The organism is Murinocardiopsis flavida, from assembly GCF_003014485.1.
Classification (GTDB): Bacteria; Actinomycetota; Actinomycetes; order Streptosporangiales; family Streptosporangiaceae; genus Murinocardiopsis; species Murinocardiopsis flavida.
This window is the reverse complement of sequence record NZ_PYGA01000011.1, coordinates 57,672-113,847: the sequence shown is the minus strand read 5'-3', so window position 1 is coordinate 113,847 and position 56,176 is coordinate 57,672. Positions and strand designations below refer to the sequence as shown.

Here is a 56,176-nt window from a genome sequence, read left to right as displayed (position 1 = left end):
GTGGCGACGGCTTTGAGGCCGGCGGCCCGGGCCTCCAGTTCGCGCTGGTCGTGCTCGTTCAGGCCGTCGGGGAGCGCGGCGCCGTCGTGCAGGGCGGAGACGAGCTCCTCTTGGGCGAAGTGGAGCGCGTAGCTGCGGGCGAGGGCCGGGATCAGGCGGCGCTGGTGGGCGAGGTAGTCGAGCAGGGTGACCTCGTGGCCGGTGCCGGGCCGGTCGAACTGGGTGCGGGCCTCGGCGTAGCGCACGGCGATGGCGAGCGCGGCCTTGGTGGCGCTGCCCGCGCCGCCGCCGACGCTGATGCGGCCGCGTACGAGGGTGCCGAGCATGGTGAAGAAGCGCCGGTTGGGGTTGGCGATGGGGCTGGAGTAGGTGCCGTCGGGTGCGACGGCGCCGTAGCGGTCGAGGAGCGCGGTGCGGGGCACCCGGACGGAGTCGAACCACAGGCGCCCGTTGTCGACACCGTTGAGACCGGCCTTGGGGCCGCAGTCCTCGATGCGCACGCCGGGCAGGGGGGTGCCGTCGGCGTCGCGGATGGGGACCAGGAGGCAGTGCACGCCGTGGTTCTCGCCGCCGCTGACGAGCTGGGCGAACACGGCGGCGACGCGGCCGTCGCGGGCGGCGTTGCCGATGTAGTCCTTGCGTGCCGCGTCGTCGGGGGTGTGCACCACGAACTCTTCGGTGGCCGGGTCGTAGCCGGCGGTGGTGCGCAGCGCCTGGACGTCGGAGCCGTGCCCGGTCTCGGTCATCGCGAAGCAGCCGGGCAGTTCCAGCGAGATGATGCGGGGCAGGTACTCGGCGTGGTGGGCCTCGGTGCCGAGCGCCTGGACGGCGCCGCCGAAGAGGCCCCATTGCACGCCCATCTTGACCATGAGGGACAGGTCGCAGACGAGCATCTCGAAGGCGACGGCCGAGGCGCCGACGTCCCCGGCGCCGCCGTGCGCGGTGGAGAACCCGTAGCCGGGGATCCCGGTCTTGGCGAGGGCCTTGACCTGCTCCAGCACGCGCGCCCGGTGCTCCGCCATGCCGAGCCCGTGGACGGGGGCGAAGAGGTCGCCGGTGAGGACCTCTCTGGCCTGTTCGCGGACGTGCGCCCAGCGGCCGTCGAGGAGTGTCCGCATCGCGTCGACATCGAACTTCTCCGGTGTGCCGGTGCTGCCCATCGTGTCCCCCGAACGCTCGTCGTGCCTCTGCCCCCTCATGTTACTAGTCGGTAGCTTGCGTGGTGCGCAGGGGCGGTGTCCAGGGGTGGCGCGTGCCGTGTAAGCGGTCGCCGGGATCGCGTGCGCAGGGGTGGCGCGCGCCGTGTAAGCGGTCGCCGGGATCGCGTGCGCAGGGGCGGTGTGCGCCGTGGCCGCGGTCGCCGGGGACGCGCTCCCCGCGTTCACCGCGTTCACCGCGGCGCGCCGTCCCCAACGGGACGCATGGGACATTTCGCGGTGGCGGACGGCTATGCGAAGCCGACGAAAAGGGAAGGTTCCAGTCATCGCGGCACAATGGCGGTAGACCGAGAGAAGGCAGGCGGAAATGACCGTGGACACCCGACTCGACGTCCGCGACGCACTCGCATTCGACATCGACGCGATCTCCGAACTCGCCTACCGCCACCGCATGGCCAACCGCGACCCCCACTCGGCCCCGATCACAGCCGACGACCTGCACCGGCAGCGCATCCACCTCCAGCAGTCCATCGGCGAGCCCCGCGTGCTGTCACTGGTGGGTACCCGGGCCGGGTACCTGAGCGGGTACCTGTTCGCCTCCCTCGTCGAGTCGCGGCAGAGCGAGGCCGCAGGCACCCTCTTCAGCTACATCGAGGACTTCGCGGTCTCCGACCCCGGCGACTGGTGGGACTGCGGGGCCTCGCTGCTGGAGTCGGCCCGCGTCCGCCTGCGGGCGCTCGGCGTGCGCCGCCTCGTGGTGATCAACGACGGCCCCGACGCCCGGATGCGGGCGTTCCTGTGGCGCTCGGGGCTCACCCAGGCGTCCGAGTGGTACGGCACCGACCGCGTGTGAGGGGGTAGGGGTACGAGGGCCGGGCCGGCGGGGGCGGCCCGGATCCGCGTGTCGGGCCCGGATCCGGATGCGCTCGAATCCGGATGCGCCCGGGCCCGCGTGCGGCGCCGGAACCGGCGGATCGCCCGCCCCGCCCACCGCGCCGGGCGCACCGCCGGAGGGTCTGTCACGGACCGCATCCGGCCGTTATCCCCCGGAACCCGGCCGATCGCGGTAGCGTCCGACCCCAAAGCGTCCTGTTCCGCTTAAGGGCGGCTTTTCCGGCGCAGCACGGGCGATTGCGAGGACGGCAGTGGATTTGGTGCTCATCGGTGCGGGCGCGTTGGCGGTGTTCGTCCTCTTCGTCTTCGGGTTCTCGCTCGCCGGAAACCGCAAGGGCGACCAGGAGGCCCCGCCCGCGGACGGCCGTCCGCTGTTCCCCGTCGCCTCGGCCGAAGAGCAGCTCGCCGCCATCCGGCCGGGCGGCACGATCGACTTCGGGTTCGAGCGGGCCACCGTCACGGGGACCCTGCACATGTACGTCGCCGACCGGCACTGGGTGCAGCACGCCCTGTACACCCCCGAAGGCCACCGGTGGCTGTCCGTGGAGGGCGGCGCCACCGGGCAGACCCGCACGGTGCTGTGGTCGCCCGCGCCCAGCATCGACCTCAGCACGGGCGACGCCATCCCGGCGCACGACCCCGAGACCGAGGCCATGGACGCCTACGGCGGCCGCTACGAGCGCGCCGGCCGCGGCGGGTTCTCCTACGAGAGCACCGGCGACACCGGCCTGCCCGCCAACGGCGTCATGGACTACGCCGACTTCCGCAGCGCCGAGGGCGGCCTGCTGTCGTTCGAGCGCTTCGACGGCGGGCCGTGGCGGGCCCGCGTCGGCTACCCCGTCCCGGTCGGCGCCATCGCGGTGGCCAGGGCCGGGGCCGAGGGCGGCTGAGCGCCCCCGCGCCGGCCGGGGCCGGGCGCGCCCGGGTGTCCCCGCGTCGGTCGGGGCCGGTCGCGGACCCCTGTGCGATGCGACAACGCGGCCCGACAGCGGCACAATGCATCGGGGATTGCACAACCGGGGCCGCACGGTCCCGGACCTCGTGATCAGGAGACGGATCAGCATCGTGACGACCTCGATTCACCAGCGGATCGCCGAAGAGCTCGGAGTTGCCGGACGGCAGGTCGACGCCGCCGTGGGGCTGCTCGACGACGGCGCGACCGTGCCGTTCATCGCGCGCTACCGCAAGGAGGTCACCGGAACCCTCGATGACACCCAGCTGCGCACCCTCGAAGAGCGCCTCCGCTACCTGCGTGAGCTGGAAGAGCGCCGGTCCGCCGTCCTGGAGTCGGTCCGCGAGCAGGGCAAGCTCGACGACGCGCTCGAAGCCCGCATCATGGCGGCCGACACCAAGGCCCGCCTGGAGGACGTCTACCTCCCGTACAAGCCCAAGCGCCGCACCAAGGCCCAGATCGCCCGCGAAGCCGGCCTCGAACCGCTCGCCGACCTGCTGCTCACCGAGCCCGGCACCGTCCCGGAGACCGCCGCGGCCGGCTACGTCGACGCGGAGAAGGGCGTCGCCGACACCAAGGCGGCCCTCGACGGCGCCCGCGCCGTCCTGGTCGAGCGGTTCACCGAGGACCCGGACCTCATCGGGGAGCTGCGCGAGCGCATGTGGGCGCGCGGCCGCGTCGTCTCCGCGGTCCGCGACGGCAAGGAGCAGGAGGGCGCGAAGTTCGCCGACTACTTCGACTTCGCCGAACCGTTCGCCAAGCTCCCCTCGCACCGCCTGCTCGCGCTGTTCCGGGGGGAGAAGGAGGAGGTCCTCTCCCTCACCCTGGAGCCGGAGGAGCTGCCGGAGAACGCGCCCGTCGGCCCCAGCGGCTTCGAGGAGCGCATCGCCGAGCACTTCGGGATCGCCGACCAGGGCAGGCCCGCCGACCGGTGGCTGGCCGAGACCGTCCGCTGGGCGTGGCGCACCCGCGTCCTGGTGCGTCTCGACATCGACCTCCGCATGCGGCTGTGGCAGGCCGCCGAGGAGGAGGCGGTGAACGTGTTCGCGGCGAACCTGCGCGACCTGCTGCTCGCCGCGCCGGCCGGGACCCGCGCCACCATGGGCCTCGACCCCGGGTTCCGCACCGGGGTGAAGGTCGCCGTGGTCGACACCACCGGCAAGGTCCTCGGCACCGAGACGGTCTACCCGCACCAGCCGCAGAACCGCTGGGACCAGGCCGTCGAGACCCTCGCGAAGACCGCCCGCGCGCACGGCGTGGAGCTCATCGCCATCGGCAACGGCACGGCGTCGCGCGAGACCGACAAGCTCGCGGCCGACCTCATCGCCAGGCACCCCGACCTGAACCTCACCAAGGCCATGGTGTCGGAGGCCGGCGCGTCGGTGTACTCCGCGTCGGCGTTCGCCTCCCAGGAGCTCCCCGGCATGGACGTGTCCCTGCGCGGGGCGGTGTCCATCGCGCGGCGCTTGCAGGACCCGCTGGCGGAACTGGTCAAGATCGACCCCAAGTCCATCGGGGTCGGCCAGTACCAGCACGACCTGTCGGAGGTGAAGCTGTCGCGCTCGCTCGACGCCGTGGTGGAGGACTGCGTGAACGGGGTCGGGGTCGACGTCAACACGGCGTCCGCTCCGCTGCTCACCCGCGTCTCGGGAATCAGCGCGACCCTCGCCGAGAACATCGTGGCGCACCGCGACGCCCACGGGTCGTTCCGCACCCGCACCGGGCTCGGCGACGTCGCGCGCCTCGGCCCGAAGGCGTTCGAGCAGTGCGCCGGGTTCCTGCGGATCCGCGGCGGCGACGACCCGCTCGACGCGTCCAGCGTGCACCCCGAGGCGTACCCCGTCGTGCGGCGCATCCTCGGCACCACGGGCGGCGACGTCGCCGGGCTCATCGGCAACGGGGCGTCGCTGCGAGGGCTCAAGGCGAAGGAGTTCGTCGACGAGAAGTTCGGCCTGCCGACCGTCACCGACATCCTCAAGGAGCTGGAGAAGCCGGGCCGCGACCCCCGGCCGGCGTTCACCACGGCCGTGTTCAAGGAGGGCGTCGACAAGCTCGGCGACCTCGAACGCGGCATGGTGCTGGAGGGCGTGGTCACCAACGTGGCGGCGTTCGGCGCCTTTGTCGACGTCGGTGTCCACCAGGACGGCCTGGTGCACATCTCCGCGATGTCGAAGAACTTCGTCAGCGACCCCCGCGAGATCGTCAAGCCCGGCGACGTGGTGCGCGTCAAGGTGCTGGAGGTCGACATCCGGCGCAAGCGCATCTCCCTGACCCTGCGGTTGGACGACGAGGCCGGTGAGAAGGGCTCCGAGAAGGGCTCTGAGGGGGGCACTCAGAGGGGTTCTGAGCGGGACGCCGACGGCGGCGGGCGGCAGGGCCGGCCCAAGGGCGGGCGGCGCGGCGGCGAGGGCTCGGGCGGCGACCGCAAGGGCGGCGGCCGCGAGCGCAAGGACGGTCGGCGCGGCGGCGGGCAGCAGGCCGACTCCGGGGGCGGCGCCCTCGCCGACGCCCTGCGCCGGGCCGGGCTGGGATAGCACCCGGGCCCGCGCCCCGGCACCGGGGCGCGGGCCCGTTTCACGCTTCGGGTGCTGTGCGCCGGATCGGCCCTTCCACCAGTTCGTAGACCGCCCCGTCGGGCGCGCGGAAGTGCACCCACGCCGATTGCGCGCTGTGGCGGGTCGGGCCGTGCACGATCTCGCAGCCGCCCGCGCGGAGTTCGGCGGCCGCCGCGTCGACGTCGTCGACGTGGAACCCGGCGACGGGCCCGGTGGCGAAGTGCTCCTTGCCGGGGTGCTCCGGCCCGAAGACCTCGACGTTCGCGCCGTTGGGCAGGGTGAACACCCAGAACCCGGCGGCCTCCTGCCGCCCCTCCAGGCCGAGGGTGTGTTCGAGGAAGTCGGCCATCGCCGCCGCGTTGGGCGTGCGGGTGCCGAGCCAGCCGAGTTGGTGCACCTTCATGGTCCCCGGGCCTCCACGTGATCGCACGGCGCTCGTGTAGCGCCCGTGTGGCGCTCGCGTGCTGCGGGCGCCGACCGCGCCAGGCTAGGAGCTCGACTTAGGTCGAGGTCAATGGGTGGTGCGGTCGGGCCCGGGGGCTGGTGCGGTGATGCGGTCGACGACGTCGCGCAGCCCGGCGCGGATGCGTTCGGGGTCCATGGCCCTGTCCCTGCGCTGGTGCAGGTAGAGGGCCGCCTCCAGGGGGCTCAGCAGGGCGTCGGCGAGGTACCCGGCGTCGGCGCCGGGGCGGGCCGCGGCGATCAGGGCCGACAGGTGGGCGTGGTGCGCGCCGTAGGCCCCGCTGCGGTAGCGGGCCTCGACGGTGTCGGTCTCGGCGACGGCGAGCAGCTCGGCCTGCGCTTCGAGCCGGTCGACGAACGCCGCGGCGAACGCGTGGATGCGCTCGACCGGTGGCGCGCCGGGGCCGAGCGGCGGCGGACCCGACAGGAACCCGGCCTGGAGCGCGCGCTCCTGGGCGTCGAGCATGGCGTGCGCGAGCCCGCCGAGGTCGCCGAAGCGCCGGTAGACGGTGCCGATGCCCACGCCGGCGCGCGCGCCCACCGCCTCCATGGTCAGGCCCTCGGTGCCGTGCTCGGCGAGGATCGCGTCGGCCGCGGCGAGGAGCGCGCGGCGGTTGCGTGCGGCGTCGGCGCGTTCGGGGCGGGTGTCGTCCGCCATGGGCAGCGGCCGCCGCGGCGGGCCGGATTCGTGGTTGCTCACCTGTGTGCCGGCGGGCCTTCCCCGGTCGTCGTGTGGTCGGTGCGTCGGTGCGTCGGTGCGTCGGTGCGGTTGGCGGTGCGTGCCCCGCCGGTCGGGAAGCGACCGGCACGCACGCACTGGCGTGAGTTTAGCGGAGGCCCCACCATCCTCCATTGAAAACGGAGGATTCTCCGTTTATGCTCTGTGGTGTTCGGGCCGGACACCGCTGCACCGCGGGCCGCGCCGCCATTCGCCGACGTACAGGAGAAAACCCATGCCCAACTCCGCAGTACCGCGCCCCCTCGCCGGTCGGGCCGCACTGGTGACCGGGGGCAGCCGCGGCATCGGCGCCGCCGTCGCCCTGCGCCTCGCGGCCGACGGGGCGGATGTCGCGCTCACCTACCTGAGCGCGGCCGACCGCGCCGCCGAGGTGGTGCGCGGCGCCGAGGCCGCCGGCGTCCGGGGGCTCGCCATCGCCGCCGACGCGGGCGACCCCGCCGCGGTCCGCGCGGCCGTCGAGCGCGCCGCCGAGCACTTCGGGCGGCTCGACATCCTGGTCAACAACGCCGGGGTAGCACCGTTCGGCCCGATGGACGAGGTCACGGTCGAGGAGTACGACCGGGTGACGGCCGTCCACGGGCGCGCGGCGTTCCTCGCCGCGCAGGCGGCGGCGCCGCACATGGGCGCCGGCGGCCGGATCATCACCATCGGCAGCAACCTCGGCGAGCGCGTGCCCGCCGCCGGGATGACGCTCTACGCCATGAGCAAGGCGTCGCTGCTGGGGCTCACCCGCGGGCTCGCACGCGACCTCGGTCCGCGCGGGATCACCGCCAACCTGGTGCAGCCGGGCTCCACCGACACGGAGATGAACCCGGCGGTGTCCGCCGAGGCCGATGCGGAGCGGGCCCTCACCGCCCTCGGCCGCTACTGCGACCCCGAGGACATCGCGGCGTCGGTGGCGCACCTGGCCGGTCCCGGCGGGCGCAGCATCACCGGGGCCTCCCTCCTGGTCGACGCCGGGGCGAACGCGTGAACCCGGCCGGAACGCGGAGGCGGTGACCGTGGCCTGGCTGGCGCTCGTCGCCGCGGCCCTGCTGGAGATCGTCTGGGCGCTCGCGCTCAAGCAGTCGGAGGGGTTCACCCGCCTCTGGCCGAGCGTCATCGGCGTGGTGTTCGCCGCGACCAGCTTCGTCATGCTCACGCTGGCACTGCGCCACCTGCCGGTGGGCACGGCCTATGCGGTGTGGGTGGGGCTGGGGGCGTTCGGCGTGGCGGTCGCCGGGGTGCTGCTCCTCGGCGAGGACGCCGACCCCCTCAGGATCGTGTTCCTCGCGCTGATCCTCATCGGGGTGGCGGGCCTCCGCTACCTGGAGGCGTGATCACCGGCGCCGCTCACTCGCGGGGCGCGCCGAGGTGATGGTGGATGATGAGGTCGACGTAGACGTCGCCGAGTTCCGACAGCGACAGCCCGCCGCTGGGCTCGTACCAGTTCAGGATGCCGTCGAGCGTGGCGATGAGGTTGGCGGCGGCGCCGGCGGCGTCGTTCGCCGTGACCGCCCCGGTCGACTGGGCGGCTTCGATGAGGCGCCGCACATGGTCGCGGTAGTCGCGCATGAGGCCCGACAGCTCCCGGTACCGGGCCGAGCTGATCGATCTCAGTGCGGGGGCTGCGGCACGCCGCAGCTCCTCTTCGACGCGGTGCTCCCAGCGGAATTCGATATGTGCGCGAATGAGCCGCGAAATGCGGTCGATGGGCGGCGAATCGGCATCGAAGCCGTCGATCTGGCGTAGGACGAAGCGGCGCGTGGTGCGCAATGTGATGGCGTATACAAGATCCAATCGTGTGGGATAGGCGCGCCGGAAATCCACCGGGCGCGCGCCGGTGCCCCGCTCGACGGCCGCGGCGACACGCGCCATGTCGGTGCTGTTCGGCCCGTGGTCGGCGAACTGCTGCACGGCGATGTCGAGCGCGCGCTCGGTGAGGTCGGAGTCGAAAGGGAAGTCGAGCGGTGAGAGGTCTGCCGTCATGATCATCTCTAGCCTGTGCCAAGTAATGAGGGGAAGGCACGATTGAGGGGTGGCTGTTGGAGGATCCCGTTACGAATCTTTTTCGAGGATAGCGTCGCGCATCCCCGGATTCGCGGAGAACGTTCAGGTCCGCGGCTGAAATCCGGAGAATCCGGGGGAGGCGCCGAACGGCGGCGCCGTGATAGCCGTGTTACGGGCGAACGCGAATGGTCCCGCCGGGACCGGTACGCAGCGAAAGGATAATCACCGAATCGACTGACCGTAGGGCTCCTGCCGGCCCCTGGCCGGATCCTTGACGAGTTTCACCAGGTCAGCAGGGTAATCGGTGCTAATGGCGTCGACACCCGTCCCGGCGAGTCGCACCATTTCCGGAAGGTCGTTCACACCCCGGGCGCAGACGCCGAAACCGTGCCGGTGGACCTCGGCCACCAGTTCCCTGGTGAGGAGGTCCCAGCGTGTGGTGTAGAAGCGGGGCCGCAGCTCCTGCCACAGCTCCGCCGGCGGGTACCCCGGCTGGTCCCATTCGAGGCAGAGCGGGGCGTCGGGGCGCCGCGCGCGCAGGGCGCGCATCGCGTCGATCGAACCGGTGTACAGGACGTGGTCGGCGGTCTTGTGCTCGGCGACGAGCTCGTCGGCTGCCAGCGCCGCGGGCGCCGAGCAGACGTCGATCAGCAGCCCCGCGGTGCCGGTGCGGCCGAACTCGGCGAGCGCCTCCATGAGCGTGGGCGCCCGCAGGTCGGCCCCGCCGCCCCGCGCGGCGAGCTCGGCCAGGGTGGTGCCCGACAGCGGCCGGGTGAGGTTCCAGTGCCGCTCGAAGGCGTCGGTGTGCAGCAGGACCACGTGGCCGTCGGAGGTCAGGTTCGCGTTGACCTGGATGAGGTCGGCGCCCGCCGCTGCCGCGGAGCGGAGGGCGGGCAGGGTGTTCTCCCGGAACTGGACGGGGTCTCCGCGGTGCGCGATCGCCAGTGTCATCGAGGGCTCCGTTACACCTGGGTCGTCATGTCTCCGGTTGGTGTGGACTCCGAGGTCAAGGTCGACCCCGCAGCGCGGGGGAGTTGGCACAAGAGTGCCAAACACCTCGCACCGGCGTATGCCGGACCGGGAAAATCGCGCAATGATACCGCGTGTCGACGCTGTGTATCGCCGCCCTTGGGTGCGGGGGCGGCCCGTGCGAGGGGTGTCACAGCAGGGCCCGAACGCGGTGCGCGCCGCGAACTGGGAAACTGGAGGGGGGCGTCCTGCTCCCGGTACCGCGGCGCCGCCGCACCACCGCCGGCATCACCGCCGCGCACCGCCACCGAGCAGACGACCACGAAGGCCAAGAGATGATCCCGGACCAGCGTCGCGAACACATCCTCAAGCTGCTTCAGGAGCGCCACGTCCTCAGCATCAACGAACTGACGTCGATGCTGTCCGTGTCGCACATGACGGTGCGGCGCGACATCCAGGCGCTGGAGAACGAGGGCAAGGTCCTGAGCGTGACGGGCGGGGTGCGGCTCGCCGCCCGCCTCAAGAGCGAACCGTCCTACCTCGCCAAGGCGCAACTCGAAGTACCGGCGAAGCGCGCCATCGCCAAGGCGGCGGCCCGGCTGGTGCGGGAGAACTTCACGATCTTCCTCGACGCCGGGACGTCCACCCTCCAGATGGTGCCGCTGCTCACCGACAAGGTGGGGCTCACCGTGGTGACCAACGACTTCAACGTCGTGGGGCACCTCATGGAGTACCCCAACATCGAGCTCATCCACACCGGCGGGGTCATCTCGCACGCCGACCACTCCTCCGTCGGCCAGTTCACCGCGGACTTCCTCAGCAAGGTGAACGTCGACATCGCGTTCATGGCGGGCAGCTCCTGGGACATCAACCGCGGCGCAACCACGCCGTCGGAGCCGAAGGTGGTCGCGAAGCAGCAGCTCATGCGCATCGCGTCGAAGACGGTCCTCACGGTCGACAGCACCAAGTACGGCAAGTTCGGCACGTTCCGGGTGGCGCGCTTGCAGCAGTTCGACCTCATCATCAGCGACGACCGGCTGAACAAGGCCGCGGTCGAGGAGATCCGCGAACAGGACGTCCGGCTGGAACTGGTCGCCACCGAACGCTGACCGCCGCGCGGTGCCCCGCGGTCGGCGGCCGGTCCCGCGACCGGTTCCGGGCTCGGTTCCGGGGGCAGTCCCGCGGTCGGCCCGCGGTCGGCCCGCGGTCGGCTCCAGTCAGTCCTCGCCGGTGTCGGGCTCCGGGGCGCTGAACAGCTCGAGCTGGAAGCCGTCGGGGTCGAAGAAGCTGAGCACCGACCCGCTGTCGGCGTGCACGATGGGCGAGTGGTCGATGTCGAGGTCGGTGAGGCGCTCCTCCCACGTCTCCAACTCGCCCAGGCCGCCCACCTCGAAGGCCACATGGTCGACACCGGCGTGGCGGTGGTCGAACAGCGCGTTGAAGTGGTCGGTGTGCTGGGTGAAGCACAGGACGACACCGCAGGGGTGGACGCAGGTGGTGCGCCGCCACCGGGAGTCGTCGCGATGGGAGACCTCGCGGAAGCCGAGTACCGTGCGGTAGAAGTCGACACTGGTGTCGCGGTCGCGCACCGAAAGGGTGATGTGCGCGAGGCCGGTCAATCCGGGCACGGCTGCCTCTCTCCGGTGGTGCGTGGACCGACGGCGTCGGGTCGGGAAGAGCGTGAGCACGATGGCACAGCTTACGCGCGGCCCGGAGCGGCGCAAGCCCCTGTGAAGAATTGGTGCCGACGCCGCGGGGGCACCATCCTCGAACGTGCGCAATCCACCGTGTGAGCAGGGGATTCACCGCTCGGCACGCCGGATTCGGCCGCCGGATCCGACCGGATCCGACCGCTGGGATCCACCGCCGGATCGGGTCGCCGGGTCCGGCCGCCGGAGGCCGCGTGCGGAGGTTCTGCGCGGTGATCCGTCCCAGCCCCCGCACCCTGCCCGCCGACGGCCCCTCGCCGCACGCGAGGGGCCGCCGGGACGGTCAGGCGCGCGGGTTCCAGGTGCCGAGCGCAACGTCGGGGACGAACGCGTCGAGCGCCGAGGTGTCGCTCAGGTCGACCCTGCGGCCCTCCTGGGCGGACAGGTAGGCGGCCATCAGCAGCCGGGTCACCGCCAGCCCGTCGTGCAGGCTCTCGGCGGGGGCCGTGCCGTCGAGGAACCGCTGGACCATGTGCCGGTTCTCCTCGGTGTAGCCGTAGGCGCCCGCCTCGTCGGGCAGCACCGGCATGAGCCCGCCCTCGGCGTTCTGCTTCTCCACCAGGTCCTCGCCGGGCTTGCCGGCGATCTCCCTGCTGAGGAACACCTTCGCCTCGGTGTCCAGGCTGTTGACCGACATGGCGTACTCCGGGCCGAGCAGCTCGAAGCTGAGCCGCAGGCCCGCGCCGACGTAGCTCCACGACGTGGTGCCCTCGGCGACCACCTCGTCGCCGTCGCCGTTGCGGAAGATCATCGTCGCGCGCGCGTAGTCCTCCGACGGCGCGCGCCGGTAGTCCACCTCGGCGCCGTAGCGGCGCACGAGTTCGTCGGCGTAGGAGGGCCGCGACCATTTCAGCGACGCGATCGTGGCGTCGACGCTCACGGGGGTCAGCCACTCCGACGCCGGTGTGCCGGGCGGGGTGAGCAGGAACCGGGCCGCCTCGACGCTGTGGCACATCATGTCGTTGAGGACGCCGCCGCCCTGCTTGACGCCCTGCCAGAACCAGGCGCTGTGCGGGCCGCTGTGCTCCTCGGCGCAGCGCGCCAGGTAGGGCGTCCCCGACGCCGCCGCGCCGCGGCTCCACACCAGCTCGTGCGCCCGGGTCACCCCCGGCGCGAACACCTGGTTCTCCAGGTAGCCGTGCAGCAGCCCGGCGCCCTCCACGAGCTTCAGCACCTCCTGGGCCTCGGCAGCGGTGCGCCCCAGCGGCTTCTCGATGGCGATGCCGCGCAGCGTGGCGTTGCCGGAGCGCACCTCCTCGACGATGGCGCGCACGGTCTCGACCCGGACGTGGTTGGGCGTGGTGATCCACACGGCGTCCACGGCGGGGTCCCGGACGAGGTCGCGGACGTCGGAGTAGCCGGTGGGATCGCCGACCCGGAGATCCCTGGCGAGGTCGCAGACGCGCTGGACCGAGGAGGGGGTGCGCCCGCTGACGGCGACGATGTCGGCGTCGCGCACACCGCGGAAGGAGCGGGTGTGGAAGTCGGCGATGAAGCCGCTGCCGACGATGCCGACACCGAGCCCGCCGCTCACCTGTGCTGTCACGTCTGAGTCTCCAATATCTTCGGGGGAGCCGGTGGGGACCGGCCTCGATCGCGGGTGCGCGCTGCGGTCGGTCACTGCCGCAGCCGTTTCTGCCTTCCGTACGCGGACAGCACGACCACCAGGACCGCGCCGTAGATGATCTGGCGGGGGGCGTCGCCCCATTCGCCCCCGCCGATCTGCACGATCCGCAGGAACGAGTCGAGGACGGTGAGCAGGATCGCGCCGATGATCGTGCCGAGGTACCCGCCGACCCCGCCGATGAGCGCGGTGCCGCCGATGACGGTGGCGGCCACGCTGGGCAGCATGTAGGGGTCGGCGAGCCGCAGGAAGACGTTCTCGCTGTAGCCGAGCAGCAGCAGCCCGCCGATCCCGGCGAACAGCGACGACAGGACGTACGCGCTGAACTTCACCGCCACGGGGTTCACACCGGACAGGTAGGCGGTGGTGGCGTTGCCGCCGACGGCGTACAGCCGCCAGCCGAAGGAGGTCCGCCGCAGGATCCAGATGACGAGGACCGAGAGCGCCAGCCAGAGCCAGAGCACGCCGGGGATGCCGAACACGGTGTCGCCGTTGATGAGCGTGCGCAGCAGCGGCGCCGCGGACCCGGCCGGCTGCCCGCCGGTGTAGAGCCGGATGAAGCCGTAGACCACTGCGATCATGCCGAGGGTCATGACCAGGGGCGGCACCCGGAAGAACAGGACGCCGCACGCGTTGATCACGCCGACCACCGCCGCGGCGGCCAGCGCCAGCAGGACGGACAGCGGCAGGTTGTCGTTGGCGCCGTCCATGTACCGGGACGCGACGATCGCGGCCAGCGTCGCCGTCGCCCCCACGGACAGGTCGATGCCCTCGCCGCCCGCGATGATCACCAGCGTCTGGCCGATGGCGATCACACCGAGGAACGACGCGAGCGTCAGCAGCGTGACGACCTGGCCCCACGAGGCGAACGACGGCGAGATCAGCGCCGCCGTCGCCCACAGCAGGACCGCCAGCGCGCCGGACACGAGGACGGGGTCGCGCAGCAGGGCGCGCGCCCGGGTACCGCGGTCGGGCCGCTCGGCGACCGGAGTGGGTCCGCCGGTGACAGGTGCGCTCATGCCGTCCTCCCTGGTTGCCGCGGGCCGCCCGCCGTGAGCAGGCCCGCCAGCGCGATGGCGGCGATCATGATGCCGCCGTACACCAGCTCCCTGGCGTCCGTCGGAATCCCGGCGAAGAACACCAGGCCCTGGATGAGGGAGAGCACGATGGCGCCGAGGATCGCCCCGCCGGCGCCGCCGGCCCCGCCCCGCAGCCGGGTGCCGCCGATGACCAGTGCCGCGATCGAGCCGAGTGTCAGCTCGTTGCCGATGAACGGGTCGCCCGACCCGGAGTCGGCGAGCAGCGCCACCCCGGCCAGGGCCGCGACCGTCCCGCCGAGGGTGTAGGCGAGGACCCGCACCCGGGTCACCGGGACCGCCGATGTGTAGGACGCCGCTGCGCTGCCGCCGACCGCGTACAGGTACTGGCCCACCCGGTGCGCGCGCAGGATCCGCCACACCAGCCACAGGATCAGCAGCAGCAGCGCCGGTACGGGGATGATCAGGGCGAGCACCATCCGGTAGGTCTCGGTGAGGACCGGTGAGGCGCTGCCGCCGGGCGAGGGCAGCACGAGCAGCGCCGCGCCGCCGAACATGAAGCTGGTCGCGAAGGTCGCCACGATCGGCTGCAAGCGCAGCACGGCCACGATGAGGCCGTTGACGAGCCCGCACGCCGCGCCCGCTGCGACCCCGGCGGCGATGGCGAGCGGGAGCCGCGCGTTGTCGCCCTCCATGAGGACCACGGTCACCGCGGAGGAGAGGGTGACGATCGTGCCGATGGACAGGTCGATGCCGCCGCTGAGCACGATGATGGTCTGCGCCACCGCGATGGTGGCGAGGGGCAGGATCGTCGCGAACGTGGAGCTGAGGCCGTAGGCGGTGAAGAAGCCCGACTGGAGCATGGCGGTCGCCGCGACCGTGACCACGAGGAGCCCGGTGATGGCGTAGGTCGGCATGCGGGCACTCGCAACTCTGCTCCCCGCCCGCGCGAGCGGGGACGGGGTGTCCGGCTGCGGCGCGGGTGGCGCCGCGGTGGGTGGGCTCATCGTGTACCTACTCGGTGGTCGTAGTAGGGGCGGCGGTGGGAGTACGGGCGGCCGCGGGGGAGCGCGGGCGTGCGGGCGGCCAGGGGGATCGGGGCCGCGATCACGTGCCCTGCTCCTGCTCGGCCGCGACGGGGTCGTGGTCGATGTCGGGCAGGTGCGACGCCGCGTCGTCGGTCCGCGCGGCGGCGACGTCGGCCTGGGTGATATGCATGGCGCTCGCGATGAGGGTGTCCTCGGTCAGCCGGTCGCCCTGCACCTCGTCCACGACGCGGCCCTCGAACAGCACCAGCACCCTGTCGCACACCTCCACGAGCTCCCGGTCGTCGCTGGAGCCGACGATGACCGCCGCCCCGGACTCCGCCAGTTCGCGGACCACCGCGAACATCTCCGCCTTCGCGCCGACGTCGATGCCCTTGGCGGGGTCGTCCATGAGCACCACGACGGGTTCGGTGGGGAACCACTTGCCCACCACGACCTTCTGCTGGTTGCCGCCGGACAGGGTCGACACCGGGTCGTCCAGCGAGCCGTAGGTCGTGCCGATGCGGGCGGCGACGCCGCGGGCCGCCGCCTGCTCGGTCGCGCGCGACAGCCCGACACCGAGCAGGGCGCGTCGCCCCAGGGACGGCAGCGCGAGGTTCTCCAGGATGGGGCGGCCCAGCGCCAGCCCCTGCCCGCCGCGGTTGCCGGGCACGTAGGCGAGCCCGGCGCGCACCGCCTGCTTGGGGGAGCGGGGGTGTACCGGTGCGCCGTCGAGCAGCACCCGGCCGCCGGTGCGCCGCGCTGCGCCGAACAGGCTCGCGAGCAGCTCCGACTGGCCCTGGCCCTGCAAGCCGCCCAGCCCCAGCACCTCGCCCGCGCGGATCGTGAAGGACACCCCGTTCAGGCCGGGGCCGGCCAGGTCGGTGACCGCCAGCAGGACGGCGGGTGCCGCCGCCCCTTCCTCGGGGGCGGCGCGTTCCGCTGCGGGGGCCGCGCCGGGGGCGCCCGCGGGGGTTCCCGACATCAGTTCGACGAGCTCGCGCTCCGGGACCTCGCCCACGGTGACCGTCGCGACGTCGGTCCCGCCGCGCATGATGGTGGCGCGGTCGCACAGCGCGGTGATCTCGGCGAGCCGGTGCGTGATGAACAGAACGAGGACGCCCTGGTCGCGGAGCTCGCCGACGACGTCGAAGAGCACCTCCACCTGGCGGCGGCGCAGCGACGCGGTGGCCTCGTCCAGCACGAGCACCCGCGGGTCGCGCACCAGCGCCTTGCAGATCTCGACCACCTGGCGTTCCCCTGGGTCGAGGTCGGCGACCCGCTCGTCAACGGGGACCCGGCCGCCGAACGCCGGCGCGAACCGCTCCAGCCACGGCAGCGCGCGGGCGCGGGCCGCCCGCGCGTCGCGCAGCCCGAACCGGCCGGGTTCGACGCCGAGGACCAGGTTGTCCACGACGGTGAAGTCCTCGATGAGCGACAGCTCCTGGTAGACGGCGCTCACACCGGCGGCGAGCGTGTCGCGCGGGCTCTTGGGGCGCAGCGGCCGCCCGTCGAGCAGCACGTCGCCGGCGTCCGGCGCGACCACGCCGGTGAGCACCTTCAGCAGGGTGCTCTTCCCGGAGCCGTTGGGGCCGAGGACGGCGTGGACGGTCCCGGCATTGGCGGCGAAATCGGCTCCGGCGAGCGCGGTGACGCCGCCGTAGCGCTTGTGTACACCGCTCATGCGCAGGAAGGGTGGTGCGTCCACGGCTTCTCCTCGGTCCCAACGGGCTCTTCTCGGCATCGGCTCCGGCTACTGGAAGTAGTCGTCGGCCTCTTTCGCGGTCACGCTGTGGTCGACCGCGTAGGTGTCGGGCTCGTCCTTGACGGCGTCGAACTGCTCGTCGAAGTTCTCGTCGGTGACCGTCTCGGGGATCGGCAGGTACACCGAGTTGCCTTCGAGGGAGTCGCCGAACTTCTTGCCCTCGAGCATCCGCACGACCACGTGCAGCGCCGAGACGGAGACGGAGGGCGGGTTGGGCACGCCGATGCTGGTGAAGTCGCCGTCGCCCTCGCGCTGCTCCTGCCAGCGCTTCATGAAGCCCACGCGGGCCTCACCGGTGATGGCGATGTCGCCGACCTTCTTCTCCGACTCCAGCGCCTGGAACGCGCCCAGCGCCATGCCGTCCTGCACGAAGATGCCGTCGACGTCGGGGTGGCTGGCGAGCAGGTCCTTGGTGACCTGCTGGCCGGTGGCCTGGTCCCAGTTGCCGTAGTCGTTGGCGGCGACCTTCACGCCGGCGTCGTCGAAGACCTTCTTGGCGCCCTCCCAGCGGGCCTCGTTGGCGGGGTGGCCGTCGATGCCGTTGACGGCGATGATCTCGCCGCCGTCGCCGACCTCCTCCGCCAGCCACTCCGCGGAGATGCTCGCCCACTCGCCCTGGTCGATGACGACGTTGGTGACGTCCTTCGACTCCACGGCCTGGTCGATGGCGACGATCTTGATGCCCTGGTCGGCGGCCTCGCCGAACACCTTGTCGAGCGCGGTGGGGGAGTTGGGGTTGACGATGATCGCGTCCACATCGGACTTGATCAGGTTGCGGATCTGCTTGATCTGGCCGTTGACGTCGACATCGGCGCTCTCGACGACGAGTTCGTCGACGACGCCGTCGGACTTGTACTCGTCGAAGTCCTTCTGGAGGGTGGCGAGCATCTGCTCGCGCCACTCGCTGCCGATGAACCCGTTGCTCACGCCGATGGTGAACGGGCCCTCCTTGCCGCCGTCCTCGCCGCCGCCGCCGGCTTCGGGTGTGCTGCACGCGGTCGCGGTGATGAGCACACCGCCCGCGGCGAGTGCGGCGAGCGAGCGCCAGTTGCGGGAACGCCGTTGCGGAATCGAACCCATTGTGGGCCTCCAAGGGGTGGGTCAAGGGGAGTGCGGAGAGAGCGGGGGTGCGGGTCGACAGGGGGGAGCGGTAGTGGCGAGGGGATGTCGGCGGGAGGGGTGGTGTCGGCGGGAGGGTGCGGTATCGGCGGGGGGAGCAGGGTCGGCGGGGAGCGTGTCGCTACCGGGTCGCCGCGGGTGGTTTGGCCGACGAGGGAACGCCCGGGCCCTTGGCGAGGGCGCGGTTGATCTGGTCGGGGGCGAGGATGTGGTCGATGGCGAGCCGGCCGGCGCCCAGCGCGCCGCCCTCCTCGCCGGCACCGCTGGGAACGACGGTGAGGAGGTGGGTCGCCAGCGGCAGCGACCGCTGGTAGATGACCTCCCGCACGCCTGCCAGCAGCGGTTCGTGGACTTGGGCCATGACACCGCCGACGACGATGGCCCCGGGGTTGTAGAAGTTGACGATCCCGGCGAGGACGTCGCCGATGATGCGCCCGACGTCGCGGACCATCCGGCCGGCCTCGGCGTTCCCGCTGTTCACAAGCTCGACCACGGCGCGCCCGTCGGCGGCGGGGATGCCGGCGGCGGTGAGGCGGGCGGCGAGCGCGGCGCCGCCGGCGACCGCTTCGAGGCAGCCGGTGTTGCCGCAGCGGCACAGCACGTCGCCGGAGCCGGGCACCCGGATGTGCCCGATGTCGCCGGCGCTGCCCTGCGCGCCCCGGTGCAGCCGCCCGTCGGCGATGATCCCGCAGCCGATGCCGGTGCCGACCTTGACGAACAGCAGGTGGTCGGCGTCGGTGTGCGCGAACCGGTGCTCGCCGAGCGCGAGCACGTTGACGTCGTTGTCGACGAGGACCTCGACGTCGTAGCGGTCGCGGAAGTACTCGGGGATGGGGTACTCGTGCCAGCCGGGCATGATCGGCGGGTTGACCGGCCGGCCCGTCGCGAACTCGACGGGCCCGGGGACCCCGATGCCGATGGCCTTGACCGCCTCGATCGGGCGGCCGGTCTCGGCGAGGAGTTCGTGCATCCGGGCGTCGATGTGCTCCATGACCGGGAGCGGGCCTTCGGTGATGAGCAGGGGGTCCTCCCTGCTCGCCAGCAGCGTCCCGCCGATGTCGAGGAGGGCGACGCGGCAGTGGGTGGCGCCGAGGTCGGCGCCGATGACGCAGTTGCGCTCGGTGTTGAGCCGCAGGACGCGGGGCGGGCGGCCGCCGGTGGACTCGCCGGATTCGCTCTCCTCCACGAGGCCGTACTCGATGAGCGCGTCGACCCGCTGGGCGATGGTCGATCGCGCCATGCCGGTGCGCCGGGCCAGTTCGGCCCGTGTGCCGGCGTCGCCCCGGTTGATGAGGTCGAGCACGTCTCCCGGTGAGTTCACCACGGTCTCCGGAGTCTCCAGTTCTGCGTCCGGTCGTCCTGCGTCCTTGCTGCCAGTGACCTGGGACACAAAGCTAACGGCCACTTTTGCCGTCGGTCAATACCCCTTTTGCCGAAAATCGAACGAAGTAGTGCCGCGGTTGCGCTTCGCGACCGGACGGCGGGCGGCCTACCGGCGCGGACGGCGTGTCGGACGCGCCCTCCGGCCCGGGCCGTCGCAGGATCAGACGCATGACGACACCCACCGCCGAAGTGATCCGCGTGGCCGGGGCGGACCGCACCACCGGGCGCTGGCCGGTTCGGCGTTCGGAGCGCAGGGCCGCAAGGCGCATCGCGAGGGCCACCCGCGGCAAGGGTGCGTGGACCGCGGCGCACGCGGCCAAGGTCCGCCGCCGGATCCTGGCGTACCTGGCCCGCGGGCCGGTCGGCGCGCGCCTCGCGGTCGTCTCCTTCGTGCTCGCCCGCCACCTGGAGCGCTTCGACACCGCTCCGGACCGCTTCGACGCCGACCCGGACCGCCCGGTCGCCCCGCTGGACGCCGAGGTGCTCAGCGCCTACGCGGCGCTGCTGCGCGAGGTGGCGGGCCGCCGGCTCTGGCACCGCGGCCTGATCGGCGGTGTCCCGGCAGAGGGCGCCGAGGAAGGGGTCCGCGCGCTCCGCGCCGGCCCCCGCGAGCCCGCGGTCGCCCTCGGGGCCGCGCCCGGCGGCTCCTAGGCGCGCCGACCGGCCAAGACTGACCGGAGAGGCCGACCGGGGTGGTCGGGATCAGGGGTCGGCGGGATCAGGGGCGGGCGGGTGCGTGCGCCTCGTGGTCGCGGCCGGCGGGGCTGGTGTACCAGCGGGTGCGCACCGCCGCCACCGCTGCCAGCAGCGCTGCGGTCGCCGCCCCGGCGGTGAGCGCGAAGGCGCCCTGGTGGCCGACGTCCTCGGCGAGGCGCCCGGCGACGGCCGAACCGAGCGACTGCCCGAGGATGAGGCTGCTCAGCATGATGGTCATGGCCTGCGCCAGCCGGGGCGCGGGGGCGGCGCGCTCGCACAGCGAGAACAGGGTGACGACGTGGGGGCCGATCCCGCAGCCGAGGAGCAGCATCGCGGCGACCAGGGTGCCGGGGCCCGGCGCGGCGAGCAGCAGCAGCGAACACGCGCTCAGGGTGAGCGCCGCGAGCCGCAGCCGGGTCGTCAGCGTGACGCGGGGCGGAACGGACGCCATCAGGAGCCCCGCGACCGCGCTGCTCACCCCCATCACCGCGTACATCAGGCCGGAGAGGTCGGCGTGGCCGATCTCCTGGCTGAACGCGGTCACCCCGGTGGACGTGCCGCCGAAGAACAGTCCCTGGCAGAACATCGGCAGGGTGAGGACCAGCAGCGGGAGGCGGGTGAGCCGGTGGGCGCCGCCGGGCGCGGACGGCGCTCCGGGCAGGGCGGTGGGATGCACGGCGAACAGCGCGCCGAACACGCCCATGAGCACCGCGGCGCCCACGACACTCGCCGCCGGGTTCACCGCGACAGCGAGCACGCCGACGAGGGCGGGGCCGATGACGAACCCCGACTCGTCCAGCACGCCGTCGACGGACATGGCGGCGGAGACGGACCGCTCGCGCTCCCCGGGGGCCTCGCCGGCGGCGCGGCGCGTGGCGATGGCGATCCACCGGGACCGCGCAAGCGGGCCGATCTGCGGCATCAGCAGGCCGCCCAGTGCGGCGAGCGCGATGAGGCCGGGGGCGGGGATGTCGGCGAAGACGGCGACGACGAGCGCGCCGATCAGCGCGGCGTCGAGCAGCGAGCACAGCAGCACCACGGGCCGCTGGCCGCGCCGGTCGGCGAAGCGGGCGATGACCGGACCGCCGATGGTCTCGCCCAGGGCGAAGGCCCCGGAGACGAGGCCGCCCATGGCGACGCTGCCGGTCTCGACGGTCACCAGCGTGAGGGTGCCGATCAGGGCCATGGATACGGGCAGGCGTGCCAGGAACGAGGCGATCAGCAGTGGCGCGCCCGCGATCGCGTGCATACGTCGCAGCGTGGCGAGGGGGGACATGAGACTCCCTTTCAGCGCGACGCCCGATCCTGGTATCCGGCGACTCGGCGTCGCGATCCGCCGCGTTCCGACCGGGCCGTGCTGTGCGGCGGTGGTCGGACGGGGGTTCCTCGCACATCCCACCACAGGGCGATTGCCCGCGGTACCCCGGGTTCCGGCGGAATCGGGACCGTTGGCGGATGTGGCAAGTACTTGCCAAATTGGAAAGTATGTGCGATCCTGGCAACAGTAAGGGGCCTGGAGACCGGCGACCTGGAGACAGCAGGGACGCCGCGAGGGCCGACCGCAGAGAGACGATGATGGCCGCACGGCCGATCGGAGCCCCAATGCAGCGCGAGGAAGCACTCGAAGCCCTGGTGGCGGCGCAGGACGTCAACTCCCGTGTGCGCCGGCACGGGCGCTGGTACGCCGGCTACGCCGCGGTCTACGGCGTGCTCACGTTCGTGTTCACCCTCGGGGTGGGCCTGTTCCCCACGCCGATCACCGTCGGCGTCGTCACACCGCTGTGGGTCGTCGCCGTCTGCGGGCTCTCGGTGTACGCCTACCGGCAGCCGGTGTCGCCGCTGCGGTTCGGCCGGCTGCACCTCGCCATGATCGGGTGCTGGTCGGTGCTCTACACCGGCACCGTCGTCGTGGGCGCCGCGTTCTTCCCCGGGGAAGCGTGGTGGTGGGGGACCGGTGCGGCGCTCTGCGCGATACCGCCGTTCATCGCCGCCGCCTACGCCCACGCGATCGCGGCGGAGCCCCAGGCATGAGGCACCCGCGCGCCAAGCTCGACGACGTCATCCACGCGCCCGTCCGGTTCTCGATCGTCGCCGCGCTCGCAGCCGCCGACCAGGCCGATTTCAAGTTCGTCCGCGACACCGTCGAGGTCTCCGACTCCGCGCTGTCCAAGCAGGTGTCGACCCTCGAATCCGCCGGGTACGTCAAGGTCCGCAAGACCTTCGTCGGCCGCCGTCCCCGCACCTACCTGGCGCTGACCCCCGAGGGGCGGTCCGCCTTCGACCGCCACGTCCAGGCGCTCCGCGACATCGCAGCGGGCGTCCAGGAACCGCTGAACACGACCGACTGAACACCGCCGACCGATTCACCGGCCGCCCGGCACCGACCACTCCACCGACCGCCTCACCAGTACCGACCAAGCCGCCGACCCACCGGCACACCCCCGCCGGGCCCAGCGCCTCCCGCGGGGTGCCCGCACCGCGCAGCGCGGCCGCGACTGGCATAGTGAGCCGCATGCCTGCGCGAACCACCCTCCACGTTGTGACGGTCTTCCTCGGCGACGACGACCAGGGCGGCAACCCGCTCGGCGTCTTCCTCTACGCCGGGCGGCCGCCCGCCGAGCAGCGCCAGCGGATCGCCGCCGACCTCGGTTTCTCCGAGACCGTCTTCGTCGCCGACCCCGCGACCGCGGAGCTGACCATCCACACCCCCGCGAACGAGCTGCCGCTGGCGGGGCACCCGCTCGTCGGCACCGCCTGGCTGCTCGACCGCGAAGGGCACCGCGTGTCCACGCTGCGCCCGCCTGCGGGCGAGGTCACCACCTGGTCCGAGGCCGGCCGCACCTGGTTCCGCGCCGACCCCGACTGGGCCCCCGAGTTCGCCACCCGCCAGTTCGACGCGCCCGCGGACGTCGACGCGCTGACCGCCGACGACGGCGGTGCGGCCGGCCTGCACGCCTGGGCCTGGGAGGACGAGGCCGCGGGGCGGGTCCGCGTCCGGTTGTTCGCGCACGACCTCGGCGTCGTCGAGGACGAAGCCACCGGATCCGCCGCCATGCGCCTGTGCGCGCAGCTCGGCCGCCCCCTCGTCATCCGCCAGGGCGTCGGCTCGCGCATCGACGCCGTGCCAGGCCCGGGCGGCACCGTCGACATCGGCGGCAGGGTGGCCTACCTGGAGACACGCGACTACCCGGTCGGCTGAGGCCGGGGGCGACGAAGGTCGCCCCCCGGTGTCGACCTTCGTCGGTGCCGCCGCCGTCCGACTCCGATGTAGCGTCGTCCCCATGACGACCACACCGGCGGGGGGCGGTGCGGACGGATCCCCCCAGTGGGGGCCGGTACGCGAGTTGCTCCGGCCGCTCGACGTGCACCGCACCCGGCGCACGGTCCTGCTCGACCTGCTGCTGTTCGCCGTGCTTGCGGTGACGGTCCTGCCGAACCTGATCGTGACCGGAATCGGCGATGTCGGGTTCGACGCGGCGGTCCCCGAGATCCGGTGGTCGGCCGCCGTCGGCTACGTCGGCGCCTGGCTCGGCGTCCTCGCCGCGATCGTCGCCGTCAACCGCTCCCGCCCGCAGGTGTCGGCCGCGGCGTCCTTCCTGTGCACCCTCGTGTTGCCGACGTTCCTGATGGCCGTGCTGGTGATGTGCTACCTGGCGGGCCGGCGCACCGTGCGCACCTGGACCTCCGTCGTGTGGTTCCTGCTGGCGCTGCTGGCCGGTGCGGTCACGCTGGCGTTCGAGGCGGAGCCGCTGGACTCCGTCCCGTCGGCCGTCGCCCTGGTGCTGTGCGGGGTGGTGCTGCCATGGCTGATGGGCAACTACCGGCGCCAGCGCCAGGAGCTGATGTTCGCCGGGTGGCAGCGGGCGAAGCAGGCGGAGCGCGAGGGCCGGATGCACGCCGACGACGCGCGGCTGCGCGAACGCGCCCGGATCGCGCAGGACATGCACGACTCCCTCGGGCACGAGCTCAGCCTCATCGCGCTGCGCGCGGGGGCGCTGGAGCTCGCCAAGGACCTCGACGAGCGCCACCGCGAGTCTGCGGGCGAACTGCGCGCCGGCGCGGTCACGGCGACCGACCGGCTGCGCGAGATCATCGGGGTGCTGCGCGACGAGTCCGACCCCGTCCCCCGGGAGCCCGCTGACGAGGGCATCGCCGCGATGGTGGAGCGCGCCCACGCGTCAGGGGTCGACGTGCGGCTCGCCCGCGAGGGCGACGAGGTCGACCTCGGGCCGATGGCCGACCGCGCCGCGTACAGGGTGGTCCAGGAGGGGCTGACCAACGCCACCAAGCACGCTCCCGGCGCAGCCGTCCAGGTGCGGGTGCGCGGCGGGGACCAAGGGGTGCGGGTGGCGGTGCGCAACGCCGCGCCGCCCGCCGGCCCGCTCCCGTTCGGCCCCGGGGGCGGCCGCGGGCTCATCGGCCTCGCCGAACGCGTCCGGCTGGCCGGCGGGACACTGCACTCGGGGCCGACCGGCGACGGGGGGTTCGAGGTCGCAGCCCTGTTCCCGCTGCCCGACCAGACCCTGGCAGCCGCCGACCCCGAGCCGGGACCCGAGGACGACACCTACCGCGACCTGCGGATCGCCCAGCAGCGGATGCGCAAGGGGCTGATCGCGATGATCGCCCTGCCGGTGGTGGTCGGCATCGTCGGCGTCGCCACGGCCCTCGGCCTCGCGATCTTCCAGGACGCCGAGTCGACCCTGCCGCCGGAGGACTTCGCGGCGCTGCGCGTCGGCGAACCGGAGGAGCGGGTGGTCGAGGTGCTCCCCGAGACCGAGTACGACGCCCGGTTCACCGTGCGGGAACCGCAGCGGCCCGAGGGGGCGCGCTGCTCGTACTACCGGTCCAACGGCGTGCTGTTCACCAACGACGAACCTCCCTACGAGGTGTACCGGTTGTGCTTCGAGGACGGCCGGCTGCGGGCGAAGGACGCGTACGACCCGCGCTCGGCGAGGGAGGACCCGGCGTCGGAGGCAACCGCGGAGACCGAGAGCACCGTCGAACCCAGCCCGCGCGGCCGCCCCACCGGCACCCGGTGACCGGCGCGGTCCAGGGATGCATCGGACATCGGGACGGAGCGCGCAGACCGGCCCACCCGCCGCGTCTGGTGCTGCTTTCGGCGTCCACCGGCAGCTCGCCCTGCGGCAAGGCCGCGCAGCGGGCGTGACGAAGTGCCACCTGGGTGCGCCCCGGACTGGCGCTGGTCTGGGAGGGTGCTCCTGGTCGGGCGTTCGGGCCCGGCCGGTGTCCGATCCGCGCCGCCCGGGCGGCGCGGCGGGGCCGTGCGGGGGCGCGGATCCGCGCACGACCCGCGAGACACCACCCAAAAGACATCACCCAAGAGACGTGACCCAATAGACGTGACCCGCGAGACACGACCTGAGGACGGAACCGAGTGATCAGTGTCCTGATTGCAGACGACGAGGCGATGATCCGGGCCGGTGTCCGGGCCATCCTCGGATCGGACCCGGAGATCGACGTGGTGGCCGAGGCCGCGGACGGGCGCGAGGCGGTGCAGCTCGCCGCGAGGCACCGGCCGGACGTCGTCCTGCTGGACATCCGCATGCCGCGGCTCGACGGGCTCGCCGCGACCGCGGAACTGCGCCGTTCCGTCCCCGACACCGCAGTGCTCATCCTGACCACGTTCGGCGAGGACGAGTACATCGCCACCGCCTTGGGCGAGGGCGCGTCGGGTTTCCTGCTCAAGGCGGGCGACCCCAAGGAGCTGCTGGCCGGTGTGCGCGCGGCGGCGGACGGCGCGGCCTACCTCTCCCCGCGGGTCGCGCACCGCGTCATCAGCGAGCTGAGCGGCGGGCTGATGACGCGCGGCACGCAGGCGCGCCGCCAGGTCGAGGCGCTGACGGCGCGCGAGCAGGAGGTGCTCGCGCTGCTCGGTGAGGGCCTGTCGAACGCCGAGATCGCGAACCGCCTCTACGTCGTGGAGGGCACGGTGAAGAGCTACGTGAGTGCCATCCTGAACCGCCTGGACGTGAAGAACAGGGTCCAGGCGGCGATCGTGGCCTACGAGGCGGGATTGGTGCGCGGCCGCGAGGCGGGGTGAGTCCGGCCGGGCGCAGCGGGCAGGCGCACGGGCTTGCGCAGGAGGCTGGTGCACGGGCGCGGAGCGGGTAGGCGTACGGGCGCCCGCAGCAGGCAGGCGCACGGGTGGGCGACCGCGGCGCGGACGGTAGGGCGGCGCCGGTCGGCATGGCCGGAACGGACGGTATGGCCGCCCTTCCCGCGGAGCGGCCCGCCCCCATAGCGGAGCCGGGGACGGGCGCACCCGTCCCCGGCTCCGCTATGGGATGCCAGGGCTATGGGATGTCAGGCGTCGCGGCCGCGCAGCAGCGCGTACCCCGCCGCGACCGCCGCGCAGGCCCACGCGACCAGGACCATGAGCGCCACGGGCCAGCCGTAGGGATCGGCGCCGCCGCCGATCAGCACCATGCCTGCGCTCGTGGGGGAGTATTCGCTGACGGTGTTCAGGACCTCGTTGCCGACGAGCGTGGCGATCATCGGGATCCCCATGACCACGGCGATGGTGGTCGCGACCGTCCCCGCGGTGCTGCGCAGCGCGGCCCCCAGCCCCAGGACGAACAGCGAGACGGCGACGGAGTAGGCCGCCGTCCCCCCGATCCCGTGCGTCAGGCCCGCGGTGGTGATCCCGTCAGACCCGGCCACACCGATGGTGATCAGGGCGCTCAGCAGGCCGACGAGCGCGCCGGTCGTGAGTGCGACGAGGGAGAGGATGACGCCCTTCGCCGCGAGGGCCGACCCGCGGCGCGGCACGGTCGTGAGCGTGGTGCGAATCGAGCCGGTCGCGTACTCGCCGGTGATCAGCAGCGCGGCGAGGGTGATGAGGGCGAACTGCGGGATCATGATCACCGTCGGTGTCAGCGCGTTCGCGTCCATCCCGGTCATGCCGTTCTGCACCATGGTGTAGGTGCCGAGCAGCGCGATCCCGGCCGCCATGGCGAGGGTCAGGCCGATGCAGGTCCAGGTGGATCGGAGCCCCCGCAGTTTGATCCACTCGGCGGCGAGGGCGCCGCCGAACCCGCCGCCCTGGGCGGGGACCGGCCGGGTACGGGCGGTGGTGGGCGCGGTCGTTGCTGCCATGGTGGTCACACCTGCTCTTTCTGGCGCTGGTCGGCCCCGTTGTGGTCGGACCAGTCGGCCCGGTCGGCGGCGCCCGGGGGTGCCGGGGCGCCGTATTCGACGCTGGCGGCCGTCAGTTCCATGTACGCCTGCTCAAGGGAGGCGGAGCGCGGGCTCAGTTCCAGCAGGAGGGCGCCGATCTGGTGCGCGATCTCGCCGACCCGCTCGATGGTCGAGCCGGTGACGATGAGTTCGTTCTCGGCGGTGCGGTCGATCCGGGCGCCGGTCACGGCGAGCTGCTGGGCGAGCTCGTGGGCGCGCGGCGTGCGGACCTTGACCGCGTTGACGGAGCTGGTGGCGATGACCTCGGCGATCGGCGCGTCGGCGATGACCTTGCCGCGTCCGATCACCACGAGCTGGTCGGCGGTGTGCTGCATCTCGCTCATCAGGTGGCTGGAGACGAACACGGTCCGCCCTTCGGCGGAGAGGGCGCGCATCAGGTCGCGGACCCATCGGACGCCGTCGGGGTCGAGGCCGTTGACGGGTTCGTCGAACATGACGATCTCGGGGTCGCCCAGCAGGGCCCCTGCGATGCCGAGCCGCTGGCCCATCCCCAGCGAGAACGTGCCCGCGCGTTTTCCGGCGACCTCGGTGAGGCCGACGGTCTCGATCACCTCGTCCACCCGGGACACGGGGATCCCGTTGCTGCGCGCCATCGCCGTGAGGTGAGTACGTGCGGTGTGGCCGGGATGCACGGCCTTGGCGTCCAGCAGGGCGCCGATCTCGCGCATGGGGTGCTTCAGTTCGGCGTAGGGGCGGCCCTTGATGAGCGCCTGCCCGGCAGTGGGCCGGTCCAGCCCCAGGATCATCCGCATTGTGGTGGACTTCCCGGCGCCGTTGGGCCCGAGGAAGCCGGTGACGGACCCGGGTGCGATGTCGAGGGTGAGCGCGTCGACCGCGACCTTGTCCCCGTAGCGCTTGGTCAGGCCCCGAAGGTTGATCATGTGTCCTGGCTCCTTCGCGTCGTTGTACCAACAAACCTAGAAAGGTGCAGGTCATCGGCGCATCACGCGTTCGGTACCGGCGTTCCCCCACTTTCGTAGGGGAGGGTGGGGTGGCGAACGGCCCCAGGTAGGGGGTCGATCGGGCCATTGGTAGGAGCCGCGGGCCACGACGCGGGCACTGACGCCCTCACTGGCACTGGCACTGGCGCGGGCAAGGACGCGGGGAGCGGGAGCGTCGAATAATCTGGTCCCCTGGCATGGACTCAAACTTGAGTGGGAGCGGCGATGTCGGCGACGCGACTGCTGGTTCTGGGCGTGGTGCGGATGCAGGGGCGCACGCACGGCTACCGGATCGGCCGCGAACTCCTGTCCTGGGGGACCGAGCAGTGGGCCAACGTCAAGTGGGGCTCCATCTATCACGCGCTGCGCCAGCTCACCAAGGAGGGCAGGCTGCGGACGCTCGTCGTCGAGGGCGACGAGGTGGTCGACCGCACCTCCTATGAGCTGACCGCAGCGGGCGACGCCGAACTGCACGCGCTGCTGCGTGGTGCGCTGCGCCACGCGGGCGACGACCACGGGCTGCTGTGCGCGGGTGTCACCCTGATGTGCTCCCTGCCGCGCGCCGAGGTGGTCGGGCTGCTGAAGGAGCGGCTGGCAGCGCTGGAGCAGACCCGCGCCGAGCTGACCGGTCACACCGGCCAGACCGAGGAGTGGGGCAAGCCCGAGCATGTGCGGGAGCTGTTCGGTCTGTGGCTGGGCACGGTCGAGGCGGGGGCCGCATGGACGCGCTCCCTCATCGCCGCGCTCGAATCCGGGCGCTATGTCATGGCCGACGACGGCCCCGGCGCGTTCGGCCTCCCCGAGCGGACCGCCTGACCGTCCGATCCCTGGTCGGTCTTCTGGTCGGCGGGACCCGGCGCGCGCCGCACCCGGTGCCGCCCCCGGTGCAGGCGGGCCCCGATCCGGCCGTGTGACCAGCGGGATCCGGAGCGCGGCCCGCGCTGCCGCGCCCGGTGCCGAGCGGCGGCGGGGTGCGCCGCGCTGACGCGCCGAAAACCTGTCGCGCATCGCACCACCCGATATTAAAGTTTGCATGCCTTCGCGTGGATCCGTCATACTCGCCTCATCATTCAAGTTTGAATACGGGAGGCATGGATGATCCACACGAGAGGGCTCACGCGGCACTTCCGCGTGAAGAAGGCGACCGTCGAGGCGGTGCGCGGCGTCGACATCGACGTGGGAAAGGGCGAACTCGTCGCCCTCCTCGGCCCCAACGGCGCGGGCAAATCGACGACCCTGCGGATGCTCACCACCCTGCTCGCGCCGACATCGGGCTCCGCCGCCGTGGCGGGGCACGACATCGCCACGGCGCCCAACGAGGTGCGCCGCAGGATCGGCTTCGTCGGCCAGGGCCACGGCGCCGGGGAGGACCAGCGCGCCCGCGACGAGCTGTACACGCAGGGCCTCTGCTACGGGCTCGGCAAGGCGGATGCGCGCAGCCGCACCGGCGAGCTGCTGGAGATGCTGGAGCTCGACGCCGCCGCCGACCGGATCGTCACCAAGCTCTCGGGCGGCCAGCGCCGCCGCCTCGACATCGCGATGGGCCTGATCCACCGCCCTGAGCTGCTGTTCCTGGACGAGCCCTCGACCGGCCTCGACCCGCACAGCCGCGCGAACCTGTGGGAGCACATCGAACGGCTGCGCGCCGAGTCGGGCACCACGATCGTGCTGACGACGCACTACCTGGACGAGGCCGACGGGGTCGCCGAGCGGATCCTCGTGATCGACCACGGCCGGGTCATCGCCGACGGCACCGGTGACGAGCTGAAGGGCAAGGTTTCGGGCGACCTGATCACCTTCGCCGCGGCGGACGAGGCGCAGGCCCGCACCGGCGCCGAGGTCGCCGAGCGCGTCCCCTCGGCGAACTCGGTGTCGGTCGAGGTGCCGGTCAGCGGCGACCCGGAGGTGCGCCTGCGGGTCGAGCGCGGCGACGCGGTGCTGCCCGAGCTCCTCCGCTCGCTGGATGCCGCAGGAGTCGACCTGCGCACGGTCCGGGTGCAGCGGCCGACGCTCGACGACGTCTTCCTCTCCCTCACCGGCCGCAGCCTGCGCGAGGGGGACGGATGAGCGGCCGTCCCCGGCACGGCGCCACCCCGGCCCCGGCCCTCTGCGGCGGCCCCGCGCCGTCCGCCGCCTCCGGCACCCCGCGCGTGCGGCCGGTGCCGACTCCCGCAACGCCCGCCGGCGCGGCCCGCTCCCTGCCCCCGGCGGGCGCCGGGGCCGCGCGGCCGAACCCACCTCTTGGAAGGCCCTGATGCAGATCTTTCGCGACACCTGGATCATCTTCGTTCGGCAGATGCGCCCCACGATGCGCCAACCGGTGGCGATCTTCGTCTTCGGGATGCTCCAGCCCATGCTCTACCTGGTGCTGTTCGCGCCCCTGCTGTCGGGGCTGCCCGGCGCCGGAGCGGGGGCGTCCTGGCAGCAGTTCATCCCCGGCCTGCTGGTCATGCTCACCCTGTTCACGACGGCGTTCGCCGGGTTCGGCCTGCTGCCGGAGCTCACCTCCGGCGCGCACGAGCGGCTGCTGGCGACGCCCATGAGCAGGGTCTCCCTGCTCCTCGGGCGCGTCATGCGCGACGTGGTGGTGCTGCTCGTGCAGGCCGTCATCATCGTGCTGCTGGTCGTCCCGCTCGGCTTCGCACCCTCACCGGCCGGTGTGGTGGCGGGACTGGCACTGGCAGCCCTCCTCGGCGTGGGACTGGGCACGCTGTCCTACCTGACGGCGATGGTCCTCAAGCAGTCGTACCTGTTCGCCGGGGCGCTGCAAACGGTGATCATGCCGCTGATGCTGCTGTCCGGGGTGCTGCTGCCCATGGAGCTGGCCCCGCCGTGGCTGTACGCGCTGTCGCGGGCGAACCCGGTGGCCTACGTGGTCGACGCGGAGCGCGCCCTGTTCGGCGGCGAGCTCGGCGACGTCGCGGTCCTGGCCGGCTGGCTCGTGGCGCTCGCGCTGACGGCGGCGGCGCTCTTCGTGGGCGCCCGCTCGATGCGGCGCATCAGCGCGTGACGCCGCCGCCTCGCCCCCGGGCGCGGCGTCGGCGACAATCGGGGCCATGGGACACACCACGGGGCAAGAGCCGACCGGCGGCACCGCCGACCTGAGCGCGGCGTGGCGGCGGCTCGCGGGCCCCGCCGCGGCGCACGTGGGCGCCGAGCTGCTCGCCCGGTGGGCCGAGCCGCACCGCCGCTACCACGGGCAGGACCACCTCCGGGCGGTGCTCGCCGCGGTGGACCTGCTCAGCGGGTCCGCCGCCGACCCCGACACCGTGCGCTTCGCCGCCTGGTTCCACGACGCCGTGTACCAGGGCGAGCCCGGCGCCGACGAGGAGGCCAGCGCGCTGCTCGCCGAGCGGCTGCTGCCGCGGTGCGGCATCGGCGCCGCGCGCACGGCGGCGGTGGCCCGCCTGGTCCGGGCCACCGCGCGACACGCCGCCGACCCGGCCGACCGCGACGCCGCCGTGCTGTTCGACGCCGACCTCGCCGTGCTCGCGGGCACCGGAGCGGAGTACGCCGAGTACGCGGCGGCGGTCCGGGCGGAGTACGCGCACGTGGCCGACGCCGACTTCCGGGTCGGCCGCGCCGCCGTCCTCCGGTCGCTGCTGGACCGCCCGGCGCTGTTCGGCACCGAGCACGGGCGCGAACGCTGGGAGCGGCGCGCCCGCGCCAACGTCGCCGCCGAGATCGCCCTGCTGGAGTCGGCCACCACCTGACCCGGCGCGGGCGCCGCCGCGCGGCCGGGGCGGCGCCCGCCGTCCCGCGCGGTGCCCGCACGCCCGCTGGCCCGCGCGGTGCTACGGGGCGAGCGCCCTGCCGTGCTTGCGGCGGCGCAGCCCGGCCGCGTGCAGCCGGGCCACGACCACCCTGGCGGGAACCGCCTCGGCGCCCAGGCGCACGGCGTGGTCGTACCGGTCCTCGGGGACGTCGTAGTGGTCGCGGTGGAAACCGCGCTCCGGAATCCCCAGGCGCCGCGCGAAGGCGTGCAGTTCCGCGAAGGAGGAGTCGCTGACCAGGTGCGACCACAGCAGGCCACGGGGGCCGGGCCACACGGGCGGGTCGATGAGGATGCTCACCCCTCGACGGTAGGCGAACCGGCGCACCGCGCGGGTCCGGCCCGGCCCAGGGGTCTCAGAGGGCCCAGTGATCTCGGAGGGATCGGGGGATCGGGGGCTCAGGCGGGGCCGTCGACTGCGCGCCACGGCACGGGTGTGGACAGCACCATGGTGGACGACGGCCGCCCGTGGTCGGCGAGCCGGTCGATGACCTGCTCGAAGTGGGCCATGGATCGGACGCCGATGAGCAGCACGCAGCAGGTGTCGCCGGTGACCCGGTGCAGCCGCAGGATCTCGGGGGCGCGCAGGGCCGCCTCGTCCCGCAGTAGGCACAGCGGCCCGTAGCACTGCATGTGGACCAGCGCGGTGACCGGGTTCCCGGCGGCGGCGGGGTCGACGTGGGCGTGGTAACCGGTGATGACCCCGCTCTCCTCCAGACGGCGGATGCGCTCGGCGACCGCGGGCGCGGACAGCCTGACCCGCCGCGACACCTCGTTGTAGGACAGCCGCGCATCGCCCTGGAGTTCGGCGAGGATGCGCCAGTCGACGTGATCCACCATGACTGCCGATCATAAGGCAGCAGTGTCCGATCGGTTCCGAACGCAAGGTCGTGTCGCCGTATCGACGGGCATCGCCCCTTCTGTCCCGGAGTGAATGGGTTCATCCTGAAAGGGCGCCGCAGCGGAGCCCGCGGGGCAGGTCCGCGCACCAGGCCGGACCGGCGGGTCCCGCGGCCGCATCCGCCGCGCCGCTCCGTTCCGCGAGCCGGGGCGGACAGGCGGCGCCCAGCGGCGAAGGAAAGGGGAGCGATGATGGTCTCCGTCCGACACGCGTCCGGTAAGGGCGCCGATTCCCGGCGGGCCGGTTCCGATGGAGACGGGCGGCCTTCGCTCGCCTTCGACGCCGGCACTCCCTACGCCGAGTACGGCGCGATCACCACCCTGCTGTCCCTTCAGCGCACCCGCACCGATGAGCCGGCCGAGACCACGTTCCTGGTCTCGACCCAGGTCATGGAGTTGCTGTTCGCCCTGATCCGGCACGAGTGGGAGATCGCACGCGACGCGCTGGAGGCCGACGACGTGCCGGTGGCCGTCGCCGCGCTGCGGCGCGGCGCGAGCGCCCAGGACGTTTTGATCGCCTCGTGGGACCTGCTGGGCGCGATGACCCCCAACGAGTTCACCCGTTTCCGCGACCGGCTCGGCGAGGCGTCGGGGTTCCAGTCCTACGGCTACCGGCACCTGGAGTTCCTGATCGGCAACAAGGCCGAGGCCATGGTCCGCCCGCACCGGGCCGACCCCGGGGTGCGGGCCGACCTGGAGCGCACACTGCGCGCCCCCGGCCTCCACGACGCCGCGCTGCGCCTGCTGCACCGCCGCGGGCTGCCGGTCCCGGCGGGGCGGGTCGACCGCGACTTCACCCGGCCCGCCGAACCCGACCCCGCCGTGGAGCGGGTGTGGGCGGCGGTCTACGCCGACGAGCGGTCGGACAACGACCTGCTCCTCCTCGCCGAGACCCTGCTCGACACGGCGGAGCGGGTCACGCGGTGGCGGCACCGGCACCTGATGGCGGTGAAGCGGGCCATGGGCGCCAAGCGCGGCACCGGCGGGTCGAGCGGAATGGCGTGGCTGGCCCGCAATGCGGCGGTGGACGTGTTCCCCGAACTATGGTCGTTGCGGACGCGGATCTGACCCCGTCCGACGGTCCTGACAGCCCTGACTGTCCCGACAGCCCTGACGGCACCGGCGACTCTGGTGGCACTGAGTGCCCTGACAGTCCTGAGGGCCCTGGCAGTCCTGGCAGTCCTGGCAGCACAGGCAGCACAGGCAGCACTGGCAACACACTGGCAGCGCCGTTCCCGCCCGCCGCCGGTTCCGCGGCAGACCCGAAGGAGCACACGATGGCGAGCATCCCGGCCACCCGAGCCTGGTGCGAGCAGCGCGACGCGGCCGACCCGCTGGCGGGGCTGCGCGCCGAGTTCACCCTGCCCGAGGGGATCGTCTACCTCGACGGCAACTCGCTGGGCGCCCTTCCCAAAGCCGCTCCGGGGCGGGTGGCCGACCTCGTGGAGCGCCAGTGGGGGCACCACCTCATCGCGAGCTGGAACGACGCGGGGTGGTGGGACAAGCCGCGCGCGCTCGGCGCGAAGATCGCCCCGCTCGTGGGGGCCTGGCCGGACGAGGTCGTCGTCGGCGACGGGACCTCGGTGAACCTGTTCAAGACGCTCGTCGCGGCGCTGCGCCTGAACCCGGGCCGCGACGTCGTGGTGGGGGAGGCGGGCAACTTCCCTACGGACCTCTACATGACGCAGGGCGCGGCGGAGCTGTGCGGCGCGCGCGAGCGCCGGGTCGACCGCGCCGACGCCGCGGCGATCAGGGCGGCGCTGGAACCGGGCGACGCCGCTGTGCTGCTGCTGAGCCACGTCGACTACCGCACAGGGGAGCTGCGCGACATGGCCGGGATCACCCGCCTCGCGCACGAGCACGGCGCGCTCGTCGTCTGGGACCTGTGCCACAGCGTGGGTGCGCTGCCCGTTGAGCTGAACGCGTGCGGCGTCGACTTCGCGGTGGGCTGCACCTACAAGTACCTCAACGGCGGCCCCGGGGCCCCGGCCTTCACCTTCGCCGCCGAGCGGCACCACGCCGCGGCGCGGCAGCCGCTGACCGGGTGGCACGGCCACGCCCGCCCGTTCGACTTCACCGCCGAGTACGCACCGGCCGAGGGCGTCAGCCGGTTCCTCAGCGGCTCGCAGCCGCTGGTGGCCGACGCGGCGCTGGAGGCGGGCCTGGACGTGTTCGCGGGGGTCGACATGGCGCTGCTGCGCGCCAAGAGCCTGGAACTCGGCGACCTGTTCATCGCCGTCACCGAACGCGCCGGGCTGGGCCTGCTCACTCCGCGTGAGCACGAGCGGCGCGGCAGCCAGGTGGCGCTGCGCCACCCCGACGGGTACGCGATGGTGCGGGCGCTGGCGGCCCGGGGGGTCGTGGGCGACTTCCGCGACCCCGATGTGCTGCGGTTCGGTTTTACCCCGCTGTACCTGCGCTACGTCGACGTCTTCGACGCGGCGAGCGCCCTGGTTGCGGTGGTGGAGTCGGGGGAGTGGCGCGACCCGGCGTTCGCCGAGCGGGCCCAGGTCACCTGAACACCGGGTGGGCCAGGTCACCTGAGCACCAAGTTCGGGCGGGCCCAGGTCACCGGAACACCGGGTGGGCCAGGTCACTTGAGTACCAAGTTCGGGCGGGCCCAGGTCACCGGAACACCGGGTGGGCCAGGTCACTTGAGTACCAAGTTCGGGCGGGCCCAGGTCACCGGAACACCGGGTGGGCCAGGTCACTTGAGTACCAAGTTCGGGCGGGCCCAGGTCACCGGAACACCGGGTGAGCCGGGTCATTTGGGCACCAAGTTCGGGCGGGTCAGCGGAGCACCGGCGGGCCCGGGCCACCTGAGCATCGTGCGGGCCGCCCGGGTCACGTGACCGCCGAACGGGCGCGGTGTGCCGCGACGTTGACCCGGTTTGCGCAGGTCACCGAGCAGAACCGGCGGCGCCCGTTGCGGGATGTGTCGATGAACACGGTCGGGCAGCCGTCGCGCGCGCAGCAGCCGAGGCGGTCGCCGCCCGCCCCGCAGATGGCGACGGCCAGCCCGCCGGCCGTGGTCCCCCGGAGCCGTTCCGCGGTGTCGTGGACCTGGCTGACGTAGTGCAGGTGGGGCGCCGCGCCGTCGTGGGTGGAGACCTGCACGCAGGTGGCCGATTCGCGCAGCAGCTGGTTGATGAGGGCGATCTGGGCGTCCCGGTCGGGTTCGCCGAACAACGGGCGGAGGCGCTCGATCCACGCCATCAGCCGCCGTGCCTGGTCGGCGTCGATGTCGGGCCGGACGATCTCGTTCGCGCGGAGCACGGGCACGAGCGCGGCGGCGCTGCGGTCGGCGGCGTTGAGCAGGTCGACGGCGACGGAGGCGCCGGTCCCTCCGTAAGTGTTGAAATGCACAAGGACATTACAGCACGCTGGTCGGACGCGGCCCGGCGCGAGCCTCGCGCGCCGCTGCCGCCACGGCAGCGTCCGGTGGCCGCAGGGGAGCGGTGGGGCGGGCATGGATCAGGAGTTCGTCGGGTTCGCGATCAGGGTGTGCGGGGCGTGCGGCGGCCCCGCCGACGCGGCCGTGGTGGAGTCCTCCCACTACACGACGCAGGGGATCGTGCGCTACCTGCGCTGCCCATGCGGGCGCAGGAGGGTGGATTCGGCGGGGCCCTCTGCGGGCGGGCCCGGCGGGTACCCCGAACCGTCGAGCAGGAACTGAGACCTGGGTCACTCATTGATGTGTGCTGTGTCGCGTGTGGCGCACGTGGCAATGGGTCGAAAAGCCTGCTATGGCGAACATTTGGTTTCTGCTGGGCGACACTTGACCTGTGCCCGATTGTGCACGCTCTGTAGTTTTATGTTCGGAGGGGCACGCTTTGCTTGACCGTGGGCTAGAGTCCTTCGTGATCGGTTCGTGACCTAGTCGGTATCCGGCTGTTCGCGAACTGATGTCGATCCTGGCAGGCCATTCGGTTCTCCAGGGCGCATGAGCCCCCATCCCGTTCAGGGGACGAGTCACGACTCGTCGGGTCACCCACCCCAGCGGTGGTCCACCACCTATCGCACGCGGCACTCGTTCGCGTGCCATCCGGTCGGCCGGTGTCTTCAGCACGGCCATGGATGACCGAAATGCGCCTTATGTACCAGGTCGACACCCCGCTCCCAACCCTGGTTTCTCACTCATGAGCTCTATTCAGCACGGCGAAGTCAAATCGTCCTACTTCTGGGACGACGGTTCCGGCATCAACGGCGACACCGGCGCTCCCGCGTCCGGCGAGCCGATGCAGAAGGGCCTCTTCGCGAGCCCCAGCTGGCCCCTCGGCACCGAGGGCTATGTCGAGTACAAGGGCAAGAAGGCCGACTTCTTCATCGGCGACCGCGGCCCCGGCGACCCGGCGGCCGACTGCGGTGTCCTCCTCGACATGGACGGCGAGACCTTCGCCGAACTGACCGGCCAGTCCTTCGACTCCGAAAGCCTCACCGTCAGCGGCGGCGAGGGCCACCTCGAAGACGTCGAGTACCACATCACCGAGTGGGGCGACGGCGCCGGCAAGGAGGGTGCACCGCACCCCATGGGCGCCCCCGACAGCCCCTGCACCGACGCTGTCTCCGACGAACCCACCGAGGAGCAGAAGAAGGAGCAGCAGCAGAAGAAGGAGCAGGAGCAGCAGAAGGCGGAGAAGAAGGAAGAGAAGAAGGAGCAGGAGGCGGCCGCCAAGAAGCAGATCCAGGAGAACCAGCAGGATCTCAAGGACGGGGCCGCCGCCAGCCGGACCGAGGCGATGGACGATCACCTCGACGCCGCTGCCGCGCCGGCGGGCTCCAACGGGTCCGGCGGCTCCGGTGGGACGCAGTCCGGCTCCGTGCACGAGGTCGCGAACGTCTCCGAGGACCTGCCCGTCGCAGCGGGCGGCCTGACCATGCTCCTCGTCGCCGCTCTCGCGGGAGCCGCCTACCTGGCCAACCGGCGCAACATCGCCGAGCGGTTCTCGGGCCGGCACCGCCGCCCGAACCTGTTCACCCGGTTCGGATCCCGCAGCGAGGCGGAGACCGCGTAGCGGCCGACGGCGGCGTGTGGACCCCCGTGTCCCGGGGTCACACCTCGCCCAGGGCGATCGCCGGCCGCTCCACGCAGTCGGCGACGAACCGCAGGAACCCGCCCGCCTGCTCGCCGTCGCAGACCCGGTGGTCGAACGCGAGCGTCAGCTCGGTGACGGGCCGCACGGCCAGGTCGTCGCCCACCACCCACGGACGCTTCGCGATGCGGCCCATGCCGAGGATCGCCGCCTCCGGGTGGTTGATGATCGCGGCCGAGCCGTCCACACCGAAGACGCCGTAGTTGTTGACGGTGAACGTGCCGCCGGTGAGCTGCGCCGGGCGCAGCCGCCCGGCGCGCGCCGACTCGGTCGCCGCGCCCAACGCCGCCGCCAGCTCCCTGGTGGACATCGCCTGGGCGCCGTGCACCACCGGGACCAGCAGCCCGCGCGGCGTCTGCGCGGCGAACCCCAGGTTGACATCGGCGTAGTGCAGCACCTCGGCGCGCTCGGTGTCGACGCGGGAGTTCAGCGCCGGATAGCGGGCCAGGCCCAGCAGGCAGAACCGCGCCACCAGGGCCAGCAGGCCCACCGGCCGGCCGGGATCGGCCTCGTTCAGCGCCCGGCGCAGGTCGAGCAGGCCGGAGGCGTCGACGTCCACCCACACGGTCGCCTCGGGGATCTCCCGGCGCGACCGGCTCAGCTTCTCCGCCATGGCGCCCCGCGCCCCGCGCAGCGGAACCCGCCGCACCGGCCCGGTGCGCGCCGGTCCGGCGGGTGCGGGCGTGCCCGCCCGCGCAACGGCGTCCATGACGTCGCGGCGCAGGATCAGGCCGCGCTCGCCCGTGCCGGGCACCGACGCGATGTCGATGCCGTTCTCGCGGGCGATCCGGCGCACCAGCGGGGACACCACCGCGATCCGCTCGTGTCCCGCCGCGCGGTCGGACGGGCCCCGGGACTCCGTTGTCCGGGACCCGTCCATGCCGGGGACCTGCCGGCCGCGCCTGCGGCGCGGCGTCCCCGCGCCCGTGCCGTAGCCCACGAGGACCGCTCCGGAGCCGGGTTCCCCCGCGGCGGCGCCATTGCCGCCGCGGCCGTTCTCCGCGGGCCCCCGGGACCGGGGCACGACGACGCCGGGCTCGCCCAGTCCTGCGGCGGGCTCCGGCGCCGTGGCCGTGATGCTGATGAGCGGGGCGCCGACGGCGACGGTGTCACCGGGCGCGCCGTGGAGCCTGCTGACACGCCCGGCGAACGGGCACGGCACCTCCACCACGGCCTTGGCCGTCTCTACCTCGGCGACCGGCTGGTCGATGCCGACCGTGTCGCCCTCGGCCACCAGCCAGGTGACGATCTCGGCCGAGGCCAGGCCCTCGCCGAGATCCGGCAGCAGGAAGTCGCGGCCGCTCACGACGTGCTCCTCGCCGCGGGCAGCGCCGGGCCCGCGCCCGCGGGCCCGCCCGGCGCCGCGCCGGGGGTCCAGCCGGACTCCCACTGCAAGCGCGCGATCGCGTCCAGGATCCGGTCGACACCGGGCAGGTGGAGGTGTTCGAGCTTGGGCGGGGGATAGGGGATGTCGAAGCCGCCCACGCGCAGCACCGGCGCCTCCAGGTAGTGGAAGCACTGCTCGGTGACGCGGGCGGCGACCTCCGCGCCGTACCCGCCGAACGTCGACGCCTCGTGCACCACCACGGCGCGCCCCGTGCGGCGCACCGACGCGGTGACGGTGGCGTCGTCGAACGGCGCCAGGCTGCGCAGGTCGACGACCTCCACGGCGCAGCCGTCGGCGTGCGCGGCCTCGGCGGCCTCCAGCGCGGTGGGGACCGTGGGGCCGTAGGCGAGCAGTGTGACATCGGATCCGGCGCGCCGGACGACGGCGCGGTCGAGCGCCTCGGTGCGCGCCGGGGCGCCGACCTCGGCCTTGGACCAGTACAGCCGCTTGGGCTCCAGGAAGATGACGGGGTCGGGGAGCGCGATGGCGTCGCGCAGCATCGAGTAGCCGTCGGCGGGGCCCGCCGGGGTGACCACGGTCAGCCCCGGTGTGTGCGCGTAGTACGCCTCCGAGGAGTCGCTGTGGTGCTCGACGCCGCCGATGCCGCCGCCGTAGGGCACGCGGACGACGACCGGCAGCCCGAGCCGGCCCATGGTCCGGTTGCGCATCTTCGCGAGATGCGACACGACCTGCTGGAACGCGGGATAGCCGAATGCGTCGAACTGCATCTCGACCACCGGGCGCAGGCCGTTCATCGCCATGCCGATGGCGGTCCCGACGATCCCCGACTCGGCGATCGGGGCGTCGAAGCAGCGCTCCTCCCCGAACTCGGCGGTGAGGCCGTCGGTCACCCGGAAGACGCCGCCGAGCGGTCCGACGTCCTCGCCGTAGACCACCACGTCGGGATCCTCGCGCAGTGCGTCGCGCAGCGCCCGGTTGAGCGCCTGGGCCAGAGACAGTTCCACGCGCCTAGACCTCTTTCCCGCGGGCGCCCGCCCGCGCTGGGTGAGAACCGGACCGTTCCACGCGCTAGACCCCTTTCCCGCGGGCGCCCGCCCGCGCTGACCGAGAAGCAGTCCGTTCCACGCGCCTAGACCTCTTTCAGTTCGTCGTGCGCCCCGCCGCGCAGCTCGGCGGGCAGTCCTGCGCCCGGTTCCCCGAGCGGCCCCTCGTCCGGTTCGCCGCGCAGCTCATCGCGCAGGGTCGCGCGCTGGCGTGCGAGCGCGTGCGGCACGGTCGCGTACACGTGCGCGAACAGCGACTCGGGGTCGGGCGCCTCGTCCTCGGCGAGCCGGTCGCGGACCTGCGCCGCCAGCCGCTCGCCCTCCTCGGCCATCGCGGCGAGCGCGGCGTCGTCGACCATCCCTTCGGCGCGCAGCAGCGCGGTCAGGCGGTCGATCGGGTCGCGCTCGCGCCACGGCTCGGACTCGTCGTCGTCCCGGTAGCGCTGCGGCGCGTCGGAGTTGGTGTGCGGGTCGAGCCGGTAGGTCATCGCCTCGATGATGGTGGGCCCGTGCCCGCAACGGGCCTCGGCGAGGGCCTGGTCGACCACGGCGTGGACGGCGGCGGCGTCGTTGCCGTCGACCCGAACGCCCGGCATGCCGTAGCCGATGGCCTTGTGCGCGAGCGTCGGCGCGGCGGACTGCTTGCGCACCGGGACGCTGATGGCCCACTGGTTGTTCTGGATCAAAAAGACGACGGGCGCGTTCCACAGCGCGGCGAAGTTGTACGCCTCGTGCGCGTCGCCCTCGCTGGTGGCACCGTCGCCCATGAGGACGAGCGCCGCGACGTCCTCGCCCTTGCGGCGGGCGGCGTAGGTGAGGCCGACGGCGTGCGAGGCGTTGGTCGCCAGGGGCGTGCACTGGGTCGCGCAGCGGTGGCGTTCGGGGTCGTACCCGCTGTGCCAGTCACCGCGCAGGAGGGTGAGGACCTCGACGGGGTCGACACCGCGGGCGACCAGCGAGACGCAGTCGCGGTAGGTGGGGAACAGCCAGTCGGCGGGCGCGAGCGCCAGCGCGCCGCCCACCTGGCAGGCCTCCTGGCCGAAGGAGGAGGGGTAGACGGCGAGGCGCCCCTGCCGGGCGAGCGCGCCGGCCTGGCGGTCGAAGCGGCGGCCGACGACCATGGCCCGCAGCAGGCGCGCCAGGGTCTGCGGATCGGGGGCCGGGACCGGTGCGCCCGGGACGCGGCCGCCGGAACGGTCCACGAGCCGTATCGGTTCGGCCGATGGAAGTGCGAGCCGTGCCTCGGGCCGGTCGTCTATGCGCTCCATGTCTTGAATATCAGGTGATGAGGGTCATAGTGTCCATACTGGGCCGGTAATCGTGGTCAGATGGCCGGATCCGCGATCGATCCGGGCCGATCGTCCACAATGGGCCCGGTCACAGCGTTGTGAGGCAAGACGCATGGCTGTAGCGCTTGACGAAGTCGATCATCAGATCCTCGCCCTGCTCCGCGCCGACGGCCGCATGTCGATACGCACGGTCGCCGAGCGGTCGCACATCTCGCGCGCCAACGCCTACTCCCGCCTCGACCGGTTGCGCTCCGAAGGGGTCATCCGCGGGTTCGCCGCGATCGTCGACCCGGAGAAGTGCGGGCGCGGGCTGTCGGCCTACGTGTCGGTGCGCATCGAGCAGCACTCGTGGGAGGTCTTCCGCGAGTACCTGCGCCACATCCCCGAGGTCGACCACGCGGCGCTGGTGTCGGGCGACGTCGACCTGCTGCTGCTCGTCCGGGTCGCCGACGCCGCCGCACTGCGCACCTTCGTGCTGGAGCGCCTCCAGCGCATCCCCGAGGTCCGCAGCACCCAGACCATGTTCATCCTCGACGAACCGGACATCCGCCCCGACGCCGCGTCCCCGAGACCGGAGTAGCGCCACCGGCGGGAGCGTCGGCGGCGGCGCCGCGGGTTGACCTCAAGCGCGCTGGAGGATCTAGGTTCACCGCCATGACGACCATGAGCAGTGACGAGCGGGCCCGCGCGGCCGACATCGAGGCCATGAAGGGTGTGGCCGCGGCGATCGAGCACTCCCAGATGAACGAGCTCCCCGACGAGTTCGTCGCACTGTTCCGCCGGGACGCGGCCTGGACGACGGGCGGCGGACGGCGCCTCTTCGGCCGCGACGAGATCTCGGCGTTCACGCACAAGGTGCTCCCCGGGGCGATGCAGGGTGCGAAGACCACGTTGGAGGTGATCCACGTGACGTTCGTCCGGCCGGACGTCGCTGCGGTCAAGGTGCGCCAGCGCCGGTGGTCGACGGTCGGCGGTGCGCTGGTCGAGGACGAGTTCGAGAGCACCCCGCTGCTCGTCCTGGCGAAGGAGGCCGGTCGATGGCTCATCGTGGCCGGTCAGAACACCGGAGTGGTGGACGTCTGACGAGCGGTCGGGAACGGGCGCCGGGGCCGCCCTCCCGGGAACGCCCGGCCGCTGCCGGCGAGGGCCCTCGCGGCCCGGAGCGGACCGCGCGGGGGCGGGCCGTGCCCGTTGCCGCCCCCGCGGGCGCCCGCCCGTCCGCGGCGCGACCTGGGGCGGGGCGGGACAGACCAGCGGCAGACCAGCGGCAGACCAGCGGAAAAACCACACGACACGCCGTTCCGGCTTTGCTAGCTTCGCCCCCCGTGAACCCCATCAGTGAGAAAGAGATCCGCGCGTCCTTCGTGAACTGCTCGAAGGGCGCGGCGAACCGGCTCGGCCTGCCGCGGCACTTCGCGGATCTCCCCTGGCCCGACCTCGACTTCCTGGGCTGGCGCGACCCCGGCGCGCCGGAGCGCGGCCACATCGTCGCCGAGCACGGCGGCGGGCTCGTCGGCGTCGCGCTGCGGGTGCCGCCCCCCGTCCGCGGCGGCCTCACCAGGACCACCGTCTGCTCGATCTGCCTCACCGGGCACTCCGGCTCCGGGGTGTCGCTGCTCACGGCATCCCGCGCGGGTGCGGCGGGGCGGGACGGCAACTCGGTCGGGGTCTACATGTGCGACGACCTCGCGTGCCCGCTGTACGTCCGGGGGCTGCGGACACCCACGCGGCTCGGCCGCTACGAGGAGTCGCTCACGGTCGAGGAGAAGCTCGACCGCGCGCTCGCCAACCTCGGCCGCTTCCTGGACACCGTCCTCGACGGCGGGCCCGCGTAGTAGGAGGTGGAGGAGGCAGGGGAGGCGCGGCGGTACCGGGGACCCGGCCGACCGGCCCCGGCGCACGGTGGTGTGGCGGCCGGCCCTGGGCGAGTGGGTCGTTCCAGGGCCGGCCGCGGCGGGTACAGGCGCCCATCGCGCCAACGAGTGGGGACGCGTTCCTCCGCCTAGGCCGGATCCGAGGAGGGGGGAACCGCATCGGAACCGGCCATGCGGCTAAGCTACCGGTTTCGCGGAGCTTTCGCGCCGAAACGGAAAGAAAGGTGCGAAGGATCCGCGTCATGATCCTTTTTCGATGGGCCACTACCGATCACCGCAATCGAGGGTGGCGCGTTGCGGACCGGAGAACACCGCCGCGGGAACACCGCGTAGCCCGGCATCGCCCCGCAGGTCCGGGCCGGTGGCGGCGACGCTGCGGTCAGCCGCGGGTCAGCGGGATCTCCTTGACGGCGTCGTCGCCCGTGCCGCCCTTGAGGGTCACTGTGAGGGCGTCGGACCCGTCGAGGGCGAGATCCGCGCGATCGTGCTTCCCGCACGCGCCCGAGCCGTCGACGGTGGCGCTGCGCGCGCTGCCGCTGCCGCCGGTGAGGCTCAGCGACCAGGTGCAGACACCGCTCGCCGGGTGCAGCACCGCGCTCCGGCCGCCCTTCTCCAGCTCCAGCCGGAACCACTGGCTGCTCCAGGTCCCCGCGTAGGCGGCCGGGAACCCGCCGCCGCCAGGGGTCCCCTTCTTCGTGCGACTGGGGCTGGGGCTGGGCGTGGGCCGCTCCGACTCGGCGACGTCGGAGGTGCCGCCGGCGACGGCGCGCTCACCGGGGTCCTTGGAGTGCACCCCCGCGTCGTCGGGAAGCTCGGCGGTCGGGCTGACCCCGGGGTCGCCGCCGGGGTCGGGCTGCGCCCCATCGGCGGCGGGCGCCGATCCGGGCAGTGCGCAGGCGCCGGTCAGGGTGACCGTGGCCAGTGCGAGGCCCGTGAGTGCGACCGCGGTGCGGCGGCGCGGTCCGGCGGTCCGTTGGACGGTGTGTGCGGAACTCATCGACTCGATCTCGGGGGTCGGGGGATCGGGTTGCGGCGGACCGGGTCCGGAGACGGCCGCCGGGCGCGCGGAACAGCGGGCGGAACAGCGGGCGGAACACCGCCAATCCCCCCGAATGTAGCGACTCGGGTGCGTGCCGCGCCACACGGGCGGCGGCGCCGCCCGTGTGGCACGCATAGCATCCGCAGGGCGGGGCAGGCGCGGGCGAGGGCCGCCGCGACCGCCCCCACCAGCACACGAGGACCGAGGAGGACGCAGGCACATGCCGGCAGACGACGCCAGGGAGCGGCGCCGCGGAGGGCGCCCCGGACACGGTGGCAGAGGCGGACACGGCGGGCCCGGCGGATACGGCGGCCGCGGCGGGGGCAGCGGCGGGGGCGAGGAGATCAGGGGTGTCCGCGACGCCGACCGCCTGCGCGCCGAACTGGGCCGCATGGACGGCTCCTCCTACGGCCGGTACAAGTCGCTGGCGGGCGAATGGGACTTCGGCGACTTCACGCTGGCCGTCGAACGCGTGCAGGCCGACCCGTTCGCACCGCCGTCCCGCGTCGCGGTGCACGTGCCCGCCGCCGTCGCCGCCCTGCCGGAGTCCGCCTGGCGCGCCCCGGTGCGGAGCCGGGCCACGGCCGACCACCTGGCCCGGCAGGCGCACCGCGCGCTCAAGGGCGCACGGCTGCGCATCGACGCCGGCGGCCAGGAGGTGCTGGCCCGCTCCGCCTGCCGGATCGACGGCGGCGCCCTGCACCTGAAACTCGGTGTCGAACTGCCCGGCAACGGCCGCCGGATCGACGGCCGCGCCGCGCAGCGCGAACTGTGCGACCGACTGCCCGCCATGGTCGACGCGATCCGCTGGGACGCGCTCGACACCGCCGAGGCGGTCGCGTTCGCCGACACGGTCGAGGACACCGCGGCGCTGCGCGAGCAGCTCCCCGCGCGCGGACTCGTCGCGTTCGTCGCCGACGGCGCCGTGCTCCCCCGCCGCAGCGGCATCAGCGACCTGCCCATGGCGGGCGGCGCGGACTCCGCGGTGGAGTTCTCCGCACCGGACAGCCTGCGGGTCGCCGTGAAGCTGCCGCACGCCGGCGAGATCACCGGCATGGGCGTCCCCGAAGGCATCACGCTGATCGTCGGCGGCGGCTTCCACGGCAAGTCCACCCTGCTCCAAGCCCTGGAACGCGGCGTGTACGACCACGTGCCCGGCGACGGGCGCGAACTGGTCGCCACCCGCGGCGACGCCGTGAAGATCAGGGCGGAGGAGGGGCGCCGGGTCGAGCGCACCGACATCAGCGCGTTCGTCCGCACGCTGCCCACCGGTGCGGGCACCGCCGACTTCCGCACCGACAACGCCTCCGGGTCGACCTCGCAGGCCGCCAACATCGCCGAGGCGCTCGAAGCGGGGGCCGGGACCCTGCTCGTGGACGAGGACACCACCGCGACCAACCTGATGATCCGCGACGCCAGGATGCAGGCCCTGGTCCACGGCGACCGCGAGCCGCTGATCCCGTTCGTGGACCTCGTCCGCCCGCTGCACCGCACCCACGGGGTGTCGACGGTGCTGGTCATGGGCGGCAGCGGCGACTACTTCGACGTCGCCGACCAGGTCGTCATGCTCGACGCCTACCGCCCCCGCGACGTCACCGCCCAGGCGCGGGCGCTCGCCGCCGACCGCGCCGACGCACCGTTCCCCGCCCCGGCGCACCGGGTGATCGACCCGCGCTCCGTCGACGCCACCGCCAAGGGGCGCGCCCGGCTGAAGCGCCGCGACATGGACGTCCTCACCTTCGGGGCGACCGACATCGATGTGCGCGGTCTCACCCAGGTGGTCGACCCCAGCCAGGTCATCGGGCTCGGGCTGGCCATGCGCGCGCTGGCCGAGAAGGGCCTGCTCGACGGGCGGGCCACCCTCGCCGAGGCGCTGGACGCGCTGGACGCCCGCATCGCCGACGACGGTCTCGCCGTTCTCGCCGGCGGCTACTCTGGCGACTACGCGCTGCCGCGGCGGCTGGAGATCGCGGCGGCGCTGAACCGCTTGCGGACCCTGCGTGTCAGCGCGCAGCGCTGAGGCGCCCGCCGGGGCCGCCGGCCCGATCCCCTGGTGCTTCACGGCCCGGTCATCGGGCCTCGCTATCCTTGGGACAAAGCCGTACCGGCCGCACGACCCCGGCCTGCCCTCGGCGACGACCCCACGCGCGGCATGAGAATGGAGACCCGTCCAGGTGCGCGATCCCGCTGATCTCTATGAGCTTCGGCCCGACCCCCCAGAGCTCGCCCGCCCCGTCCTGCTGGTAGCCCTGGACGGTTTCGTGGACGCCGGGGGCGCGGCCCGCCAGGCCGTTGAGACCCTGTTCGCCCAGTCCGACGCGCGGGAGATCGCCACGTTCGACATCGACCGGCTGCTCGACTACCGGTCGCGCCGGCCGGCCATGATGTTCGACGAGAGCACCTGGACCTCCTACGCCGACCCCAAGCTCGCCCTCTACCTGATGGCCGACGCCGAGGGCACCCCGTACCTGCTGCTGCACGGCCTCGAGCCCGACCGCGAATGGGAGGCGTTCACCGCGGCCGTGCGCCAGCTCGCCGAGCGGTTCTCGGTCGGCCTGACCGTGGGCTTCCACGGCATGCCCATGGCGGTCCCGCACACCCGCCCGGCAACGGTCACGGCCCACGCCACGCGGCGCGACCTCGTCGCCGAGCACACGCCGTGGCTCGGCCGGGTCCAGGTGCCCGGCAGCGCGTCGTCGCTCTTGGAGTACCGGTTCGGCGAGGCGGGGGCCGACTTCATCGGCTACGCCGTGCACGTCCCCAGCTACCTCGCCCAGGCCGAGTACCCGCGCGCGGCGATCGCCGCACTGGAGTACGTCGCCGGCGCGACGGGCCTGGCCCTGCCCGCCGGCGCGCTGGAGGAGGCGGCGGTCGAGACCGACGCCGAGATCGAGCAGCAGGTCGAGGCGTCCGACGAAGTGCAGCGCGTGGTCCGCGGCCTCGAAGAGCAGTACGACTCCTCCGTCGCGGCGCGCGAGCGCACGGCCGAGTCCGGTCCGCTGCTCGCCGAGGACGAGTCCGCGCTGCCCACCGCCGAGGAGCTCGGTGCCGAACTGGAGCGCTACCTCGCCGAGCAGGACAACGGCGAGCGCTGAACCCGCGGCCCCGCCCGGGGCCGCGCAGGGACGGGCGGGCCCGTGCGGGCCGGGTCCCTGCGGGCCCGCCGACGACGAACAAGGAAGATCCAGCCGGTGCTCTACCAGATGCTGTTCCACGCCGTCCTGCGGCACGCTGACGCGGAGCGGGTTCACCGGCTGAGCTTCGGGGCGCTCCGCGGGCTCAGCGCGGTGCCGGGCGCCGCGCCGCTCATGCGCAGGGTGTGCGGCGCGCGCGGCCCGGACATGCGCGTCAGCGCGCTGGGCCGGGAGTTCGCCGGGCCGCTGGGCCTCGCCGCGGGCTTCGACAAGAACGCCAAGGGCGCCGAAGGGCTGACCGCCCTCGGCTTCGGCCACGTCGAGATCGGCACGGTCACCGCCCATCCGCAGCCCGGCAACCCGGCGCCGCGGCTGTTCCGGCTGGTGGCCGACCGCGCCATCGTCAACCGCATGGGGTTCAACAACGAAGGGTCGGCCGTCGTCGCGGGGCGGCTGCGGATGCAGCGCGCCCGGCGGGTGCAGCGGGGCCGCGCCCCCCTGGTCATCGGCGCGAACATCGGCAAGACCAAGGCGACCCCGGAGAGCGGCGCCGTCGAGGACTACGTCGCGAGCGCGCGCCGCCTCGCCGACGTCGCCGACTACATCGCGGTGAACGTCAGCTCGCCCAACACCCCCGGCCTGCGCGACCTCCAGGCCGTCGGGCACCTGCGCCCGCTGCTGGGCGCGGTGCGCGCCGCGCTCGACGACGCCGGGCGCCCCGAACTGCCGCTGCTGGTCAAGATCGCCCCCGACCTCGCCGACTCCGACATCGACGCGGTCGCCGACCTCGCCCTGGAACTCGGCCTCGACGGCATCATCGCCACCAACACCACCATCTCCCGCGACGCACTGCGCAGCACCCCTGAGGAGATCGAGGCGGCGGGGGCCGGCGGCCTGTCCGGCGCGCCGCTCAAGCACCGGTCGGTGGCCGTCCTGCGGCGGCTGCGCGCCCGCGCGGGCGACCGCCTGGTGCTCGTCGCGGTGGGCGGGGTCGAGACCCCGCTGGACGCCTGGGAGCGCATCCGCGCCGGGGCCACCCTCGTCCAGGGCTACACCGGGCTCATCTACGGCGGCCCGCTGTGGCCGCGCGCCATGAACCGCGGCCTGGCCCGGCTGGCCCGCGCCGCCGGGTACACCTCCATCGCCGCGGCCGTCGGCACCGACCTGGAGCACGCCGCCCCCCTCACCGGGTGAGCCCGTCCCCGCCGGCCGCGCCCGCGCCACCGCCGACGGCGTCCGCCGCCGGTCGCCCACCGGCCGGTGCCGCCCGAACGGAGGTTCCCCGATGACCCCGCCGCCCGAACCGCAACCCGACCTGCTCGCGCTGCTGCGCTCCGTGCGGGCCACGCGCTGGTTCACCGACGACGCGGTGACCGAGGCGGAGATCGCCGCCATCGTCGAGGCCGCGCGGTGGACCGGTTCGGCCCGCAACCGGCAGCCGTGGCGGCTGCTCATCGCCACCGACGCGGCGGTGCGGGCCCGTCTGGGCGGCCTGGGAGCCTACGCGGGGCACCTCGCCGCGGCGCCCGTTGTCGTCGCGCTCGCGGTCGACCGCGACCTCGGCGGCGCGGACGCCTCCTTCGACGAGGGGCGGCTGTGCCAGACCATCGTGCTGGCCGCCCACGCGCTCGGCCTCGGGAGCTGCCCCGCGACGATCTTCCCGGAGGACAACGTCCGCGCGGCGGCCGACCTGCTCGGCGTCGGCCCGCCCTGGCGCGTCGAGCACGCCATCGCGCTGGGCCGCCCGGCGCCGCGGCCCCCGCGCGTCACCGCCGTGCCGACCGGCCGCCGCGCCGCCGATGAGTTCGCCGGCCCGCCGCGCCCGACCCCGTAGCCGCCCCCACCGCACGGCGGTGCCGTGGCCGGGGAGCCCCCGGTCCGTCCTCGGGCAGGGTCATGAGCGGAGCTGCCGGCGGCACGAGCGGCGCTGCCGGCGGCCGTGGGCGGTGGCGGCCGGGGTCAGAGCGGGGCGGCCAGCGGCAGGGGGCAGTCGAGTTCGGCGCCGAGCAGGGGGCCGTTGAGGTGGGTGGGGCGGACGCGGACGCCGGTGACCCGGTCGGCGAGCGCGAGGATCGCCGCGCCGGGGTCGACCTCGTCGGGGTCGAGTTCGCCCATGAGGCCCACGGACGCCATCTCGGGCGAGAGGCTGTCGGGGCGGACGCCGCGCCTGATGTCGGGGGTGCGGGCGTCGAAGAACACCTGGAGCACGCCGTCGACGATCCACCGGAACTCGTAGCGGTGGTCCATGACGACCCGCACCGACACCAGTTCGGTCTCGGCCGACAGCGCCCTGTACATCTCCGGGCGGGTGGCGCGGCACCCGGTGGGCTCGATGATGACCGCCCAGCCCTCCACGCACAGGGCGTGCGCGGTGAGCGGCGGGGTTCCCTCGCAGCACAGGCCCGCTTCGACCGCCTCGGCGATCGGCAGCGAACGCAGGCTGCGCTCGGCCGCGCCGAGGCGGCGCAGCGCCTCGGTCTTGGTGAGACCGCGGACGTAGGAGAGACAGAACGCCTCCGCGAGGTCCGGCTGGCTCTCCTGGAGCCAGGCGTAGTCGCGGGCACGCGCAACGGACATCAGCCCGTCCCTTCGACAAAGCATGGGGTGTGTGGTGGGCTTCGTTGTCCACTCCGACGCTGCCGTTCCTTCAGCGGGTTCCCGCTGCGGCGCGCGATAACCGGGCCGGGACGGGACATCCCCGTGCGGCGGTGGCCGGGAGTGGACGAGCGGCGATCCTGGAGGGAGGGCCCTCGTGCCCACGGCGTCCCACCATACGCCGGTCCGCACACGGGTGCGGTCGGGGGCAGCACGCCCGGAAGGTCGGCTATGCCACAGTCCCCGCGGGCGCGCCGCGCGGTACGGGGACCGGCCGGATCCGGACGGCCCCCGTACCCCGTGCTACTCCTTCTCGCCGTCCTTCTCGTCCTTCTGGGCGTCCTTGTCGTCCTTTTCGGGCTGCCCGCTCTCCTTGTCCGACTCCTCGGGCTTGCCGCTCGTCGCGGTGCCGGAGGGGGACGGCGAACCCGATTCCGACGCGGACGGCGACGCGGAGGCCGACGGCTCCTCCTTCTCCTTCGCGATCTCGCCTTCCTTGTAGGACTTGCCCGGCTTGGTGTCGCCGAGCATCTGCGTCACGGTCACCAGGTTGTAGCCGTCGTCGGTGAGCTTCTTGAGGATCTCGGGCACGGCGTCGACGGTCGACGGGTGGATGTCGTGCATCAGGATGATGGCGCCCGGCTTGGCGTCGGCCACCGCGCGCTTGGCGACCACGGAGGAGTCGCGGTCCCGCCAGTCGTTGGTGTCGCTGCTCCAGATGATCTCCGCGAGCCCGTTGTCGGCCGAGGCCTTGGCGACGGACTTGTCGGTCGCCCCGTAGGGCGGGCGCATGAGGGAGGGCTGGAAGCCGGTCTCGCGCCGGATGAGCGCGTTCACGGTCGCCAGTTCGCCTTCGGCCGACGAGGCGCTGACCGTGGTCAGGTCGGGGTGCGTCACCGTGTGGTTGGCGACCTCGTGCCCCTCGGCGTACTCGCGCCGCACGAGCGGCGCGAACTCGCGGACGGGCTCACCCGTGAGGAAGAAGGTCGCCTTCGCGTCGTGCTTCGCGAGCATGTCGAGGAGGTCGCCGGTGCGCCCGCCGGGACCGTCGTCGAAGGTCAGCGCGACGCACTTGGACTTCTTCAGCGAGCAGTCGAGGTCGCCGTCGCGGGTCGGGAGCACACCGGGGACCTTCGCCGCCGCGGGCGCCTCGGGCGAGGGCGCGGCCGACGCCTCCTTCGTGATGCGGAACTTCGGGGTGACCACGGTGGCGGCGTCCTGGGCGCGCGCACCGAACTTCGAGAGCAGCGGCTCGGCCTTCTTCTTGGGCACGATCGCCTTCACCCGCCCGCTCTTGACCGGGGCGACCTGGCCCTCGTCGAACTCCACGACGAGGTCGCCGTCGGGGTTGAACCCGATCGAGTCGTACACCCGCAGGATCGGCACGATCGACGCGGAGTCGACCGCGTCCTCGCCCTTGAGCTCCTTCTTGACCAGCTTGTTCAGGGCGGCGAGGTCCTTCTGCCCTGACAGCAGCTCGGTGGAGTAGGCGGTCCGGCCGGCCTTGGCGTCGTACCAGTAGGTGGCCGAGCCCTTGCGCTTGCCCTCGGAGTCCTTCTCGTCGCTGGTGAGGCGGACGCCGAGGACGTCGTCGCCCGCGGCGGTGATGCCGTAGTCGATCGCGATGCTCTCGGCGCCGGGGTTCGCCGCCTTGAAGTCGTCGACCTCCTGCGAGGTCAGCTCGTCCAGGCGCTTGGTGAAGGGGGCGGCGTTGGGCACATCGGGGTAGCGGACGTCGACATCGACGTCGCCGTCGTCCTTGTTCTCCTCGGCCTTGACGCCGGGAACGGTCTTCGGCGCGACCTTGGTGAGCTTGTCGGGTTCGCCGGTGGCACGGACCGGCTCGGTGTCCTTGCCCGAGGCGTGCTCGGCCCCGCCACCGGAGGAGCATCCGCCGATCATCGCGGCGACGGCCGCGGTGGCGACGACGGCACGCACGAATTTCCGGGTCCCGCGGGGCCGGTGCCCGGCGGAGTCGGGGTTCCGGGGCAAGCGGTGCGAGTCAGAGTTGCTCAAGGGAAGGTCAGTCTTTCGCTTTCGTAGGTGCGGTCCGGTGAGCGGTGCGCGGTTCGGTCGGCGGCGGCGCTGGACGATCCGGTGCGTCGGCGAAACGAGCCTAGGATGCGGAACCCCGCGCGGTGGTCCCGACACGGTAATGCCACGGCCAACATCCCCTTCCCCGGCTGCAAAGTGTGCAAGTTCCCAGGTCGGTAGCTTGCGAATGGTGTGAATGTGAGGGAAACGACGAACGGTGCGGTACCCCCCGATTGGGGGGCACATCACATTCGATGTCCGCGCGCGGCCGGAAGTTCGGTGCGGTCGGGGATCGCGGTGCCGCCGCCCGCCCGAATCCGCGGCGGGTCCGCCATCTATACTCCCAGTGCGGTCGGTTCACGCGGAGTACGGCTCCGCGTGTCGCAAGAGGGAACTCCGGTGCGAATCCGGGACTGCCCCGCAGCGGTGAGTGGGAACGAAAGCCGTCATGGCACTGGATCCGGCCGGATCCGGGAAGCGACGGCCGGTAGGTGGTCGGGCAGAGGCGGTGACCCCGCCTCGGGAGCCGGGCCGCGCCCGCGAGTCCGAAGACCTGCCACCGCCCGCGGGTGCGCCGTGCACCCGCGGTGGTCCGCGGCTTCGAGGGAGAGCCAGGGCGAAGCAGGGCCGCGAGCCGGCCGCGCCCCAGGCGCGCGCCGACCCCTCGCTGTCCCGCCATCGCCCCCATCTCCCGCGACGACGCCGGACCTTCGGCTGTTCGACTAGGGAGAGATCAAGCGATGCGAGCCGTTTCCCCGCTTGCCGGGTCGGCAACCCTCCGAACCGCGCGCCGCCAGGGCGGTGGTGCCCAGTGAGTACCACTGTCCTCGGCTACCCGCGGATCGGATCGAACCGAGAGCTGAAGTTCGCCTCGGAGTCCTACTGGAAGGGCGACATCCACGCCGCCGAACTCGACGCGGTCGCGGCGAAACTCCGCCGCGACACCGTCGAGGGCCTGCGCGGTGCAGGCATCGACCTGGTGCCGTCCAACACCTTCTCCTACTACGACCACGTGCTCGACACAGCGGTCATGGTGGACGCGGTGCCGGAGCGCTTCGCGCAGTTCGCCCCTGGGGAGGGCGACCGCGAGGCCGAGCTGCGCCGCTACTTCGCCATGGCGCGCGGCGCCGACGGGGTCGCACCCCTGGAGATGACCAAGTGGTTCGACACGAACTACCACTACCTGGTGCCGGAACTGTCGCCGGCGACCCGGCTGCGCCTCGCAGGGGCCAAGCCCCTGGCCGAGTACACCCAGGCCAAGGGGCTCGGCGTGGAGACCCGCCCGGTGCTCCTCGGGCCGCTCAGCTTCCTGCTGCTCGCCAAGCGCGCCGCCGACGCCCCTGAGGGCTGGCGGACCATCGAGCTCCTCGACGACCTCCTCGGCGTCTACGCCGAGCTCCTCGCGTCCCTCGCGGGCGCGGGGGCGGAGTGGGTGCAGATCGACGAGCCGGTCCTGGCGACCGACGCGGGCCGCGACGAGCGCGCCGCCCTGGAGCGGGTCTACGCCCGCCTGGGCGGGCTCACGGAGCGGCCCAAGATCCTGGTGTCGTGCTACTTCGGCGGCATCGGGCACGAATCGCTGGAGGTGCTGAAGGGCGCCCCCGTCGAGGGCGTCGGCCTGGACCTGGTCAGCGGGCCGGAGCAGGTGGCCGACCTGGCGCGGGTGTCGGGCCTGGGCGACAAGACCCTGGTGGCCGGGGTGGTGGACGGCCGCAACGTGTGGCGCACCGACATCCCCGGCGCGCTGTCGACGCTCGGTTCGCTGCTGGGCCTCGCCGGCGAGGTGGTCGTCTCGACGTCCTGCTCGCTGCTGCACGTGCCGATCGACCTGGACGCCGAGACCGGTCTCGACCCCGTCCTGCGGTCGCGGCTGGCGTTCGCCAAGCAGAAGGTCGCCGAGGTGGCGCTGCTCGGTACGGCACTGGACGACCCCGACGCCGCCGCTGCCGGGCTCGCCGAGGCGCGCACGGCCAGTGCGGAGGGGACCCCCAAGGCGTTCCTCGACCAGCGGGTGCGCGCCCGCCTGGACGCGCTGGGCGCCGACCCGTCCCGCACCGACTACGACGCCCGGGTGCCGGCGCAGGAGGCCGCCTCCAAGCTGCCGCTGCTGCCGACCACGACGATCGGCTCGTTCCCGCAGACCGCCGAGGTCCGCAAGGCGCGCGCCGACTTCCGCAACGGCCGGATCGACCGCGCGGCCTACGAGGGCCAGATGCGCGCCGAGATCGACCGTGTGATCGCGTTGCAGGAGGACATCGGCCTGGACCTGCTGGTCCACGGCGAGCCCGAGCGCAACGACATGGTGCAGTACTTCGCCGAGCAGTTGCAGGGCTACGCCACCACCCAGTTCGGCTGGGTGCAGTCCTACGGCTCGCGGTACGTGCGGCCGCCGATCCTGTTCGGCGACGTGGCGCGGCCCGAGCCGATGACGGTGGACTGGATCACCTACGCCCAGTCGCGCACGGCCAAGCCCGTCAAGGGCATGCTCACCGGGCCCGTGACCATGCTGGCGTGGTCGTTCGTGCGCGATGACCAGCCGCTGGGCGACACCGCCCGGCAGGTGGCGCTGGCGCTGCGGGACGAGATCGCCGACCTGGAGAAGGCGGGCATCCGGCACATCCAGGTCGACGAGGCGGCGCTGCGCGAGCTGCTGCCGCTGCGGGCCGCCGACCACACGGGCTACCTGGACTGGGCCATCGGCTCGTTCCGGCTGGCGACGTCGGGGGTCGCCGACTCCACCCAGATCCACTCGCACATGTGCTACTCGGAGTTCGGGCTGATCGTCGGCGCGATCGACGAGCTGGACGCCGACGTCACCAGCGTCGAGGCGGCCCGGTCGCACATGGAGCTGGTGGACGACCTCGCGACCATCGGCTACCGGCGGGGCATCGGGCCGGGTGTCTACGACATCCACTCGCCCCGGGTCCCGTCGGCGGAGGAGGTGGAGAGCGGCCTCCGCGCCGCTCTGCGCGCCGTCGACCCCAAGCGGCTGTGGGTCAACCCCGACTGCGGCCTGAAGACCCGCGGGTACGCCGAGGTCGAACCGTCGCTGCGGGCGATGGTCGCCGCGGCGAAGAAGGTCAGGGAGGACCTCGCGAACGGCTGAGTGACGGGCTGATCGCGGTATGAGGGAGGGCCGGCGCCCGCGGGGCGCCGGCCCTCCTGCTGCGCCCGGGGCGCGGCAGGCGCCCCGCCGTTCGATCACGGCGATCCCGCGGCGGGCCGTCGGCCCCATTGCGCAGGGGGTGCGGGACGCGTGGGGCGGGTGGGAAGTGGCTATGCCGAGAAGTTATTGGATCGGGCTTGACAGAAACTGTCCGGAGATGACTGGATTGGGCTATTGACAACGTTGTCATGACGCGTGTCACGAGGTGCCGGTCATCAGCAGCGCGCACCGGTGAACGGGCAGGTCATGGCCGTGGAAGGGATGCACCATGCGCGCAGGCTGGAAGGCGGTCGGTGCGGCCGCACTCGCCGGAGTCCTCATGGCCACCGGCTGTAGTGGCGGCGGTGGCGGCGACGACGCCGGCAAGAAGGTCGAGATCTTCTCCTGGTGGACCGGCGGCGGCGAGGAGGCCGGCCTCAACGCCCTGATCGAGAAGTTCGAGAAGGACACCGACTACACGGTGGAGAACGCCGCCGTCGCCGGCGGGTCGGGCACCAACGCCCAGGCCAAGCTCCAGGCGCGCCTGGAGGCGCAGGACCCGCCGGAGTCCTTCCAGGGCCACGCCGGCAAGGAGCTCCAGGAGAACATCGAGGCCGGGTACCTGGAGCCCCTCACCGACTTCTACAAGGACGAGGGCCTCAACGACGTCCTCCCC

The 56,176-nt window shown here is 73.1% G+C and carries 53 protein-coding genes and 1 riboswitch (2 of these 54 only partly in view); of the genes, 29 read left to right on the top strand and 24 right to left on the bottom strand.

Going from position 1 to position 56,176, the window contains the following annotated elements; genetic code table 11:
- On the bottom strand, positions 1–1,160 hold the 5' portion of the coding sequence (locus CLV63_RS16350; RefSeq protein WP_106583895.1) for an acyl-CoA dehydrogenase family protein. The gene continues 811 nt to the left of window position 1, outside the view; only the first 1,160 of its 1,971 coding nucleotides appear in the window; the start codon lies at positions 1,158–1,160; its stop codon lies beyond the left edge, outside the window.
- Between the two features lie 364 nt (positions 1,161–1,524).
- Here CLV63_RS16350 and CLV63_RS16345 point away from each other — a divergent pair, with 364 nt between their 5' ends.
- From CLV63_RS16345 to CLV63_RS16335, 3 genes are all read left to right on the top strand, one after another.
- A complete protein-coding gene (locus tag CLV63_RS16345; protein ID WP_106583894.1) occupies positions 1,525–2,010 on the top strand; it encodes a hypothetical protein in 486 nt (161 codons plus the stop codon).
- 292 nt (positions 2,011–2,302) lie between these two features.
- Positions 2,303–2,941, top strand: coding sequence for a DUF4178 domain-containing protein (locus CLV63_RS16340; RefSeq protein WP_170134237.1), 639 nt, complete (start codon positions 2,303–2,305; stop codon positions 2,939–2,941).
- 175 nt (positions 2,942–3,116) lie between these two features.
- On the top strand, positions 3,117–5,537 hold the full coding sequence (locus tag CLV63_RS16335) for a Tex family protein (protein WP_106583892.1): 2,421 nt from the start codon (positions 3,117–3,119) through the stop codon (positions 5,535–5,537).
- Positions 5,538–5,577: 40 nt separating this feature from the next.
- On the opposite strand, the gene CLV63_RS16330 is transcribed toward CLV63_RS16335, so the two are convergent.
- Positions 5,578–5,961 carry a VOC family protein gene (locus CLV63_RS16330; protein ID WP_106583891.1) on the bottom strand — a complete coding sequence of 128 codons (384 nt, stop codon included), beginning with the start codon at positions 5,959–5,961 and terminating at the stop codon, positions 5,578–5,580.
- Between the two features lie 108 nt (positions 5,962–6,069).
- Entirely contained in the window at positions 6,070–6,720 is a 651-nt protein-coding gene (locus CLV63_RS16325) for a TetR/AcrR family transcriptional regulator (protein ID WP_245928853.1), read from the bottom strand.
- Between the two features lie 253 nt (positions 6,721–6,973).
- Here CLV63_RS16325 and CLV63_RS16320 point away from each other — a divergent pair, with 253 nt between their 5' ends.
- Complete coding sequence (locus tag CLV63_RS16320) at positions 6,974–7,732, top strand: SDR family oxidoreductase (protein ID WP_106583890.1); 759 nt, start codon at positions 6,974–6,976, stop codon at positions 7,730–7,732.
- 28 nt (positions 7,733–7,760) lie between these two features.
- Positions 7,761–8,078: a DMT family transporter gene (locus CLV63_RS16315; RefSeq protein WP_106584020.1), complete on the top strand. Its 318-nt coding sequence runs from the start codon at positions 7,761–7,763 to the stop codon at positions 8,076–8,078.
- A 13-nt stretch (positions 8,079–8,091) separates the two neighbouring features.
- Here CLV63_RS16315 and CLV63_RS16310 read toward each other — a convergent pair whose 3' ends face one another.
- Together CLV63_RS16310 and CLV63_RS16305 are read right to left on the bottom strand one after the other, a co-directional pair.
- Entirely contained in the window at positions 8,092–8,733 is a 642-nt protein-coding gene (locus CLV63_RS16310) for a TetR/AcrR family transcriptional regulator (protein WP_106583889.1), read from the bottom strand.
- Positions 8,734–8,970: 237 nt separating this feature from the next.
- Positions 8,971–9,699, bottom strand: a complete 729-nt coding sequence (locus CLV63_RS16305; protein ID WP_106583888.1) for a glycerophosphodiester phosphodiesterase — start codon at positions 9,697–9,699, stop codon at positions 8,971–8,973.
- 353 nt (positions 9,700–10,052) lie between these two features.
- Here CLV63_RS16305 and CLV63_RS16300 point away from each other — a divergent pair, with 353 nt between their 5' ends.
- Positions 10,053–10,826 (top strand): DeoR/GlpR family DNA-binding transcription regulator, encoded by a 774-nt coding sequence (locus CLV63_RS16300; protein ID WP_106583887.1) that lies wholly within the window; start codon positions 10,053–10,055, stop codon positions 10,824–10,826.
- A 108-nt stretch (positions 10,827–10,934) separates the two neighbouring features.
- Here the strand turns inward: CLV63_RS16300 and CLV63_RS16295 are convergent, their stop codons facing one another.
- The 7 genes from CLV63_RS16295 to CLV63_RS16265 form a co-directional block, all read right to left on the bottom strand.
- On the bottom strand, positions 10,935–11,345 hold the full coding sequence (locus CLV63_RS16295; protein WP_106583886.1) for a VOC family protein: 411 nt from the start codon (positions 11,343–11,345) through the stop codon (positions 10,935–10,937).
- Positions 11,346–11,709: 364 nt separating this feature from the next.
- Positions 11,710–12,972, bottom strand: a complete 1,263-nt coding sequence (locus CLV63_RS16290; protein ID WP_245928852.1) for a Gfo/Idh/MocA family protein — start codon at positions 12,970–12,972, stop codon at positions 11,710–11,712.
- A 71-nt stretch (positions 12,973–13,043) separates the two neighbouring features.
- The gene (locus CLV63_RS16285) at positions 13,044–14,069 is read right to left on the bottom strand and encodes an ABC transporter permease (RefSeq protein ID WP_106583884.1); all 1,026 of its coding nucleotides are present in this window, start codon (positions 14,067–14,069) and stop codon (positions 13,044–13,046) included.
- Positions 14,066–15,004, bottom strand: coding sequence for an ABC transporter permease (locus CLV63_RS16280; RefSeq protein ID WP_106583883.1), 939 nt, complete (start codon positions 15,002–15,004; stop codon positions 14,066–14,068). Before CLV63_RS16280 ends, CLV63_RS16285 begins: the two co-directional genes overlap by 4 nt.
- A gap of 190 nt (positions 15,005–15,194) precedes the next feature.
- On the bottom strand, positions 15,195–16,820 hold the full coding sequence (locus tag CLV63_RS16275) for a sugar ABC transporter ATP-binding protein (protein WP_245928851.1): 1,626 nt from the start codon (positions 16,818–16,820) through the stop codon (positions 15,195–15,197).
- Positions 16,821–16,865: 45 nt separating this feature from the next.
- Entirely contained in the window at positions 16,866–17,957 is a 1,092-nt protein-coding gene (locus CLV63_RS16270) for an ABC transporter substrate-binding protein (protein WP_106583882.1), read from the bottom strand.
- 160 nt (positions 17,958–18,117) lie between these two features.
- Positions 18,118–19,317, bottom strand: a complete 1,200-nt coding sequence (locus CLV63_RS16265; RefSeq protein ID WP_106583881.1) for an ROK family transcriptional regulator — start codon at positions 19,315–19,317, stop codon at positions 18,118–18,120.
- A 230-nt stretch (positions 19,318–19,547) separates the two neighbouring features.
- On the opposite strand from CLV63_RS16265, the gene CLV63_RS16260 reads away from it, so the two are divergent.
- The gene (locus CLV63_RS16260) at positions 19,548–20,030 is read left to right on the top strand and encodes a hypothetical protein (RefSeq protein ID WP_106583880.1); all 483 of its coding nucleotides are present in this window, start codon (positions 19,548–19,550) and stop codon (positions 20,028–20,030) included.
- Between the two features lie 67 nt (positions 20,031–20,097).
- Here CLV63_RS16260 and CLV63_RS16255 read toward each other — a convergent pair whose 3' ends face one another.
- Positions 20,098–21,351 carry an MFS transporter gene (locus tag CLV63_RS16255; protein ID WP_106583879.1) on the bottom strand — a complete coding sequence of 418 codons (1,254 nt, stop codon included), beginning with the start codon at positions 21,349–21,351 and terminating at the stop codon, positions 20,098–20,100.
- Positions 21,352–21,677: 326 nt separating this feature from the next.
- Between CLV63_RS16255 and CLV63_RS16250 the strand changes: the two genes are divergently transcribed.
- The 5 genes from CLV63_RS16250 (at position 21,678) to CLV63_RS16230 (ending at position 26,136) form a co-directional block, all read left to right on the top strand.
- Entirely contained in the window at positions 21,678–22,106 is a 429-nt protein-coding gene (locus tag CLV63_RS16250) for a hypothetical protein (protein ID WP_106583878.1), read from the top strand.
- Positions 22,103–22,423, top strand: a complete 321-nt coding sequence (locus CLV63_RS16245; protein WP_106583877.1) for a winged helix-turn-helix domain-containing protein — start codon at positions 22,103–22,105, stop codon at positions 22,421–22,423. The genes CLV63_RS16250 and CLV63_RS16245 overlap by 4 nt, the downstream gene beginning before the upstream one ends.
- Positions 22,424–22,587: 164 nt before the next feature.
- Complete coding sequence (locus CLV63_RS16240) at positions 22,588–23,274, top strand: PhzF family phenazine biosynthesis protein (RefSeq protein ID WP_106583876.1); 687 nt, start codon at positions 22,588–22,590, stop codon at positions 23,272–23,274.
- 82 nt (positions 23,275–23,356) lie between these two features.
- Entirely contained in the window at positions 23,357–25,114 is a 1,758-nt protein-coding gene (locus tag CLV63_RS16235; protein WP_106583875.1) for a sensor histidine kinase, read from the top strand.
- Between the two features lie 356 nt (positions 25,115–25,470).
- Complete coding sequence (locus CLV63_RS16230; RefSeq protein WP_106583874.1) at positions 25,471–26,136, top strand: response regulator; 666 nt, start codon at positions 25,471–25,473, stop codon at positions 26,134–26,136.
- A gap of 263 nt (positions 26,137–26,399) precedes the next feature.
- Here the strand turns inward: CLV63_RS16230 and CLV63_RS16225 are convergent, their stop codons facing one another.
- Positions 26,400–27,191 (bottom strand): ABC transporter permease subunit, encoded by a 792-nt coding sequence (locus CLV63_RS16225; RefSeq protein ID WP_146165575.1) that lies wholly within the window; start codon positions 27,189–27,191, stop codon positions 26,400–26,402.
- A 5-nt stretch (positions 27,192–27,196) separates the two neighbouring features.
- Positions 27,197–28,174, bottom strand: coding sequence for an ABC transporter ATP-binding protein (locus CLV63_RS16220; RefSeq protein WP_106583872.1), 978 nt, complete (start codon positions 28,172–28,174; stop codon positions 27,197–27,199).
- 285 nt (positions 28,175–28,459) lie between these two features.
- Here CLV63_RS16220 and CLV63_RS16215 point away from each other — a divergent pair, with 285 nt between their 5' ends.
- The 4 genes from CLV63_RS16215 (at position 28,460) to CLV63_RS16200 (ending at position 31,947) form a co-directional block, all read left to right on the top strand.
- Entirely contained in the window at positions 28,460–29,050 is a 591-nt protein-coding gene (locus CLV63_RS16215) for a PadR family transcriptional regulator (RefSeq protein ID WP_106583871.1), read from the top strand.
- Between the two features lie 279 nt (positions 29,051–29,329).
- Positions 29,330–30,301 carry an ATP-binding cassette domain-containing protein gene (locus CLV63_RS16210; RefSeq protein WP_106583870.1) on the top strand — a complete coding sequence of 324 codons (972 nt, stop codon included), beginning with the start codon at positions 29,330–29,332 and terminating at the stop codon, positions 30,299–30,301.
- Positions 30,302–30,488: 187 nt separating this feature from the next.
- A complete protein-coding gene (locus CLV63_RS16205; protein ID WP_106583869.1) occupies positions 30,489–31,244 on the top strand; it encodes an ABC transporter permease in 756 nt (251 codons plus the stop codon).
- A 46-nt stretch (positions 31,245–31,290) separates the two neighbouring features.
- Positions 31,291–31,947: an HD domain-containing protein gene (locus CLV63_RS16200; RefSeq protein WP_106583868.1), complete on the top strand. Its 657-nt coding sequence runs from the start codon at positions 31,291–31,293 to the stop codon at positions 31,945–31,947.
- Between the two features lie 81 nt (positions 31,948–32,028).
- On the opposite strand, the gene CLV63_RS16195 is transcribed toward CLV63_RS16200, so the two are convergent.
- Positions 32,029–32,307 (bottom strand): DUF4031 domain-containing protein, encoded by a 279-nt coding sequence (locus CLV63_RS16195; protein WP_106583867.1) that lies wholly within the window; start codon positions 32,305–32,307, stop codon positions 32,029–32,031.
- A gap of 98 nt (positions 32,308–32,405) precedes the next feature.
- Positions 32,406–32,846, bottom strand: coding sequence for an Lrp/AsnC family transcriptional regulator (locus CLV63_RS16190; protein WP_106583866.1), 441 nt, complete (start codon positions 32,844–32,846; stop codon positions 32,406–32,408).
- 249 nt (positions 32,847–33,095) lie between these two features.
- Between CLV63_RS16190 and CLV63_RS16185 the strand changes: the two genes are divergently transcribed.
- Together CLV63_RS16185 and kynU are read left to right on the top strand one after the other, a co-directional pair.
- Complete coding sequence (locus CLV63_RS16185; RefSeq protein WP_170134235.1) at positions 33,096–33,974, top strand: tryptophan 2,3-dioxygenase; 879 nt, start codon at positions 33,096–33,098, stop codon at positions 33,972–33,974.
- Between the two features lie 209 nt (positions 33,975–34,183).
- Positions 34,184–35,425 (top strand): kynureninase, encoded by a 1,242-nt coding sequence (gene kynU, locus CLV63_RS16180; RefSeq protein WP_106583865.1) that lies wholly within the window; start codon positions 34,184–34,186, stop codon positions 35,423–35,425.
- Between the two features lie 325 nt (positions 35,426–35,750).
- Here the strand turns inward: kynU and CLV63_RS16175 are convergent, their stop codons facing one another.
- Complete coding sequence (locus tag CLV63_RS16175; protein WP_245928849.1) at positions 35,751–36,272, bottom strand: CGNR zinc finger domain-containing protein; 522 nt, start codon at positions 36,270–36,272, stop codon at positions 35,751–35,753.
- A 103-nt stretch (positions 36,273–36,375) separates the two neighbouring features.
- Between CLV63_RS16175 and CLV63_RS16170 the strand changes: the two genes are divergently transcribed.
- A complete protein-coding gene (locus CLV63_RS16170) occupies positions 36,376–36,582 on the top strand; it encodes a hypothetical protein (RefSeq protein WP_106583863.1) in 207 nt (68 codons plus the stop codon).
- Positions 36,583–37,045: 463 nt separating this feature from the next.
- Entirely contained in the window at positions 37,046–37,921 is an 876-nt protein-coding gene (locus tag CLV63_RS34085) for a hypothetical protein (RefSeq protein WP_211301336.1), read from the top strand.
- Between the two features lie 37 nt (positions 37,922–37,958).
- Here the strand turns inward: CLV63_RS34085 and CLV63_RS16155 are convergent, their stop codons facing one another.
- From CLV63_RS16155 to pdhA, 3 genes are all read right to left on the bottom strand, one after another.
- On the bottom strand, positions 37,959–39,305 hold the full coding sequence (locus tag CLV63_RS16155; protein WP_106584014.1) for a dihydrolipoamide acetyltransferase family protein: 1,347 nt from the start codon (positions 39,303–39,305) through the stop codon (positions 37,959–37,961).
- Positions 39,302–40,351 carry an alpha-ketoacid dehydrogenase subunit beta gene (locus CLV63_RS16150; RefSeq protein WP_106583862.1) on the bottom strand — a complete coding sequence of 350 codons (1,050 nt, stop codon included), beginning with the start codon at positions 40,349–40,351 and terminating at the stop codon, positions 39,302–39,304. Before CLV63_RS16150 ends, CLV63_RS16155 begins: the two co-directional genes overlap by 4 nt.
- Positions 40,352–40,476: 125 nt before the next feature.
- Positions 40,477–41,658: a pyruvate dehydrogenase (acetyl-transferring) E1 component subunit alpha gene (pdhA, locus tag CLV63_RS16145; RefSeq protein ID WP_106583861.1), complete on the bottom strand. Its 1,182-nt coding sequence runs from the start codon at positions 41,656–41,658 to the stop codon at positions 40,477–40,479.
- Between the two features lie 133 nt (positions 41,659–41,791).
- Here pdhA and CLV63_RS16140 point away from each other — a divergent pair, with 133 nt between their 5' ends.
- From CLV63_RS16140 to CLV63_RS16130, 3 genes are all read left to right on the top strand, one after another.
- Positions 41,792–42,259 (top strand): Lrp/AsnC family transcriptional regulator, encoded by a 468-nt coding sequence (locus CLV63_RS16140; protein WP_106583860.1) that lies wholly within the window; start codon positions 41,792–41,794, stop codon positions 42,257–42,259.
- Positions 42,260–42,333: 74 nt separating this feature from the next.
- Positions 42,334–42,762: an SgcJ/EcaC family oxidoreductase gene (locus CLV63_RS16135; RefSeq protein WP_106583859.1), complete on the top strand. Its 429-nt coding sequence runs from the start codon at positions 42,334–42,336 to the stop codon at positions 42,760–42,762.
- A 242-nt stretch (positions 42,763–43,004) separates the two neighbouring features.
- Positions 43,005–43,514: an FBP domain-containing protein gene (locus tag CLV63_RS16130; RefSeq protein WP_106583858.1), complete on the top strand. Its 510-nt coding sequence runs from the start codon at positions 43,005–43,007 to the stop codon at positions 43,512–43,514.
- A gap of 418 nt (positions 43,515–43,932) precedes the next feature.
- Here CLV63_RS16130 and CLV63_RS16125 read toward each other — a convergent pair whose 3' ends face one another.
- A complete protein-coding gene (locus tag CLV63_RS16125; protein ID WP_106583857.1) occupies positions 43,933–44,550 on the bottom strand; it encodes a hypothetical protein in 618 nt (205 codons plus the stop codon).
- A gap of 262 nt (positions 44,551–44,812) precedes the next feature.
- Here CLV63_RS16125 and CLV63_RS16120 point away from each other — a divergent pair, with 262 nt between their 5' ends.
- The 4 genes from CLV63_RS16120 to CLV63_RS16105 all read left to right on the top strand — a co-directional run bounded on the left by CLV63_RS16120 (position 44,813) and on the right by CLV63_RS16105 (position 49,560).
- Positions 44,813–46,612 (top strand): ABC-ATPase domain-containing protein, encoded by a 1,800-nt coding sequence (locus CLV63_RS16120; protein WP_106583856.1) that lies wholly within the window; start codon positions 44,813–44,815, stop codon positions 46,610–46,612.
- 154 nt (positions 46,613–46,766) lie between these two features.
- Positions 46,767–47,687 (top strand): proteasome assembly chaperone family protein, encoded by a 921-nt coding sequence (locus tag CLV63_RS16115; protein ID WP_106583855.1) that lies wholly within the window; start codon positions 46,767–46,769, stop codon positions 47,685–47,687.
- Between the two features lie 96 nt (positions 47,688–47,783).
- A complete protein-coding gene (locus CLV63_RS16110; RefSeq protein WP_106583854.1) occupies positions 47,784–48,920 on the top strand; it encodes a quinone-dependent dihydroorotate dehydrogenase in 1,137 nt (378 codons plus the stop codon).
- Between the two features lie 91 nt (positions 48,921–49,011).
- Positions 49,012–49,560 carry a nitroreductase family protein gene (locus tag CLV63_RS16105; RefSeq protein ID WP_106583853.1) on the top strand — a complete coding sequence of 183 codons (549 nt, stop codon included), beginning with the start codon at positions 49,012–49,014 and terminating at the stop codon, positions 49,558–49,560.
- A gap of 125 nt (positions 49,561–49,685) precedes the next feature.
- Here CLV63_RS16105 and CLV63_RS16100 read toward each other — a convergent pair whose 3' ends face one another.
- Both CLV63_RS16100 and CLV63_RS16095 read right to left on the bottom strand, forming a co-directional pair.
- The gene (locus tag CLV63_RS16100) at positions 49,686–50,303 is read right to left on the bottom strand and encodes a DUF6461 domain-containing protein (RefSeq protein ID WP_106583852.1); all 618 of its coding nucleotides are present in this window, start codon (positions 50,301–50,303) and stop codon (positions 49,686–49,688) included.
- A 321-nt stretch (positions 50,304–50,624) separates the two neighbouring features.
- Positions 50,625–52,259: a polysaccharide deacetylase family protein gene (locus CLV63_RS16095; protein ID WP_245928848.1), complete on the bottom strand. Its 1,635-nt coding sequence runs from the start codon at positions 52,257–52,259 to the stop codon at positions 50,625–50,627.
- A gap of 431 nt (positions 52,260–52,690) precedes the next feature.
- A riboswitch (cobalamin riboswitch) is annotated at positions 52,691–52,930 on the top strand.
- Positions 52,931–53,166: 236 nt separating this feature from the next.
- Here CLV63_RS16095 and metE point away from each other — a divergent pair.
- Both metE and CLV63_RS16085 read left to right on the top strand, forming a co-directional pair.
- Positions 53,167–55,461 carry a 5-methyltetrahydropteroyltriglutamate--homocysteine S-methyltransferase gene (metE, locus tag CLV63_RS16090; RefSeq protein ID WP_106583851.1) on the top strand — a complete coding sequence of 765 codons (2,295 nt, stop codon included), beginning with the start codon at positions 53,167–53,169 and terminating at the stop codon, positions 55,459–55,461.
- Positions 55,462–55,789: 328 nt separating this feature from the next.
- Positions 55,790–56,176 carry the 5' end (the start) of an ABC transporter substrate-binding protein gene (locus tag CLV63_RS16085; protein WP_106583850.1) on the top strand. The gene runs 867 nt beyond the window's last position, so the window shows 387 of its 1,254 coding nt (coding positions 1–387); it begins with the start codon at positions 55,790–55,792; its stop codon lies off the right edge, out of view.

Bases quoted from the DNA above. Each gene is read 5' to 3' on its own strand.
- CLV63_RS16345 (WP_106583894.1), top strand. From the start codon at position 1,525: ATGACCGTGGACACCCGACTCGACGTCCGCGACGCACTCGCATTCGAC.
- CLV63_RS16330 (WP_106583891.1), bottom strand. From the start codon at position 5,961: ATGAAGGTGCACCAACTCGGCTGGCTCGGCACCCGCACGCCCAACGCG.
- CLV63_RS16320 (WP_106583890.1), top strand. From the start codon at position 6,974: ATGCCCAACTCCGCAGTACCGCGCCCCCTCGCCGGTCGGGCCGCACTG.
- CLV63_RS16310 (WP_106583889.1), bottom strand. From the start codon at position 8,733: ATGATCATGACGGCAGACCTCTCACCGCTCGACTTCCCTTTCGACTCC.
- CLV63_RS16305 (WP_106583888.1), bottom strand. From the start codon at position 9,699: ATGACACTGGCGATCGCGCACCGCGGAGACCCCGTCCAGTTCCGGGAG.
- CLV63_RS16300 (WP_106583887.1), top strand. From the start codon at position 10,053: ATGATCCCGGACCAGCGTCGCGAACACATCCTCAAGCTGCTTCAGGAG.
- CLV63_RS16285 (WP_106583884.1), bottom strand. From the start codon at position 14,069: ATGAGCGCACCTGTCACCGGCGGACCCACTCCGGTCGCCGAGCGGCCC.
- CLV63_RS16280 (WP_106583883.1), bottom strand. From the start codon at position 15,004: ATGCCGACCTACGCCATCACCGGGCTCCTCGTGGTCACGGTCGCGGCG.
- CLV63_RS16270 (WP_106583882.1), bottom strand. From the start codon at position 17,957: ATGGGTTCGATTCCGCAACGGCGTTCCCGCAACTGGCGCTCGCTCGCC.
- CLV63_RS16260 (WP_106583880.1), top strand. From the start codon at position 19,548: ATGACGACACCCACCGCCGAAGTGATCCGCGTGGCCGGGGCGGACCGC.
- CLV63_RS16255 (WP_106583879.1), bottom strand. From the start codon at position 21,351: ATGTCCCCCCTCGCCACGCTGCGACGTATGCACGCGATCGCGGGCGCG.
- CLV63_RS16250 (WP_106583878.1), top strand. From the start codon at position 21,678: ATGCAGCGCGAGGAAGCACTCGAAGCCCTGGTGGCGGCGCAGGACGTC.
- CLV63_RS16245 (WP_106583877.1), top strand. From the start codon at position 22,103: ATGAGGCACCCGCGCGCCAAGCTCGACGACGTCATCCACGCGCCCGTC.
- CLV63_RS16240 (WP_106583876.1), top strand. From the start codon at position 22,588: ATGCCTGCGCGAACCACCCTCCACGTTGTGACGGTCTTCCTCGGCGAC.
- CLV63_RS16235 (WP_106583875.1), top strand. From the start codon at position 23,357: ATGACGACCACACCGGCGGGGGGCGGTGCGGACGGATCCCCCCAGTGG.
- CLV63_RS16225 (WP_146165575.1), bottom strand. From the start codon at position 27,191: ATGGCAGCAACGACCGCGCCCACCACCGCCCGTACCCGGCCGGTCCCC.
- CLV63_RS16220 (WP_106583872.1), bottom strand. From the start codon at position 28,174: ATGATCAACCTTCGGGGCCTGACCAAGCGCTACGGGGACAAGGTCGCG.
- CLV63_RS16215 (WP_106583871.1), top strand. From the start codon at position 28,460: ATGTCGGCGACGCGACTGCTGGTTCTGGGCGTGGTGCGGATGCAGGGG.
- CLV63_RS16210 (WP_106583870.1), top strand. From the start codon at position 29,330: ATGATCCACACGAGAGGGCTCACGCGGCACTTCCGCGTGAAGAAGGCG.
- CLV63_RS16205 (WP_106583869.1), top strand. From the start codon at position 30,489: ATGCAGATCTTTCGCGACACCTGGATCATCTTCGTTCGGCAGATGCGC.
- CLV63_RS16200 (WP_106583868.1), top strand. From the start codon at position 31,291: ATGGGACACACCACGGGGCAAGAGCCGACCGGCGGCACCGCCGACCTG.
- CLV63_RS16190 (WP_106583866.1), bottom strand. From the start codon at position 32,846: ATGGTGGATCACGTCGACTGGCGCATCCTCGCCGAACTCCAGGGCGAT.
- CLV63_RS16185 (WP_170134235.1), top strand. From the start codon at position 33,096: ATGATGGTCTCCGTCCGACACGCGTCCGGTAAGGGCGCCGATTCCCGG.
- kynU (WP_106583865.1), top strand. From the start codon at position 34,184: ATGGCGAGCATCCCGGCCACCCGAGCCTGGTGCGAGCAGCGCGACGCG.
- CLV63_RS16170 (WP_106583863.1), top strand. From the start codon at position 36,376: ATGGATCAGGAGTTCGTCGGGTTCGCGATCAGGGTGTGCGGGGCGTGC.
- CLV63_RS34085 (WP_211301336.1), top strand. From the start codon at position 37,046: ATGAGCTCTATTCAGCACGGCGAAGTCAAATCGTCCTACTTCTGGGAC.
- pdhA (WP_106583861.1), bottom strand. From the start codon at position 41,658: ATGGAGCGCATAGACGACCGGCCCGAGGCACGGCTCGCACTTCCATCG.
- CLV63_RS16140 (WP_106583860.1), top strand. From the start codon at position 41,792: ATGGCTGTAGCGCTTGACGAAGTCGATCATCAGATCCTCGCCCTGCTC.
- CLV63_RS16135 (WP_106583859.1), top strand. From the start codon at position 42,334: ATGACGACCATGAGCAGTGACGAGCGGGCCCGCGCGGCCGACATCGAG.
- CLV63_RS16125 (WP_106583857.1), bottom strand. From the start codon at position 44,550: ATGAGTTCCGCACACACCGTCCAACGGACCGCCGGACCGCGCCGCCGC.
- CLV63_RS16120 (WP_106583856.1), top strand. From the start codon at position 44,813: ATGCCGGCAGACGACGCCAGGGAGCGGCGCCGCGGAGGGCGCCCCGGA.
- CLV63_RS16105 (WP_106583853.1), top strand. From the start codon at position 49,012: ATGACCCCGCCGCCCGAACCGCAACCCGACCTGCTCGCGCTGCTGCGC.
- CLV63_RS16100 (WP_106583852.1), bottom strand. From the start codon at position 50,303: ATGTCCGTTGCGCGTGCCCGCGACTACGCCTGGCTCCAGGAGAGCCAG.